Source organism: Cereibacter sphaeroides 2.4.1, assembly GCF_000012905.2.
Lineage (GTDB): Bacteria > Pseudomonadota > Alphaproteobacteria > Rhodobacterales > Rhodobacteraceae > Cereibacter_A > Cereibacter_A sphaeroides.
Window position 1 is genome coordinate 1 of the sequence record NC_009007.1, and the last position, 55,666, is coordinate 55,666.

The 55,666-nt window shown below is 71.9% G+C and carries 50 protein-coding genes (1 of these 50 cut by a window edge); 19 read left to right on the forward strand and 31 right to left on the reverse strand.

From position 1 onward, the window contains the following. Window positions 1-699 precede the first annotated feature (699 nt). Together RSP_RS21430 and RSP_RS21435 are read left to right on the forward strand one after the other, a co-directional pair. Window positions 700-1,839, forward strand: coding sequence for a sugar transporter (locus RSP_RS21430; protein ID WP_017140428.1), 1,140 nt, complete (start codon window positions 700-702; stop codon window positions 1,837-1,839). Between the two features lie 16 nt (window positions 1,840-1,855). Beyond that, window positions 1,856-2,677: an ABC transporter ATP-binding protein gene (locus RSP_RS21435; RefSeq protein ID WP_002724800.1), complete on the forward strand. Its 822-nt coding sequence runs from the start codon at window positions 1,856-1,858 to the stop codon at window positions 2,675-2,677. Window positions 2,678-2,975: 298 nt separating this feature from the next. Here RSP_RS21435 and RSP_RS21440 read toward each other — a convergent pair whose 3' ends face one another. Continuing rightward, complete coding sequence (locus tag RSP_RS21440) at window positions 2,976-4,091, reverse strand: ParB/RepB/Spo0J family partition protein (RefSeq protein ID WP_011836179.1); 1,116 nt, start codon at window positions 4,089-4,091, stop codon at window positions 2,976-2,978. Between the two features lie 124 nt (window positions 4,092-4,215). Next, a complete protein-coding gene (locus RSP_RS21445) occupies window positions 4,216-5,670 on the reverse strand; it encodes an AAA family ATPase (protein WP_011836180.1) in 1,455 nt (484 codons plus the stop codon). A 690-nt stretch (window positions 5,671-6,360) separates the two neighbouring features. Between RSP_RS21445 and RSP_RS21450 the strand changes: the two genes are divergently transcribed. From RSP_RS21450 to rfbA, 6 genes are all read left to right on the forward strand, one after another. After that, window positions 6,361-7,323, forward strand: coding sequence for a replication initiator protein A (locus RSP_RS21450; RefSeq protein ID WP_002724803.1), 963 nt, complete (start codon window positions 6,361-6,363; stop codon window positions 7,321-7,323). A 50-nt stretch (window positions 7,324-7,373) separates the two neighbouring features. After that, window positions 7,374-8,312, forward strand: a complete 939-nt coding sequence (locus tag RSP_RS21455; protein WP_002724804.1) for a glycosyltransferase — start codon at window positions 7,374-7,376, stop codon at window positions 8,310-8,312. A 63-nt stretch (window positions 8,313-8,375) separates the two neighbouring features. After that, entirely contained in the window at window positions 8,376-8,939 is a 564-nt protein-coding gene (rfbC, locus tag RSP_RS21460) for a dTDP-4-dehydrorhamnose 3,5-epimerase (RefSeq protein ID WP_009565041.1), read from the forward strand. Window positions 8,940-8,942: 3 nt separating this feature from the next. Next, entirely contained in the window at window positions 8,943-9,983 is a 1,041-nt protein-coding gene (gene rfbB / locus RSP_RS21465; protein WP_011836181.1) for a dTDP-glucose 4,6-dehydratase, read from the forward strand. Beyond that, complete coding sequence (gene rfbD / locus RSP_RS21470; RefSeq protein WP_011836182.1) at window positions 9,980-10,831, forward strand: dTDP-4-dehydrorhamnose reductase; 852 nt, start codon at window positions 9,980-9,982, stop codon at window positions 10,829-10,831. Before rfbB ends, rfbD begins: the two co-directional genes overlap by 4 nt. Further along, the gene (gene rfbA, locus RSP_RS21475) at window positions 10,828-11,718 is read left to right on the forward strand and encodes a glucose-1-phosphate thymidylyltransferase RfbA (protein WP_002724812.1); all 891 of its coding nucleotides are present in this window, start codon (window positions 10,828-10,830) and stop codon (window positions 11,716-11,718) included. The genes rfbD and rfbA overlap by 4 nt, the downstream gene beginning before the upstream one ends. Here the strand turns inward: rfbA and RSP_RS21480 are convergent. Continuing rightward, complete coding sequence (locus RSP_RS21480) at window positions 11,693-12,475, reverse strand: sulfotransferase family protein (RefSeq protein ID WP_011836183.1); 783 nt, start codon at window positions 12,473-12,475, stop codon at window positions 11,693-11,695. The genes rfbA and RSP_RS21480 overlap by 26 nt on opposite strands. A gap of 366 nt (window positions 12,476-12,841) precedes the next feature. Then, window positions 12,842-13,567, reverse strand: coding sequence for a sulfotransferase (locus RSP_RS21485; protein ID WP_011836184.1), 726 nt, complete (start codon window positions 13,565-13,567; stop codon window positions 12,842-12,844). 201 nt (window positions 13,568-13,768) lie between these two features. Here RSP_RS21485 and kdsA point away from each other — a divergent pair, with 201 nt between their 5' ends. Then, window positions 13,769-14,605, forward strand: a complete 837-nt coding sequence (gene kdsA, locus RSP_RS21490; protein ID WP_002724637.1) for a 3-deoxy-8-phosphooctulonate synthase — start codon at window positions 13,769-13,771, stop codon at window positions 14,603-14,605. Window positions 14,606-14,737: 132 nt separating this feature from the next. Here the strand turns inward: kdsA and RSP_RS21495 are convergent, their stop codons facing one another. From RSP_RS21495 to RSP_RS21510, 4 genes are all read right to left on the reverse strand, one after another. Continuing rightward, window positions 14,738-15,331 (reverse strand): class I SAM-dependent methyltransferase, encoded by a 594-nt coding sequence (locus tag RSP_RS21495; RefSeq protein WP_011836185.1) that lies wholly within the window; start codon window positions 15,329-15,331, stop codon window positions 14,738-14,740. 22 nt (window positions 15,332-15,353) lie between these two features. After that, the gene (locus tag RSP_RS21500) at window positions 15,354-16,652 is read right to left on the reverse strand and encodes an HlyD family efflux transporter periplasmic adaptor subunit (RefSeq protein ID WP_011836186.1); all 1,299 of its coding nucleotides are present in this window, start codon (window positions 16,650-16,652) and stop codon (window positions 15,354-15,356) included. Next, window positions 16,649-18,823 carry a peptidase domain-containing ABC transporter gene (locus tag RSP_RS21505; RefSeq protein ID WP_011836187.1) on the reverse strand — a complete coding sequence of 725 codons (2,175 nt, stop codon included), beginning with the start codon at window positions 18,821-18,823 and terminating at the stop codon, window positions 16,649-16,651. Before RSP_RS21505 ends, RSP_RS21500 begins: the two co-directional genes overlap by 4 nt. 114 nt (window positions 18,824-18,937) lie before the next feature. Next, window positions 18,938-20,710, reverse strand: coding sequence for an O-linked N-acetylglucosamine transferase, SPINDLY family protein (locus RSP_RS21510; RefSeq protein WP_011836188.1), 1,773 nt, complete (start codon window positions 20,708-20,710; stop codon window positions 18,938-18,940). Between the two features lie 252 nt (window positions 20,711-20,962). Between RSP_RS21510 and RSP_RS22705 the strand changes: the two genes are divergently transcribed. Continuing rightward, window positions 20,963-25,648: a beta strand repeat-containing protein gene (locus tag RSP_RS22705; RefSeq protein ID WP_011836189.1), complete on the forward strand. Its 4,686-nt coding sequence runs from the start codon at window positions 20,963-20,965 to the stop codon at window positions 25,646-25,648. An 84-nt stretch (window positions 25,649-25,732) separates the two neighbouring features. On the opposite strand, the gene RSP_RS21520 is transcribed toward RSP_RS22705, so the two are convergent. Continuing rightward, a complete protein-coding gene (locus RSP_RS21520) occupies window positions 25,733-28,822 on the reverse strand; it encodes a Calx-beta domain-containing protein (RefSeq protein ID WP_011836190.1) in 3,090 nt (1,029 codons plus the stop codon). Window positions 28,823-29,133: 311 nt separating this feature from the next. On the opposite strand from RSP_RS21520, the gene RSP_RS21525 reads away from it, so the two are divergent. Continuing rightward, entirely contained in the window at window positions 29,134-29,772 is a 639-nt protein-coding gene (locus RSP_RS21525; protein ID WP_002724650.1) for a trimeric intracellular cation channel family protein, read from the forward strand. Window positions 29,773-29,776: 4 nt separating this feature from the next. Here the strand turns inward: RSP_RS21525 and RSP_RS21530 are convergent, their stop codons facing one another. The 6 genes from RSP_RS21530 to RSP_RS21555 all read right to left on the reverse strand — a co-directional run bounded on the left by RSP_RS21530 (window position 29,777) and on the right by RSP_RS21555 (window position 35,137). Beyond that, on the reverse strand, window positions 29,777-30,286 hold the full coding sequence (locus tag RSP_RS21530) for an Lrp/AsnC family transcriptional regulator (protein ID WP_002724653.1): 510 nt from the start codon (window positions 30,284-30,286) through the stop codon (window positions 29,777-29,779). Between the two features lie 74 nt (window positions 30,287-30,360). Beyond that, window positions 30,361-31,080, reverse strand: a complete 720-nt coding sequence (locus RSP_RS21535) for a sulfate/molybdate ABC transporter ATP-binding protein (protein WP_002724655.1) — start codon at window positions 31,078-31,080, stop codon at window positions 30,361-30,363. Between the two features lie 11 nt (window positions 31,081-31,091). Further along, on the reverse strand, window positions 31,092-31,967 hold the full coding sequence (cysW, locus tag RSP_RS21540; RefSeq protein ID WP_011836192.1) for a sulfate ABC transporter permease subunit CysW: 876 nt from the start codon (window positions 31,965-31,967) through the stop codon (window positions 31,092-31,094). A gap of 3 nt (window positions 31,968-31,970) precedes the next feature. Then, window positions 31,971-32,804, reverse strand: a complete 834-nt coding sequence (gene cysT / locus RSP_RS21545) for a sulfate ABC transporter permease subunit CysT (RefSeq protein WP_002724659.1) — start codon at window positions 32,802-32,804, stop codon at window positions 31,971-31,973. 1 nt (window position 32,805) lies between these two features. After that, window positions 32,806-33,810: a sulfate ABC transporter substrate-binding protein gene (locus RSP_RS21550; protein WP_011836193.1), complete on the reverse strand. Its 1,005-nt coding sequence runs from the start codon at window positions 33,808-33,810 to the stop codon at window positions 32,806-32,808. Between the two features lie 427 nt (window positions 33,811-34,237). Beyond that, window positions 34,238-35,137, reverse strand: coding sequence for a LysR family transcriptional regulator ArgP (locus RSP_RS21555; protein ID WP_011836194.1), 900 nt, complete (start codon window positions 35,135-35,137; stop codon window positions 34,238-34,240). A 72-nt stretch (window positions 35,138-35,209) separates the two neighbouring features. Between RSP_RS21555 and RSP_RS21560 the strand changes: the two genes are divergently transcribed. Together RSP_RS21560 and RSP_RS21565 are read left to right on the forward strand one after the other, a co-directional pair. Then, a complete protein-coding gene (locus tag RSP_RS21560; RefSeq protein WP_011840097.1) occupies window positions 35,210-35,836 on the forward strand; it encodes a LysE/ArgO family amino acid transporter in 627 nt (208 codons plus the stop codon). 21 nt (window positions 35,837-35,857) lie between these two features. After that, window positions 35,858-36,484, forward strand: a complete 627-nt coding sequence (locus RSP_RS21565; RefSeq protein ID WP_011836195.1) for an FMN-binding negative transcriptional regulator — start codon at window positions 35,858-35,860, stop codon at window positions 36,482-36,484. Between the two features lie 150 nt (window positions 36,485-36,634). On the opposite strand, the gene RSP_RS21570 is transcribed toward RSP_RS21565, so the two are convergent. Both RSP_RS21570 and RSP_RS21575 read right to left on the reverse strand, forming a co-directional pair. Further along, window positions 36,635-37,144, reverse strand: coding sequence for an RrF2 family transcriptional regulator (locus RSP_RS21570; protein WP_002724669.1), 510 nt, complete (start codon window positions 37,142-37,144; stop codon window positions 36,635-36,637). Between the two features lie 513 nt (window positions 37,145-37,657). Further along, window positions 37,658-37,909: a hypothetical protein gene (locus tag RSP_RS21575; RefSeq protein ID WP_017208408.1), complete on the reverse strand. Its 252-nt coding sequence runs from the start codon at window positions 37,907-37,909 to the stop codon at window positions 37,658-37,660. 424 nt (window positions 37,910-38,333) lie between these two features. On the opposite strand from RSP_RS21575, the gene RSP_RS21580 reads away from it, so the two are divergent. Beyond that, a complete protein-coding gene (locus RSP_RS21580) occupies window positions 38,334-38,678 on the forward strand; it encodes a carboxymuconolactone decarboxylase family protein (protein ID WP_002724672.1) in 345 nt (114 codons plus the stop codon). 164 nt (window positions 38,679-38,842) lie between these two features. Here RSP_RS21580 and RSP_RS21585 read toward each other — a convergent pair whose 3' ends face one another. The 8 genes from RSP_RS21585 to RSP_RS21620 all read right to left on the reverse strand — a co-directional run bounded on the left by RSP_RS21585 (window position 38,843) and on the right by RSP_RS21620 (window position 45,649). Beyond that, window positions 38,843-39,430 carry an exopolysaccharide biosynthesis protein gene (locus RSP_RS21585; RefSeq protein ID WP_002724673.1) on the reverse strand — a complete coding sequence of 196 codons (588 nt, stop codon included), beginning with the start codon at window positions 39,428-39,430 and terminating at the stop codon, window positions 38,843-38,845. A 91-nt stretch (window positions 39,431-39,521) separates the two neighbouring features. Continuing rightward, window positions 39,522-40,628, reverse strand: coding sequence for a molybdenum ABC transporter ATP-binding protein (modC, locus tag RSP_RS21590; protein ID WP_011836198.1), 1,107 nt, complete (start codon window positions 40,626-40,628; stop codon window positions 39,522-39,524). Then, window positions 40,625-41,323: a molybdate ABC transporter permease subunit gene (modB, locus tag RSP_RS21595; protein WP_011840091.1), complete on the reverse strand. Its 699-nt coding sequence runs from the start codon at window positions 41,321-41,323 to the stop codon at window positions 40,625-40,627. The genes modC and modB overlap by 4 nt, the downstream gene beginning before the upstream one ends. Next, window positions 41,323-42,099 (reverse strand): molybdate ABC transporter substrate-binding protein, encoded by a 777-nt coding sequence (gene modA, locus RSP_RS21600; protein WP_011836199.1) that lies wholly within the window; start codon window positions 42,097-42,099, stop codon window positions 41,323-41,325. Before modA ends, modB begins: the two co-directional genes overlap by 1 nt. Window positions 42,100-42,633: 534 nt before the next feature. Beyond that, window positions 42,634-42,837: a TOBE domain-containing protein gene (locus tag RSP_RS21605; RefSeq protein WP_002724678.1), complete on the reverse strand. Its 204-nt coding sequence runs from the start codon at window positions 42,835-42,837 to the stop codon at window positions 42,634-42,636. Between the two features lie 337 nt (window positions 42,838-43,174). Further along, window positions 43,175-44,008: a ModD protein gene (gene modD, locus RSP_RS21610; protein ID WP_011836200.1), complete on the reverse strand. Its 834-nt coding sequence runs from the start codon at window positions 44,006-44,008 to the stop codon at window positions 43,175-43,177. Between the two features lie 39 nt (window positions 44,009-44,047). Next, window positions 44,048-44,836, reverse strand: a complete 789-nt coding sequence (locus tag RSP_RS21615; RefSeq protein ID WP_011836201.1) for a TOBE domain-containing protein — start codon at window positions 44,834-44,836, stop codon at window positions 44,048-44,050. A gap of 108 nt (window positions 44,837-44,944) precedes the next feature. Further along, entirely contained in the window at window positions 44,945-45,649 is a 705-nt protein-coding gene (locus RSP_RS21620; protein ID WP_017140426.1) for a FadR/GntR family transcriptional regulator, read from the reverse strand. 190 nt (window positions 45,650-45,839) lie between these two features. On the opposite strand from RSP_RS21620, the gene RSP_RS21625 reads away from it, so the two are divergent. After that, entirely contained in the window at window positions 45,840-46,589 is a 750-nt protein-coding gene (locus RSP_RS21625; RefSeq protein ID WP_011836202.1) for a sulfite exporter TauE/SafE family protein, read from the forward strand. Window positions 46,590-46,628: 39 nt separating this feature from the next. Here the strand turns inward: RSP_RS21625 and RSP_RS21630 are convergent, their stop codons facing one another. Then, window positions 46,629-47,489: a glycoside hydrolase family 16 protein gene (locus RSP_RS21630; RefSeq protein WP_011836203.1), complete on the reverse strand. Its 861-nt coding sequence runs from the start codon at window positions 47,487-47,489 to the stop codon at window positions 46,629-46,631. A 408-nt stretch (window positions 47,490-47,897) separates the two neighbouring features. Between RSP_RS21630 and RSP_RS21635 the strand changes: the two genes are divergently transcribed. The 4 genes from RSP_RS21635 (at window position 47,898) to RSP_RS21650 (ending at window position 50,387) form a co-directional block, all read left to right on the forward strand. Continuing rightward, on the forward strand, window positions 47,898-48,743 hold the full coding sequence (locus RSP_RS21635) for a flagellin N-terminal helical domain-containing protein (RefSeq protein ID WP_002724684.1): 846 nt from the start codon (window positions 47,898-47,900) through the stop codon (window positions 48,741-48,743). Between the two features lie 74 nt (window positions 48,744-48,817). Next, a complete protein-coding gene (gene flaF / locus RSP_RS21640; protein WP_012642306.1) occupies window positions 48,818-49,198 on the forward strand; it encodes a flagellar biosynthesis regulator FlaF in 381 nt (126 codons plus the stop codon). Continuing rightward, on the forward strand, window positions 49,195-49,602 hold the full coding sequence (gene flbT / locus RSP_RS21645; protein WP_002724687.1) for a flagellar biosynthesis repressor FlbT: 408 nt from the start codon (window positions 49,195-49,197) through the stop codon (window positions 49,600-49,602). The genes flaF and flbT overlap by 4 nt, the downstream gene beginning before the upstream one ends. Beyond that, window positions 49,599-50,387: a DUF1217 domain-containing protein gene (locus tag RSP_RS21650; protein ID WP_011836204.1), complete on the forward strand. Its 789-nt coding sequence runs from the start codon at window positions 49,599-49,601 to the stop codon at window positions 50,385-50,387. The genes flbT and RSP_RS21650 overlap by 4 nt, the downstream gene beginning before the upstream one ends. 282 nt (window positions 50,388-50,669) lie before the next feature. On the opposite strand, the gene RSP_RS21655 is transcribed toward RSP_RS21650, so the two are convergent. The 5 genes in view from RSP_RS21655 to RSP_RS21675 are tightly spaced (at most 49 nt apart) and all read right to left on the reverse strand, a layout consistent with a single transcriptional unit that may run on beyond the window. Continuing rightward, window positions 50,670-51,698 carry an ABC transporter ATP-binding protein gene (locus RSP_RS21655; protein ID WP_011836205.1) on the reverse strand — a complete coding sequence of 343 codons (1,029 nt, stop codon included), beginning with the start codon at window positions 51,696-51,698 and terminating at the stop codon, window positions 50,670-50,672. Further along, window positions 51,698-52,714 (reverse strand): ABC transporter ATP-binding protein, encoded by a 1,017-nt coding sequence (locus RSP_RS21660; protein ID WP_011836206.1) that lies wholly within the window; start codon window positions 52,712-52,714, stop codon window positions 51,698-51,700. The genes RSP_RS21655 and RSP_RS21660 overlap by 1 nt, the downstream gene beginning before the upstream one ends. 49 nt (window positions 52,715-52,763) lie before the next feature. After that, on the reverse strand, window positions 52,764-53,939 hold the full coding sequence (locus RSP_RS21665) for a mandelate racemase/muconate lactonizing enzyme family protein (protein WP_011836207.1): 1,176 nt from the start codon (window positions 53,937-53,939) through the stop codon (window positions 52,764-52,766). A gap of 1 nt (window position 53,940) precedes the next feature. Next, complete coding sequence (locus RSP_RS21670) at window positions 53,941-55,437, reverse strand: M81 family metallopeptidase (RefSeq protein WP_011836208.1); 1,497 nt, start codon at window positions 55,435-55,437, stop codon at window positions 53,941-53,943. A gap of 17 nt (window positions 55,438-55,454) precedes the next feature. Then, window positions 55,455-55,666, reverse strand: partial view of a succinylglutamate desuccinylase/aspartoacylase family protein gene (locus tag RSP_RS21675; RefSeq protein ID WP_011836209.1) — the 3' end only. Its footprint extends 829 nt past the window's final position; only the last 212 of its 1,041 coding nucleotides appear in the window; its start codon lies beyond the right edge, outside the window — the gene reads right to left on this strand; the stop codon is at window positions 55,455-55,457.

The window sequence follows — 55,666 nt, forward strand, 5'->3', positions numbered from 1 at the left end:
GCTGTGCTCTCGTGCCCCTGTCATCGGGCCCGAGAGAGCGAGAGCCAACCGCAACGGTTGTGCGAGCTGTGCCAGTACCCTGTCCTTGCTGTGTCGCACCGGGGTGCCGTCCATTCTGCCCCGTTAGCTTCTCTGGTGTCGCGCTCCGTGCCCTTGACTTTCCGGCTGGTCGCCACTCTGTCAACCGTTCTTCCGATTCCGGCCCTGACCTTCGCTCGGCCGATTCCGGGCACCGCCCGTTCGCCGACCCCATCTGGTCGCCCGGTCCCGCCGGGTGCCCCGCCGCGATTCCGCCGCCGGACGGCCCCTGCCCTCCCCCCCCGCCCCGTCGCGGCCCCCGAAGTCGCCCCGAAACCCGGCCCCGGCGCGGCGCTCGGCCCGAGCGGCCTGCGGAGCGGCGAACGTCCCGCCGCGGAGAGCCCGAGCGCCGAAGAGACGCGCGGCCCGGGTCGTGCAGGAGACGCGCGGGCCGCAGACGCGCGGGCCGGAGAACTCCGCCCCGGCAGGCCTGCCGATGCGGGCCGGGCGGGCGGCGGCCAAGGCTCAGGACAGGGCGACGGTTCCGGACCGGCGCGCGGCGCCGGGGGCTCAGGTCCGGCCGGCAAGGCGGGCGGCAGGGGCCAGCCCGGCGGCGGCGGCAAGGCAGGCGAGGGCAAGACCGGCGAGGGCAAGGGCCGCATCCTGCCCTCCTCCTTCAAGGTGCCGGCCGCCGCCCCCCGCGCCGCGGCGCGGCTGCGCCACCACGGCCTGCTCGCGAGCTTCCTCGGCCTCGTGCTGGCCCCGATCCTCGCGTCCGGCCTCTATCTCTTCGCCATCGCCGAGGATCAATATACCTCGACCGTGGGCTTCTCGGTCCGCACCGAGGAGATGGGCTCGGCGCTCGATCTTCTGGGCGGGCTGAGCAGCTTCGGCCTCACCGGCGGCGGCTCGGCCTCGGATTCCGACATCCTCTACCAGTTCATCCAGAGCCAGGAGCTGGTGCAGCGGATCAACGAGCGGATCGACCTGCGCGCAATCTATTCGAAGCCCGGCTTCGATCCGGTCTTCAGCTTCGACCCCGACGGCGGGATCGAGGATCTGGTGGATTACTGGAAGGACATGGTGCGGATCAGCTACGACAGCACCACCGGGCTGATCGAGCTGCGCGTCCATGCCTTCACGCCCGAGGACGCACAGGCGGTGGCGCAGGGGATCCTCGACGAATCGAACCGGATGATCAACGACCTGTCGGCCATCGCCCGGGCCGATGCCACGCGCTATGCGCGCGAGGAGCTCGACAATGCGGTCGAACGGCTGCGCGTGCAGCGTGTCGCCATGACCGAATTCCGCTCGCGCACCCAGATCGTCGATCCCTCGGCCGACATCCAGGCCCAGATGGGCCTCCTGAACACGCTCCAGCAGCAGCTCGCGTCGGCCAGCATCGATCTCAACCTGCTGCGCCAGACCACCCAGCCGAGCGACCCGCGCATCGCCCAGAACGAACGGCGCATCGGGGTGATCGAGGAGCTGATCCAGCGCGAACGCGAGAAGTTCGGCCTGGGCGGCGGCACCGGCACCGGGGCCAGCACCTATTCCACCATGATCGCCGAGTTCGAGCGGCTGACCGTCGATCTCGACTTCGCCGAGAAGGCCTATATCGCCGCGCTCACGAACCACGACGCGGCCATCGCCGAGGCGCAGCGGATGAGCCGCTATCTCGCGACCTATGTCCGGCCCACCCTCGCCCAGCAGTCGCTCTATCCGCAGCGCGGCCTGCTCACGCTGATGATCGGCGGGTTCGCTCTCATGCTCTGGGCGATCGGGATGCTGATCTATTACAGCGTGCGCGACCGGCGCTGAGCGCGAAGGGCTGCCCATGATCGAGCTGCGCAACGTCTCGAAGAGCTACGTCCTGAACGGGACGCGCAAGGTGGTGGCGCGCGACCTGAACTTCACCTTCCCCTCGGGCGAGAGCGTGGGGCTTCTGGGGCGCAACGGGGCGGGCAAGTCGAGCCTTCTGCGGATGCTCGCGGGCACCATGCTGCCCGACACGGGCGAGATCCTTTCCAGCGGCACGATCTCCTGGCCGGTGGGCTTCTCGGGCAGCTTCCACCCCGAGCTCACCGGGGCGCAGAACGTGCGCTTCGTGGCCCGCCTCTACGGCGTCGATACCGAGGCGATGATCGCCTTCGTGCGCGACTTCGCCGAGATCGGCCAGCATTTCCACCTGCCGGTGCGCAGCTATTCCTCGGGGATGCGCTCGCGGCTGGCCTTCGGCATCTCGATGGCGGTGCCCTTCGACACCTATCTCATCGACGAGGTGACGGCGGTGGGAGACGCAGCCTTCAGCGCCAAGAGCAACGCGATCCTGCGCGCGCGGCTGGAGGAGAGCGGAGCGGTGATCGTCTCGCACTCCATGCCGCTCTTGAAGAAGCTCTGCCGCTCGGGGGCGGTGCTCCACGACGGGCAGCTCTTCTATTACGAGCGCATCGAACAGGCGATCCGCCACCACGAGAGCATGATGCGCGGCGCCCTGCCGCGCTGGATGCGGGGCGACCTCGACGAGGGCGAGGGCGAAGAGGCGGGTGCCGCCGCCCCCGGCCCCCGGGCCCGCGCCCGGGCCGGTGCGGCGCGGGCCGGGGGCGGGCGGGCCGCAAGGCCCGGCCCGGCTTCCGGGACGAGCGAGCCCCGAGGCTGACAGCCCGCCGCGCGGAGAGGATCGCCGGTCCCGGAGCCTCGCCTCTCCGGGGTCCACGGCCCGCAGCGAACCCCTGCCCTCCCAAAGCCTCGACCGTTCCGCGCCGCTTCGGCTGTCGCCCCCGGCTCTTCCCGCTCGCTCTCAGCGACCACCGATGCGCGGCTCCGGTCGAACGTGCGGTACTCCGTCGTTTCGCAACGAACTTCTACGCTGCGGGTGCCATGGAAATGGCCGATAGTCCCCCGGAGGATCTCCGGGCCGCAGCGATCTCCGCAGCCCGCCTGCCCCGACAGCCGGCTTACCCTTCGCTCGCGAGCCAATCGCGCAGTCGCGCGCGGAAGGTCTCGTCGACCGCCGGGCCGTAGAGGTGGAGTGACCCGGCGCCCTCGGCCTTCAGGAAGAGACCGGGGCGCAGTTCGGCCGCCGGGGCCGGCGGTCGCGTCGAACGCGGCTGCGCCGGAGCGGGGTCAGGAGCGGGAGCGGGGGCAGGGGCGTCCGGCGCCGGGTCGGGCGCGGACGGACGGGCCGGCTCCTGCTCCGGCGCCGCCTCCGCCGCGGGGGCCAGAAGGTCCGCGATCAGCGCAAGCTCGGCCTCGGCGCTGTCCGGCGCGGCGGCCGCGAGCGCCGCCGTGATCTTGGCTGCGACGCCGGGTTCCTCCTCGAGCCGCCGGGCGAGCGCCAGCCCCAGCCGTTCGGGCAGCGCCGAGGGGTAGCGCAGCGCCCCTTCCAGCGCGCGGTAGATCCCGAGGAACGAGCCGATCTTCGACCGTTTGGCCCGGCTCGCCGAGCCATAGAGCTGCTGGAGCGCGAGCTTGTCGGTGGCAAAGACCCCCGCCTCCACCGCCTTGGCCGCGATGCGCGCGCGCTCGAAATAGGACAGGCCGGCCCGGATCTCGTTCTCCTCGACCATGGCCACATAGGCCGCGGCCGCCGTGTCCGGCCGGCGCAGGAGCGCCAGCACCGTCGCGAACCGCTCCTCGCCGGTCTCGGCATGGAGACGGCGCAGCGCGGTGACCCGCCGCCAGCCCGAGATCAGGCCGAAGCGGCCCTCGCCCATGTCGGTGACCTCGATCGGGCTGCGCTGGCCATGGGCCGAAAGGCTGGTCATCAGGCTCGCCAGCTCCTCGGCCTCGAGGCCGATCCGGTCGCGGACGAGCCAGCCCTCCTCGATCCGGTCGAGCTCGAGCCGCAGCACGAGCCGCCCCTCGCTGCGGGCGGCGCCGAGCTCCTCGGCCACCTCGCGCAGCGCCGCCGTGGCCGCCGCCTCGCCCGTCACCCGGCTGATCGGCGCGGGCGCAAGCCCGGGCCCCAGAGCCGGGGGCGAAGCCGGGGCAGGGGAGGCCTCCGAAGCCGAGGCCGGGCCGGGGGCGAAGCCGCCGAGGGGGGGCAGTGTCAGTCGCTTGCGCTTGGCCATGGGCCCGTCTCTCCTGTCGTTCGGGCGGAGGATTTGTTTCGCGCGCGAAACAATTTGCCCCCGCCGTGCCGCCCTGCCGACCCCCCGATTTGTTTCGCGCGCGAAACAACCGGGGCCCGGGCGCTCACTCCGCGGCGTCGGCCGCCGCCAGCTCCTCGCGCCGCCAGATGCCCACCAGAAGCCGCTTGAAGGCGGCATAGGTCGCATCGAAAGTCTCGCGGCCGCGGATGTAGGTGTCGCGATTGAAGTCGCGGTAATCGGCCTCATAGATCCCGTTCACCTGCTCGCCGGCCTGCCCGATCAGCGCGGTGAAATCCTGCCGCTCGGGCGCCATGGTGCGGCCCATGTAGGCCTGCATCAGGGCCGCCATCTCGGCCTGCTGCGCCCCGTCGTAGCGGGTGAGCACGGCGCGCACCGCATCCCATTCGAAGGCCAGCTCCTCGCGCCCGAGCGCGCGGGCGGCGATGTTCTCGCCCTCCTCGATCGAGCGGAAGGTCGAATGCAGCATGTCGAAGAAGCGGCCCGTCGAATCGAACTCGAGGAAGGAGGCGCCGAGCGGCACCAGCAGGATGTCGGCCGCCGCGAGCCCGTTGATCGTGAGATAGCCGAGCGCCGGCGGCGTATCGAGGAAGATCACGTCGTAGCGGTCGAGCACCCCGTCCTCGGCCAGCACGTCGGTCAGCGCATCCCAGAGCTTCCAGCTGCGCCCCTGCATCCGCCAGACCGGGATCTGGAACTCGGCCCAGTAGAGGTTCAGCTGCGCGCCGATCAGGTCGATGTTGGGCCAGTGGGTCTTCGCGATCAGGTCGCCCGCGCGGATCTTCTGCGCCTCGGTCAGCGTCTCGTCCATCGGCACCGGCGGGTCGCCGCGGGCCACGCGGGCCCGGTTCTCGGCCTGCAGATGCGCCGCATAATGGCGGGCGAGGAGCGGGAAGACCGTGCCCCATTCGTCGGCCACCCGGCCGCCGAAGATCGAGGTCATCGAGCCCTGACTGTCCAGATCGATCACCAGCACCCGGTAGCCGTCGAGCGCCGCCGACATGGCCAGATGGGCGGCGGTCGAGGTCTTGCCCACCCCGCCCTTGAAGTTCGCCACCGCCACCAGCTTGGCAGGCAGCCCCGCGGGGCGGTAGGGGCGGTATTCCTTGGCCTTCGACCCTTCGGCCGCGAAATGGGCGCGCAGCCGCAGCACCTCGTCGAGCGTGAACCATTTGGCCCCGCCCTCGGTCTCGGAGATGCCCTGCGGCAGGTCGGGGTTGGCCTTCAGCACCCGGCGGAAATGGGCGGTCGCGACCGGGATCAGATAGCGGGTGATCTCCCAGGTCGAGAACAGCCGGAGGCTGCGACGGCCCTCGGCATCGAGCCCGCGCGCCGCCAGATCGTCCCGGCCCTGCGCGCAGGAGCGGGCGATCTCGGCGAAGCCCGCGGTGGTCAGCGGCGCCTCGAGCTCGGCCAGCGCCGCGTCGGGAGAGATGTTGAAATAGGGCGGCAGGGGCACCTGCGGCTCGCGCGCGGGCGGGCTCTTCCGCATCTCCACGCGGCCGCGCCCGGCCGTCTTCCGTCCCCTGGTCTCGGCCATGCCTGTTCCCTTTTCCGGGTTCGTCTGCTCGCTTTCGGCAGAAGTATCACCTTTTTGCGGATATGGCAATTTTCTGCGCACATCGCCCGGCAACTTTCTGGTTTTTCTAAGCGATTCCCGCGCTTGGCATCGCACGGGGGGCGGGGGCCGCTCAAGCGCCGTGGCCTGCCTGCATCAGTTAGTTTTGGGTTATATATAGTTACAGGCTCCGGCGGATTCGGCCAAGTGCTTGAGGAGACGCGGGAAAGGGGAGGTTCCGGGAAGCCTCTCCGACTCCGGAACCCCGAAGATCCGACTCCGAAGCCACGCTTCTCCGACTCCGGAACCCCGATCTTTCGCCCCGGCGCGCGCGCCCCGTGCTGGACGGACGGGGCCGCTTGCGCATAGGCTCGGTGTCATCGAAACCACGAAGGCGCGCGCACATCCCGGGGACACATCGGGGGGCCGCACCGTCGAGCAGGCACAGGCAGCGCGATGCAGGAAACAGGCGGACGGCGGACAGCCGCCCCGCGAACGGGTGCGCGGAAGCGCGCCGCGGGACCGGACCCTTCGGTGAACCCGGCCGGGCAGGATACGGCAGCAGAGACCCTTGCCGACGGGGCAGGCCCCGTGGCCCGCGGGCGGAGCCGGTCGCGCGGGGCAGGGGCCCCCGAGCCGTCCCTTCCCGAGACGGCGGACCGCACGCCCGAAATGGCGGACTTCTTCATCTGCGACATCCTCGATGCCCTGCCCAAGGACGACATGGCCTCGATGGAGCATCCGGTCTTCTCGCTCGCGACCCGCCCCGACCTGCGCGTGCTCGACTATGCCCACAACGGGGTCAGGATCACCGTGACCCCTTCCGTGCGGGGGCTCGCCACCCTCTTCGACAAGGACATCCTGATCTACTGCGTGAGCCAGCTCATGGCCGCGCTGAACGCCGGGCGCGCCATCAGCCGGACGCTGCATCTGACCGCGCACGACCTGATGACGGCCACCCACCGCGAGACCAGCGGCGACGGCTACCAGCGGCTGCGCGAGGCCTTCGAGCGGCTGGCGGGCACGCGCATCACCACCAACATGGAGGTGGGCGGGCGCGAGATCACCACGGGCTTCGGCCTGATCGAGAGCTGGCAGATCGTGCGCCGCAGCCGGGGCGGGCGCATGGTGCAGGTGATGGTGACGCTGTCGGAATGGCTGTTCCAGGCGGTGCTCACGAAATCGGTGCTCACGCTCAGCCGCGACTATTTCCGGCTCAGAAAGCCGCTCGAGCGGCGGATCTACGAACTCGCCCGCAAGCACTGCGGCCAGCAGCCCGAATGGCGGGTCTCGATCGCCACGCTCGCCAAGAAGTCGGGCTCGGCCTCGCCGCTGCGGGTCTTCCGCAAGATGATCCGCGACATGATCGCGGCCGACAGCCTGCCGGGCTACAGCCTCGCCGAGGAGCCGGGCGACCTGCTCTGCGTCACCCGCCGCGCGGCGGTGCTGGCGCCGGGCCTCGCGCCCGCGCTGCGCGACACCACGCTCGAGCGGGTGCGGGCGCGGATGCCGGGCTGGGATGTCCATGCGCTGGTGGCCGAATGGCACGCCTTCTGGCACTCGAGCGGCCAGCCCCGGCTGAGATCCGCCGATGCGGCCTTCCTCGGCTGGATCGAGCGTCGGGTGCCGGGCTGACCCCGCCATTTCCCCCTGCCCATGCCGCGCCGCGGCGTTATAGGTACGTCATGACCGACGCCCCGCCTCCCCGGATCGCGCTCCTTCTGGCCACCTACAACGGAGCGGCCAATCTCGAGGCGCAGCTCGAGAGCTTCGCGGCCCAGACCCTGCGCCCGACCTGGCTCGTGGTGAGCGACGACGGCTCGACCGATGCCACCCGGGCGCTCCTCGCAGCCTTCGCCGCCCGTCACCCCTGGCTCGCGCTGCGGCTCGTCGAGGGGCCCTGCCGGGGGTCGGCGCAGAACTTCCTCCATCTCCTGGGCCAGGTGCCGCCCGAGGCCGACATGGCCGCCCTCTCGGATCAGGACGATGTCTGGCTGCCCGAGAAGCTCGCCCGCGGCGCGGCGGCGATGGCCGATCTGCCCGCGGACCTGCCCGTCCTCTACGGCGGCTCGAGCTGGATCTGCGACGCGGAGCTCGGCAACCGCCGGCCCTATCCGCTGCCCGTCCGCCCGCCGGGCTTCCGCCATGCGCTGGTCCAGAACATCGCCGGCGGCAACACGATGATGCTGAACCGCGGTGCGATCGCGCTGCTCGCCGCCGCCAGCCGCGAGCCCGAGCGGATCGTCGTCCATGACTGGTGGATCTACCAGATCGTCTCGGGCGCGGGCGGGCGGGTGATCTTCGATCCGGTGCCGCTCCTGCTCTATCGCCAGCACGGCGGCAACCTGATCGGGGCGAACGACGGGTTCCGCGCCAAATACCGGCGGCTGAGGATGCTGCTGAGCGGCGGCTTCCGGCAGTGGAACGCGATCAACATCCGCGCGCTCTCCGCCTCGGCGCACCGTTTCACCCCCGAGAACCGCCGGCTTCTGGCCGAGTTCGAGGCGCTGCGCCGCGCCGGCCCCTGGGGGCGGCTCCGGCAGCTGAAGCGGATCGGCCTCTACCGGCAGGGGCTGCCGGGGCGGCTCTCGCTCTGGCTGGCCGCGGTGCTGGGGCGGATCTGAGGTGCGTGGACAACCTGCGGATGAGACCTTATTCCAGACAGCATAAAGACAGGGGAATTTCGGGTGCAGATTGAAGAAACGGAACTGCCGGGTGTCCTGATCCTGACGCCGCGGGTCTTCGGCGATGCGCGGGGCAGCTTCTGCGAGGCCTGGAACCGGGCCACGCTCCAGGGGCTTGGGATCGATCTCGATTTCGTGCAGGACAACCAGTCGATCAGCGCTCCCGTGGGCACGGTGCGCGGGCTGCATTATCAGGCGCCGCCCCACGCTCAGGACAAGCTCGTCCGCGTGGGCCATGGCGCGATCCTCGATGTGGCGGTCGATGTGCGGGTGGGCTCGCCCACCTACGGCCGGTGGGTGGGGGTGGAGTTGACAGCCGGCAACGCCCGCCAGCTTCTGGTGCCGAAGGGCTTCCTGCACGGTTTCGTCACGAGAGAGCCCGACACGGTCGTCCTCTACAAGACCACCGATGTCTATGCGCCCGACTGCGACGGGGCGGTGCATTTCGCCGATCCCGACCTCGGCATCGACTGGGGCATCGATCCGGCCTCGGCCGTGCTCTCCGACAAGGATGCGCGCGCGCCGCGCTTCGCCGACTGGACCAGCCCCTTCAGCATCGAGGTCTGACCCATGAAACTGATCGTGACCGGAGGAGCGGGCTTCATCGGCTCGGCCGTGGTGCGCAAGGCGGTGGCCGACGGCCACCATGTCGTCAATCTCGACTGCCTGACCTATGCCGCCTGCCTCGACAATCTCGCAAGCGTCGCGGGCGCGCCGAACTATGTCTTCGAGAAGGCCGACATCCGCGATGCGGAGGCCATGGCGCGGATCTTCGCCACCCACCGGCCCGATGCGGTGATGCATCTGGCGGCGGAAAGCCATGTCGACCGTTCGATCGACGGGCCGGGCGCCTTCATCGACACCAATGTCCGCGGCACCTATGTGCTCCTCGAGGCCGCCCGCGCCTACTGGGTGGGGCAGGGCAAGCCGCAGGGCTTCCGCTTCCACCATATCTCGACCGACGAGGTCTTCGGCACGCTGGGCGAGACCGGGCAGTTCACCGAAGAGACGCCTTACGCGCCGAACTCGCCCTATTCGGCCTCGAAGGCCGCCTCCGACCATCTGGTGCGCGCCTGGGGCGAGACCTATGGGCTGCCCTATGTGCTGACCAACTGCTCGAACAATTACGGGCCGTTCCATTTCCCGGAAAAGCTCATTCCGGTGGTGATCCTGAAGGCGCTCGCGGGCGCCCCGATCCCGGTCTACGGCAAGGGCGAGAATGTCCGCGACTGGCTCTATGTCGAGGACCATGCCGACGCGCTGCTGACGGTGCTGGCCAGAGGTGAGAACCACCGCAGCTACAATATCGGCGGCGAGAACGAGGCGAAGAACATCGACATCGTCCGCAAGATCTGCGCGATCCTCGATGCGCGGCGCCCCAAAGCCACGCCCTATGCCGATCAGATCGCCTTCGTGACCGACCGTCCGGGCCACGACCTGCGCTATGCGATCGACCCCACGCGCATTCGCACCGAACTGGGCTGGCGCCCCTCGGTCACGCTCGACGAGGGGCTCGAGCGCACCGTCGACTGGTATCTGGCCAACGAGCCCTGGTGGCGCGCGCTGCAGGACCGCGCCGGGGTGGGCGAGCGGCTGGGAGTGAAGGCATGATCCTCGTCTTCGGCCGCACCGGGCAGGTGGCGCGCGAACTGGCGCGGCAGGCTCCGGACGCCCGCTTCCTCGGCCGCGACGAGGCGGATCTCGCCGATCCCGAGGCCTGTGCCCGCGCGATCCGCGAGGCAAAGCCTGACGCGGTGATCAATGCCGCCGCCTGGACCGCCGTCGACCGGGCCGAGGAGGAGGAGGCCCCGGCCACAGTGGTGAACGGGGAGGCCCCCGGCGCCATGGCGCGGGCCTGCGCCGAGCTCGGCATCCCCTTCGTGCAGATCTCGACCGACTATGTCTTCGACGGCTCGGGCACCCGCCCCTGGCAGCCCGGCGATCCGGTGGGGCCGCTCGGCGCCTACGGCCGCTCGAAGCTCGCGGGCGAAGAGGCGGTGCGCGCGGCCGGCGGACCCCATGCGATCCTGCGCACCTCCTGGGTCTTCTCGGCCCATGGCGCGAATTTCGTGAAGACCATGCTGCGCCTCGGGGCCACGCGCGACCGGCTCACCGTCGTCTGCGATCAGGTGGGCGGGCCCACGCCCGCGGCCGACATCGCCGCGGCCTGCCTCGCGATGGCGCGCGGCCTTGCGGCCCGGCCCGATCTGTCGGGCACCTACCATCTCTCGGGCGGCCCGGACGTGAGCTGGGCCGACTTCGCCCGCGAGATCTTCCGTCAGGCGGAGCTCGACTGCCTCGTGGCCGACATCGCGTCCGCGGACTATCCGCAGAAGGCCCACCGGCCGGCCAATTCCCGGATGGACTGTTCCGACCTCGCCCGCTTCGGCCTCTCCCGCCCCGACTGGCGGCAGGGTCTCGCCCGTGTTCTCGCCGATCTCCAGGAGGTTTCCGAATGAGTGTTCGTAAGGGTATCATTCTCGCCGGCGGCTCGGGCACGCGGCTCTATCCGCTGACCATCGGCGTCTCCAAGCAGCTGATGCCGGTCTATGACAAGCCGATGATCTACTATCCGCTCTCGGTGCTGATGCTGGCCGGGATCCGCGAGATCGCCATCATCACCACGCCGCAGGATCAGGAGCAGTTCCGCCGGGCGCTCGGCACGGGCGCGCAATGGGGGATCTCGCTCACCTATCTGGTCCAGCCCCGGCCCGAGGGGCTCGCCCAGGCCTATACGATCGCCGAGGAGTTCCTTGCGGGCAGCCCCTCCTGCATGGTGCTGGGCGACAACATCTTCTTCGGCCACGGCCTGCCCGACCTTCTGGCTCTGGCCGATGCCAAGACGGAGGGCGGCACGGTCTTCGGCTATCATGTGGCCGATCCCGAACGCTACGGCGTGGTGGCGATGGACGAGCGCGGCCGCGTGACCCAGATCGTCGAGAAGCCGAAGGTCGCGCCCTCGAACTATGCGGTGACGGGGATCTATTTCCTCGATGCCCGCGCCCCCGATCTGGTGCATGGCATCCGGCCCTCCGAGCGGGGCGAGCTCGAGATCGTCTCGCTTCTCGAGATCTATCTCGAGGAGGGGCTGCTCGACGTCCAGCGCATGGGCCGCGGCTTCGCCTGGCTCGACACGGGCACCCATGCGAGCCTGCTCGATGCGGGCAATTTCGTGCGCACGCTGCAGCTGCGTCAGGGGATGCAGACGGGCTGCCCTGAGGAGATCGCCTTCGCCAGGGGCTGGGTCGATGCCGAGGCCCTGACCGGCATGGCGGCGCAGCTTTCCAAGAACGATTACGGCCGCTACCTGCAGGGGCTGCTCACCGACCGGATGATGGAGGGCTGAGCGCGCCCTCCCGCCAGAGGCTCAGGTCGCGCCCGGTCAGCGCCTCGGTGAGGGCGATGTCCGGGGCATAGAGGCTGCGCAGATAGCGCGCATCCTCCTCCGCGAGCGGCGCGAGCCCGGGGGCGGGGTCGAGCGGCCGGATCTCGGCAGGCGGCGGGGGCACAGGCGGGGCCGCGCAGCCGAGGAAGCGCCAGATCCGCGCGAGCGTGCCTGCATGGTCGCGCTGCATCTCGTCGGTCCAGAGCACGAGCCGCTGCTCGCGCGGGAAGAGCCTCTCGAGCTCCGTGAGCTGGGCGCCGTAGAAGCCGCGCTCCACATAGCTGAAGGTGCGCCAGTCCTCGGCCACCCGGGCGCGCCCCGCCCGGATGGCTTCCGGGAAGGGCAGCGTCTCGGCCCCGCGCGTCCTCTCCATCCGCCAGTGCGAATAGGCCCGCAGGACCGGATCGCGCAGGAGCAGGATCAGCCGCATCGCCGGATTGTAGGCCCGGATCCGCTGCAGCGAGGGGGTGTGGAAGAGATAGACCGGCGTGGCCTCGCCGCAGAGCTGGTCGGGGCGGGCCTGGGCGAAGGCCGTCTCGTAGAGCGGCCCCTCGGGGCCCGACCAGTCGTCCGGCAGGGGGCGGTCGAAGAAATGCAGCTCCTTTCCGGCCGGCAGGAACAGGCCCGGATGGGCCGACAGGAAGCGGTGGAGCGCGGTGGTGCCGCATTTCTGCGCCCCGGCCACGAGGAATCGCACCCGGGGAGAGGCGGCCCTCATGCGGCTGCTCCGATCCTGTGAGATCCGCATCCCGAGAAAGGCGCGCGCGACCGTGCGCGCAGAAGGCTCCGGACGCCGCGGGCAGGCCCCTTGGACCGGTTGAGCTTTCCCGCGGCGGCGCCCGGCAGGACCGGGGCCCGGCTGCGCCTTCCGTCTCTCGTTTCGATCCTTTGCAGAGGACAGGCCATGCTCTTCCCTCACCGGCGAGACCGCCGCGCCCGCCCCGACTGTCCCGAAATCTGCGAACGGAATCAACAGGCTCGATCTGCGAGCTTCCGGGCGCGCCGGAAAGCCCGGGCGCCGGGAGCCCCGGATCCGCGGGATGGGCCCGCCGCCCGGTCCTCGATGCGGCTCACCCCGGGGTCCTCAGTAGCCGAAGGCCTCCATCGCGGGGGCGGCGGCGGCCTCGACCGCCGCGCGGTCGGCGGCGGGCAGGGCGCGGTGCCGACCGACCCCGTCCGGCGGGCGCACCTCGATCCCGGTCCCGGCCGGCTCGAGCCGCAGCCCGAACTGCCGCCCGAGCCGGGCCATGCAGCCCTCGGGATCCCGGCAGAGATCCTCGAACCGCAGGATCGCATAGCGGTCGCCGAGCACCGCCTCGGCATGGCGCTTCACCCGGAGATTGCTCTCGGCCCAGAAGCGCGCCCGGTCGGCGGGCGTGCCCGGGCCCTCGGGCACATGGCGCTCATACTGCCGGCGGTTGCCCGAGAGCGCCATGTCGCGCCCGTCGCGCACCATATGGATGAAGCGCAGCCCGGGCACGAGCGCCACCGAGAAGGGCAGCAGGAACATGCTGCGGGGGTTCTTCCAGCCCCAGAAGGGCTCGCCCGCATGGAGGGCCAGATGCTCCGTCAACGCCGCGCGCCAGAGGGCCAGATCGGCCTCCTCGGGCCGGCCGCCCTCGAGAAGCCGCGCGCCGCGCGCCGCCAGCGCCTCGATCGCCGCGACCAGCGCGAGCGAATCCCCGGCCTCGTTCCGCGCGCCCCCGAGATAGCCGCCCGCCGCCCGCAGGAGCTGGCCCGCCACCCGCGTGCCCGAGCCGCCGCTCGCGCCGAGAACGAGGGCCGGGGTCTCGGGAAGGTCCCTGTCCATCCGATCGTCCTTCTGCCGAAAGGCCGCAGCTTTCCCGCAGGCCCCGGGGAACTCAAGGCTCATTCGGGCCTTGCCGCCGCAGGCGACCCTCCGGCGCGCGCGCGGGGCCGGCGGGAGGCGGGACCGATGGCGGCCCCTCCGGCGGATTTGAACCCCGCGCGCGCTTGGCATAAGGGTGGGACAGAAGCGCGGGAGACGGCCATGACAGAGACGCCCACCATCGTGACCATCGGCGACATCGCCATCGGGGGCGGCCATCCGATCGCGCTCATCACCGGGCCCTGCCAGCTCGAGAGCCTCGATCATGCCCGCATGATGGCCGAGCGCATCGCCGAGGCCTGCGCGCCCACCGGAACGAAGTTCATCTTCAAGGCGAGCTACGACAAGGCCAACCGCTCGTCGCTCTCGACGGCGCGGGGCCTCGGGATGGAGAAGGGGCTCGAGATCCTCGGCCGGATCCGCGAGGAGTTCGGCGTGCCGGTCCTGACCGACGTCCATGAGCCCGGCCATTGCGCGACGGCCGCCGAGGTCTGCGACGTGCTGCAGATCCCGGCCTTCCTCTGCCGGCAGACCGACCTTCTGCTCGCGGCGGGCGAGACCGGCCGCGCCGTCAACGTCAAGAAGGGCCAGTTCCTCGCGCCCTGGGACATGAAGAACGTGGCCGACAAGGTGGCCTCGACCGGCAACCGGCGGATCCTGCTCTGCGAGCGGGGCACCTCCTTCGGCTACAACACCCTCGTGACCGATTTCCGCGGCCTGCCGACCATGGCCGCGACCGGCTGGCCCGTGGTGTTCGACGCCACCCATTCGGTGCAGCAGCCGGGGGGCCTCGGCGGCTCCTCGGGCGGGCAGCGCGAATTCGCCCCGGTGCTCGCGCGGGCGGCCTGCGCGGTGGGGGTCTCGGCGCTCTTCATCGAGACGCACGAGGATCCCGACCGCGCGCCCTCGGACGGGCCGAACATGATCCCGGTGGACCGGATGGGCCGGCTCATCGCCGATCTCTGCGCCTTCGACGCGCTGGCCAAGTCGCTCGCCTGAGACGGCGGGGAGCCGGGGGGCATCCCTCGAAGCCCGGGAGCTTTCGCGCCCATGGACCTCGGGCTCGGCGCGCGTCCCGGCTGCCCGCTCGGGCAAGTTCGGGCCGGTCGGCCGGAGCTCCGGGACACCCGTTCAGGCCGGCCGCACGGCCCGCGCCCAGAGCGCGAAGCGTCCGTCGGTCTGCACCGTGATCTCGGCGAAACCCGCGGCGCCCAGATGGCGGGCGAGCGAGGCCGCGGTGAAGCCCGTGCGGTGGGCCATGAAATCGTTGCCTTCGGCAATGGCGGGGCGGAAGCCGTAGAGGATGTCGAGCGGCGCGATCGGTCCCAGCGCCGAGACATAGGCCGGCTCCTCGAGCAGGCCCTGCGCCACGAGGAGCGCCACCGCCTGCAGGTCGGGCAGGGTCGCGAGCAGGAAGCCGCCCGGGCGGAGCACGCGGTGGAATTCGGCCAGCGCCAGCGGCACCTCGTGCGGGCGCAGATGTTCGAGATTGTGCGAGGACCAGACCGCATCCACCGACCCGTCCGCGACCATGGGCATCCCGGTGATGCTGGCCAGGATGTCGGGCGCGACGCCCGGATCGATGTCGAGCCGGAGCTCGCGCCAGTCACCGGCGGGAAAGACATCGCCGGGCAGCTTGGCGGGATTGGCCGCGCCGCAGCCGACATGGAGGACGGTGCGCGTCTCGGCGCGGGCCTCCGGGGTCTCGAGGGTCAGGGTCTCCATGGGGCACTCCGGATGGGTTGGATCAGGGACGGGGCTCGCGCAGGCTTTCGCTCAGCCCCTCGAGCAGCGGGTCGAGGAAATAGGACAGGAGGGTGCGGCGGCCGGCAAGGATGTCGGCCGTGAGCGTCATGCCGGGCATCAGCCCCTCGGGCAGGGGGGGACCGGGCGGAAAGACCACCCGCGCCGCATGCTGGGCGGGGCCGCCGCCGGGCGGGACGGCCGAACTCGGCGCCACGTCGGCCAGCCGGCCCTCGACCATGCCGTGATGGCGCCAGGGGAAGGCATCGACCTTGACCCGCACCGGCGCCCCCGCCCGCACGAGGCCCGCATCGCGCGACAGAAGCCCCAGTTCGGCGTGAAGCCCGCCGCCTGTGGGCGCGATCACCGCCACCGGATCGGCGGGCGTCATCAGCGAGCCGGGCCCGCCCGCCGCCACCGACAGGACCACCCCGGCCCCGGGCGCCCGCAGCTCGTGCAGCCGCGCGAGATCGGCGGTCTCGGCGATCTGCTCGGCCAGAACCGCGCGCCGCGGCCGGAGGTCGGCCAGCTCCTCGAGCAGCTTCTGCCGCCGGTCGCTCTCGAAGGCGGCAAGCCGTGCCGCGGCGCCCGCGCGTTCCTGCAGGAGGCCGTCGAGCGTGGCCTCGTTCCGGCGCTGGCGGGCCTCGGCCTCGAGCCGCGCGAGCCGCGTCTCGACGAAGGCCGCCCGGGTGCCGTTCTGCCTTGTCATCAGCCGCTCGCGCATCGCCTCGAGCTCGCGCGCGGTGGCGAGCGTCTCGGCCAGTGCCGGCCGCTCGGCGCGCGCGGCCTCGATGCCGCGGTCGATCCGGGCGAGATCGGCCTCGAGCCCGCGGCGCAGCGCGGTCTCGGTCGCGGCGCGGCCGGACTGGATGCGGCCCTCGAGCGCGCGGTCGGGGCCCGTGCCCGCGAGCGGCCGACCCACCAGCTCGGCCTCGATCCGCGCGATCCGCGCCGAGAGGGCGGCGGCCTGCGCCTTCAGCTGCGCGGCATCGGCGTCGGAGGTCCGGCTGTCCAGCCGCGCGAGCAGCTGGCCCGGCGCCACCAGATCCCCCGGCCGCACAAGGAGGCTGCGCAGCACCGCGGCCGTCACCGGACGCAGGACCGCGGCCGGATCGTCGGCCGCGATCCGGCCCGCGGCGCTCACCACCACATCGATGGGCAGGAGGGCCGCAAGCCCCACCAGCGCCGCCAGCAGCGCCCCCGCCCCGAAGGGCCAGAGCCGGAGCAGCCAGGGCAGCGGCTCGTGCCGGATCCGTTCGAGCGGCGACTGATAGGCCAGGGCCTCGGGCGCGAGCCTCCTCATGACAGATGCTCGGTCTGCTGGCGCCAGAGATGGGCATAGATCTCGCAGCCCGCGAGCAGCGCCTCGTGCGGGGCGAAGGCCACGAGCCGGCCCTGGTCGAGCACCGCGATCCGGTCGGCGCGCACGAGGGACGAGAGCCGGTGCGAGACCACGATCATGGTCCGGCCGCGGGCGATGGCGGCGAGGTTGCGGTTGACCACCGCCTCGGACTCGGGGTCGAGCGCGCTCGTGGCCTCGTCGAGGATCAGGATGCGCGGATCGGTGAGCAGCGCGCGGGCGATCGCCACCCGCTGGCGCTGGCCGCCCGAGAGGTTCGCGCCCCCCTCCTCGACGGGCGTGTCGAAGCCCCGCGGCAGGCGGCGGATGAATTCGTCGGCCCCCGCAAGGGCGGCCGCGCGCACCACCGCCTCGAGCCCGGCCTCGGGGCGGGCGAGGGCGATATTCTCGCGCAGCGTGCCGCGGAAGAGCAGATTGTCCTGCAGCACGATCCCCACCTGCCGCCGCAGAGGGCCGAGCGCGATGCTGCGGATGTCGATCCCGTCGAACAGGATCAGCCCGGCCTGCGGGGTCTCGATGCCCTGGATGAGCCGGGTGAGCGTGGTCTTGCCCGAGCCCGAGCGCCCGACGATGCCGATCACCTGCCCGGGCTCGATGGCGAGGCTCACCTGATCGAGCGCGGGCGTGGCGGCGCCGGGATAGGCGAAGCTCACCCCCCGGATCTCGAGCGCGCCGGTGAGGGCGGGGCGGGCGAGGGCGGCGGTGTCGGGCCGTTCGGGCGGATGATCCATGATCCGGCGCAGCATCCCGATCGACAGGGCGGCCTCCTGCCATTCGTTGACGAGCCCCACGATCTGGACGAGCGGCCCGCTGACCCGCCCGGCCAGCATCAGCACCGCCACGAGCGTGCCCACCGTGATCGCGCCCTCGAGCGCCAGCGCCACGCCGAAGGCCACCACGCTCACCTGCATCAGCCGCTCGAGCAGGCTGGTGAGCGTGCTCGTGACGGCCGAGACGCGGCCCAGATCCCACTGCCGGCGCACCGAGAGGGCGAGGCTCTCCTCCCAGAGCGCGCCGCGGGCGGGCTCGACCGCGAGCGATTTCACCGCGCGCATGTTGTGCAGCGTCTCGACCAGAAGCGCCTGCCGCTCGGCCTCGACCGCATAGACCGCGTTCAGCCGCCGCTGGAGGAGCGGCAGCATGAGGGCGATGCAGCCCGCGATGGCGATCCCGTAGGCCGCGATCACCAGCGCGAGCCGGCCCGACAGGAAGGCCAGCGTGGCGAAGAGCACGGGCAGGAGGGCCGCGTCGAGCAGGGTCTGCAGCAGCCGCCCGGTCAGGAACTGGCGGATCCTGTCGGTCTGCTGGATGTTGCGCGCGAGCACGCCCGCGGGCGTGGTCTCGAACAGCGTCATGGGCAGCGAGAGCAGATGGGCCACGCTCTCGGCCCCCAGATGGGCGTCGATCCGGCCGCCCGCGATCTGGCTCAGCCGCTGGCGGACATAGCCGAAGCCCGCGTCGAACAGCGCCAGCAGCACGAAGACCGCGGCGACCGCGGCGAGCGTGTTCCAGGCCCGGTAGGCGATCACCCGGTCGATCATCGCCTGCATGAGGAGGGGCAGCGCGTAGGAGATCAGGTTGCCGATCACCACCGCCACCGCGACGCCGAGAAAGAGCCCCTTCTCGCGCGCGAGCGCGGGCAGGAACCAGCGCAGCCCGAAGGCGGTCTCGGCGGCCCTCGGCCGGTCGGGGCGCCCGATCAGGATCAGCCGGCCGGTCCAGTCCCGGGCGAAGTCCTCCCAGGGCAGGGGCTGCACCCCCTGGGCCTCGTTCCGCGGATCGAGGAGGGCCACGGTCCGCGCGCCCTCGGCCCCGCCCGCATGGACCAGCACCGCCCAGTGCCCGCCCCGCAGCTCCGCCAGCGCGGGATAGGCCTGCCCGAGCCGCGAGGCGGTGCGCCAGCCCGCATCGGCCAGCAGCCGGCAGCGCAGCCCCTTGCCGCCCAGAAGCCGCAGCAGATCGGGCGCGAAATCGCCGGTCTCGAGCGGGGGCAGCTCGTCGGGGCCGAGCAGCACCCCGTGATGGGCCGCCACCAGAAACACCGCGCGCAGCGTCGACAGCACGGGCGTGTCGAGCGCGATGGACCCGGGAAGCTGGGAATCGAAGGCTGCCATATCGTCCTGTGTAGGCGGCGGGCCTTAAGGCTCCGTTTCCCTCATCCCCGGGCGGGCGCGAGATCCCTCCCGGGTCCGGCGCCTGTCGCGCGGAGGAGGCCGGACGTCCGGGCCTCAGGCGCGGCGGGCGACCGAGAGCAGGGCCGCCTCGAAACGGCGGGTGAAATCGCGGCAGTCGCCCAAGGTGAGGCTCCAGCGCTCGGCGAGGGCGGGCCCCGTCAGGGCGGGGGCCGCCGCCGGGTCGGTGGCGATCGCCACAGCGCGGGCGACATAGGCCTCGAGGTCGGGGGCGATGCAATCTTCCAGCCCCACCGCCGTGAGGAGGCTCGCCGCCATCCGGCCCGAGAAGGTCCGCCCCGCGAGCGTGAGCAGGGGCAGCCCCATCCGGAGCGCGTCCGAGGCGATGGTCCCGGCATTGTAGGGCATCGTGTCGAGAAAGAGGTCGGCCAGCGCCAGCCGCGCCCGGTAGCGGGCGGGATCGACGCGGGGGGCAAAGATCAGCCGGTGGGGGTCTAGGCCCGCCGCCTGCCAGCGGCCGGCCAGCGCCGCCTGCCCCTCGGGCGTATCCGCGACGAGCCACAGGACCGACCCCGGCACGGCCGCGACGATCCGGCACCAGGCGGCGAAGAGGGGCTCGGTGATTTTGTAGAAATGCGAGGCGCAGGCGAAGACGAAGGCGGCCTCCGGCAGGCCCTCGCCCGGGCGGTCGACGGCGGGCAGCAGGGGCCGTTGCCCGTCGTTGGCCTGATAGCAGCCCTCGAGCCGGAGCGGGGCCGGGCGGTAATGGGCGGCCTCGGCCTCGGGCACGGTCACTCGGTCGCAGATCAGCCAGTCGAGCTCGGGCAGCGGGACCGGCCCGATATAGCCCAGATAGGTCGCCTGCACCGGGGCGGGCTTCCAGCGCAGGATGCCCGGCCGGGCGCCGCGGGTCAGCCCGTTGAGATCGATCAGCAGGTCGATCTCGTCGGCGCGGATGCGCCGGGCCGCGGCCTCGTCGGAGAGGGGGCCGATCGGCACATGCCGGTCGAGGGCGGCGAGCACCCGCGCGCGCTCGGGGCTGCCGTCCTCGGGCGAGGCGCAGTAGCCCACCACCTCGAACCGGCTGCGGTCGTGGCGCTCGAGCAGTTCGGCGATGAGGAAGCTCATGGCGTGGCGGCAGAAGTCCGACGAGAGATAGCCGAGCCGCAGCCGGTCGTGGCGGTAGCCCCCGGCCGGGGCGAGCCGAATGCCCGGATCGGGCACATGCCGGGCGATCCAGGCCGCGGCCACCTCGCCCTGCCGAAGGGGATCGTCATGCAGCGCGAGGGTGGCGAGCGGGCCGCACTGCAGCTCGGCCTCGGCCTCGGTCAGGCCGGGGACGGCGAGCCGGGCCGGGGGCCAGGCCGCCATCTTCTGGCGGGCATGGACGAGATGCTGCACCACCTCGGGCTGGCGGGGATCGAGGAGAAGCGAGGCCCGCAGCTCCTCGGCGGCCTCCGCGAGCCGGCCCTCGGCCTCGAGCATCCGGCCGAGCTGGCGGTGGAGCTGGCGCCGCCCCTCGGCCGGGGGCAGCACCTGGCGCAGGAAGGCCAGCGCCTGCGTCCGGTCGCCCTGCGCCTCGGCCGCCTGACCGGCCGCGAGGGCCGCCTGCCACAGATCCGGCTTCTGGCGGAGCGCGGTGGCGGCCGCGCCGAGCGCCCCCTGCGGCTCGCCCGCAGCCTCGAGCAGCACCGCGAGATTGAACCAGGCGATCCAGGCGTCGGGCCGCTCGGGATGGAGCGCGAGCCAGCGGCGGTAGATCTCGATCGCCGCGGCGGGGGCGGCCTCGGCCAGACCCACCAGCTGCTCGGCCGTGAGCGGGGGAGAGACGGAGCCGATGGGCAGGATCGGGGCGGGCTGCACCGTCATGGGGATCTCCTCGGTTTGCGGCACCTTCGCCGCTTCCGGTTAAGGGAGTCCTCATGCCGGGCCTGACCTCTTCCGTGTGCGCCGCGAGCCCGCTTCAATTTTAGGAGGAAACGCGCGGTCGCGGCGGGCGGCGTTAGGACTTTCCTTACCGCCGCTCGGAAGAATGCCGGAAATCACGGAGGCCAGCATGGCTCCGCATGCTGGTGGATGCGCCCAGGAAATGCGTGCGCCCCGCCCCATAGGGTGAGTGTGATGACCGACTTCAGCAGCAAGACCACAGCAGAGATCGCGGCCCTGACGAGCGCCGAGGTCGCCAGCATGTCGAGCCAGGATCTGGCCGCCCTCTCCACCGCCCAGATCGCGGCGCTCACCGCCCAGCAGATCGGCTGGGTCAAGGCGGCGTCGCTGAAGGGGTTGGGGGATGCGCAGGTGGTGGCGCTGACGACGGCGCAGGCGGCGGCGCTCGGCTCGGCGCAGCTGGCCGCGCTGACGACGGCGCAGGTGGCGGCGATGGAGACGGCCGATCTCGCGGCGCTCTCGGCCACGGGGGTGGCGGGGCTGACTTCGGCGCAGCTCGGGGGGCTCTCGACCGGTCAGGTGGCGGCCCTCACCACGGCGCAGGTCGCGGCCCTGTCCAGCGTGGCGGTCAAGGGTCTGGGCTCGGTCCAGGCCTCGGGTCTCACGACGGCCCAGGTGGCCGCCCTGTCGACCGCCCAGCTCAAAGCCTTCTCGACCGCGGGCATGACGGGGCTCGGCACGGCGCAGATCGTGGCGCTCTCGAGCGCGCAGGCGGCGGTGCTCGGCTCGGCACAGGTCGCGGCGCTCACGACGGCGCAGGCGGCGGCGATGGAGACGGCCGATCTCGCGGCCCTCACCAGCGTGGCGGTGAAGGGGCTGAGCTCGACCCAGGTGGGCGCGCTGACCACGGCGCAGGTGGCGGCGCTGACCACGGGACAGCTCGGCGCGCTCTCGACCGGGGCGCTGAAGGGCCTGACCACGGCGCAGGTGGTTGCCCTGACCACGGCGCAGGCGGCCGGGCTCGGCTCGGCGCAGGTGGCGGGCCTCTCGAGCACGCAGATCGCGGCGCTGGAGACGGCGGATCTGGCCGCCCTCTCCTCGGCGGGGCTGAAGGGGCTCGGATCGGCGCAGGCCGCGGGCTTGACGACGGCGCAGGTGGCGGCGCTCACGACGGCTCAGGTGGGCCAGCTTTCGAGTGCCGCGCTGAAAGGGCTCGGCACGGCGCAGGTGGTGGCACTGACGACCGCGCAGGCGGCGGCGCTCGGCACGGCGCAGGTGGGCGCGCTCTCGACCGCACAGGTGGCGGCGCTCGAGACCGTCGATCTCGCGGCGCTCTCGACGGCGGCAGCGAATGCCCTGACCTCGGCTCAGGCCGCGAGCCTCACGACGGCGCAGGTGGCCGCGCTGACGACGGCGCAGGTTGCGGCGCTCTCGACGGGGGCGGTGAAGGGGCTGAGCTCGACCCAGGCGGGCGCGCTGACCACGGCACAGGTGGCGGCGCTGACCACAGGACAACTGGGCGCACTCACGACGGCGGCGCTGAAGGGCCTGACCACGGCGCAGGTGGTGGCACTGACCACGGCGCAGGCGGCGGGGCTCGGCTCGGCGCAGGTGGCGGGGCTCTCGAGCACGCAGATCGCGGCGCTGGAGACGGCGGATCTGGCCGCGCTTTCCACGACGGGGCTGAAGGGTCTGGGCTCGGCGCAGGCCGCGGGCCTGACCACGGCGCAGGTGGCGGCGCTCACCACGGCTCAGGTGGGCCAGCTCTCGAGTGCCGCGCTGAAAGGGCTCGGGACGGCGCAGATCGTGGCGCTGACGACGGCGCAGGCGGCGGCGCTGGGGTCGACGCAGGTGGCCGGGCTCTCGACCGCGCAGGTGGCGGCGCTGGAGACGGCCGATCTCGCGATGCTCTCGACCGCGGGGGTGAAGGCGCTGAGCTCGACGCAGGTGGGCGCGCTGACGACGGGGCAGGTGGCGGCCCTGACCACGGCGCAGGCCGCCCAGCTCTCGACGGCGGCGCTGAAGGGCCTGAGTTCGACGCAGGTGGCGGCCCTGACGACGGGGCAGGTGGCGGCCCTGACCACGGCCCAGCTCGGCGCGCTGACGACGGCGGCGCTGAAGGGCGTGACCACGGCGCAGGTGGTGGCGCTGACCACGGCGCAGGCGGCGGGGCTCGGCTCGGCGCTGCTGGCGGGCCTGTCGAGCACGCAGATCGCAGCGATCGAGACGGCGGATCTGGCCGCGCTCTCCACCACCGGGCTGAAGGGTCTGGGCTCGGCGCAGGCGGCGGGCCTGACCACGGCGCAGGTGGCCGCCTTCACCACGGCGCAGGTGGGGCAGCTTTCGACGGCGGCGCTGAAGGGGCTCGGCACGGCGCAGGTGGTGGCGCTGACCACGGGCCAGGCGGGGGCGCTCGGCTCGGCGCAGGTGGCGGGTCTCTCGACCGCGCAGGTGGCGGCGCTCGAGACGGCCGATGTCGCGGCGCTCTCGACGGCGGGGGTGAAGGGCGTGGGCTCGGCGCAGGCGGCGGCCCTCGGCTCGGCGCAGGTGGCAGCGCTGACGACGGCGCAGGTGGGCCAGCTTTCGACCACGGCCCTGAAGGGCTTCGGCTCGGTGCAGGCTTCGGGTCTCACCACGGCGCAGGTGGCGGCGCTGACCACGGCGCAGCTCTCGCAGCTCTCGACGGCGGCGGTGAAGGGGCTCGGCACCGCGCAGATCGTGGCGCTGACCACGGGCCAGACGGCAGCGCTCGGCTCGGCGCAACTGGGCGCCCTCTCGACGGCGCAGGTGGCGGCCTTCGAGACGGCGGATGCCGCGGCGCTGACCACGACGGCGCTGAAGGGGCTGACCACGGCGCAGGTGGTGGCGCTGACGACGGGTCAGGCGGCGGCGCTCGGCTCGGCGCAGGTCGCGGGCCTGTCGAGCACGCAGATCGCGGCGCTCGAGACGGCGGATCTCGCGGCCCTGACCACCACGGCGGTGAAGGGCCTGGGCTCGACGCAGGTTTCGAGCCTGACGACGGGGCAGGTGGCGGCGCTCACCACCGTGCAGGTGGCGGCGCTGAGCACGGCGGCCGTGAAGGGCGTGGGCTCGGTGCAGGCCTCGGGGCTGACGACGGCGCAGGTGGCGGCGCTGACCACGGCCCAGGTGGCCCAGCTCTCGACGGCGGCGCTGAAGGGGCTCGGCACGGCGCAGATCGTGGCGCTGACCACGGCCCAGGCGGCCAAGCTCGGCTCCGATCAGGTCGCCGCCCTCTCGACGGCGCAGGTGGCGGCGCTGGAGACGGCGGATCTGGCGACCCTCTCGGCCACGGGCGTGAAGGGCTTCGGATCGGCACAGGCGGCGGCCCTCGGCTCGGCACAGGTGGCGGCGTTCACCACGGCGCAGGTGGCGGCGCTGACCACGGCGGCGGTGAAGGGCTTCGGCTCGGTGCAGGCCTCGGGCCTCACCACCGCGCAGGTGGCCGCGCTGACCACGGCGCAGCTCTCGCAGCTCTCGACGGCGGCGGTGAAGGGGCTCGGCACGGCGCAGATCGTGGCGCTGACCACGGGCCAGACGGCGGCGCTCGGCTCGGCGCAGCTGGGTGCCCTCTCGACGGCGCAGGTGGCGGCCTTCGAGACGGCGGATGCCGCGGCGCTGACCACGACGGCGCTGAAGGGGCTGACCACGGCGCAGGTCGTGGCGCTGACCACGGGTCAGGCGGCCGCCCTCGGCTCGGTGCAGGTGGCGGGTCTCACGACCGCGCAGATGGCGGCGCTCGAGACGGCGGATCTCGCGGCCCTCACCACCACGGCGGTGAAGGGGATCACCACCGCCCAGATGGGGGCGCTGACGACGGGACAGGTGGCAGCCCTCACCACGGCGCAGGTGGCCGCGCTTGCGGGCACGGCGGTGAAGGGACTGTCCTCGACCCAGGCGGGGGCGCTGACGACGGCACAGGTGGCGGCGCTGACCACGGCCCAGGTGCCCCAGCTCTCGACGGCGGCGCTGAAAGGGCTCGGCTCGGCCCAGATCGTGGCGCTGACCACGGCCCAGGCGGCCGTCCTCGGCTCGGCGCAGCTGGGCGCCCTCTCGACGGTGCAGGTGGCGGCGCTCGAGACGGTCGATCTCGCGGCCCTGACCACCGCGGCCGTGAAGGGCCTCGGCTCGGCCCAGGTCGCGGGCCTGACCACGGGCCAGGTGGCGGCCCTCACCACGGCGCAGATGGCCCAGCTCTCGACGGCGGCGATCGCGGGTCTGGGATCGGTGCAGGCCTCCGGCCTGACCACGGGCCAGGTGGCGGCCCTCACCACCGATCAGCTCGCCCGGATCACCACCGCGGCGGTGAAGGGGCTCGGCACGGCGCAGATCGTGGCTCTGACCACGGCGCAGGCGGCGACGCTCGGCTCGGCGCAACTGGCCGCGCTTTCGACGGCGCAGGTGGCGGCCTTCGAGACGGCGGATGTGGCGGCGCTGACCACCGCAGCGGTGAAGGGCTTCGGGACAGCGCAGGTGGCGGCGCTGACCACCGGGCAGGCGGCCGCCCTTGGCTCGCGTCAGGTGGGCGCGCTTTCCACGGCGCAGGTGGCGGCGCTCGAGACGGCGGATCTCGCAGCCCTCACCACCGCGGCCGTGAAGGGTCTGGGATCGGCGCAGGCGAAAGTCCTGACGGCGGCGCAGATGGCCGCGCTCACCTCGGCTCAGGTGGCGGCCCTCACCACGACCGCCGTGGCAGGCTTCGGCTCGGTGCAGGCGGCGGCGCTCACCACGGCGCAGATGACGGCGCTCACCACCGCGCAGATCCCCACCCTGACCACGGCCGCCATCAAGGGTCTCGAAACCGCCGATATCGCGGCGCTCACCACGACGCAGGCGTCGGCCTTCACGGCCACGCAACTGGGGGCCATGTCGAGCGCCCAGATCGCGGCTCTCTTCCTCTGACATAGAGGGAGCACCTCCGGCCCTTCGGGGCCGGAGGATCTTCTTTCCCCGCCCCCGGACCCTGCCCGGCGGCGGCCCCCACCCTCAGATCACGAAGAAATCCGCGGCCGTCAGGCCGAGCCCCGCCGAGAGGGTCGCGATCTGCACCCGCGCGCCCCCTCCGGTGCCGTCGGCATCGAACCAGAGCGCCCCGGTGTCGCGCTCATAGAGGATCCGGTCGGCCGCATCGGTGGCCTGTCCCGAGAGGTTGGAGGCAAAGGCCGCCCCGCGCAGCGCCCCCGCCGGAAGGCCGCGGAACACCGCATTTTCCAGATGGATCACGTCGTCGGCCACGTTGAAATCCGCGATCCGGTCGATCGCGCCGGGCCCGGGGCGGGTGTTGAAGACAAAGCTGTCGCGCCCGGCGCCGCCGATCAGCAGATCCGCCCCGCCGCCGCCGCTCAGCGTGTCGTTGCCGGCGCCGCCGCTCAGCCGGTTCGCGCCGCCATTGCCGATCAGCAGGTTCGAAAGCCCGTTGCCGGTCCCCGAAAGGTTCGCCGTGCCCGTCAGCACCAGCGTCTCGAGCTGGGCGCCCAGCGTGTAGCTGACCGAGGCGCGCACCACATCCACCCCCTGGCCCGCGCGCTCCACGATCGTGTCGCCGCCATCGGTGATGTAGGTGTCGTTGCCCGTCCCGCCGATCATGACGTCGCGCCCGCCGCCGCCGTTCAGCGTGTCGTTGCCGGCAAGCCCCTGCAGCCGGTTCGCCCCGCCATTGCCGGTGAGCAGGTTCGCAAGCCCGTTGCCGGTGCCCGACAGGGCAGCCCCGCCGGTCAGCACCAGCCGCTCGACATTGGCGGCCAGGGTCCAGGAGAGGCTGCTCTGCACCGTGTCGATACCGCCCCCGGCCAGCTCGATCGTGCTGTCCCCGGCATGGTTGACGATATAGCGGTCGTTGCCCGTGCCCCCCACCATCCGGTCGCGTCCGCCGCCGCCGTCGAGCAGGTCGTTGCCCGCGCCGCCCGACAGAAGGTCATTGCCGCCCCGGCCCTCGATCCGGTCGTTGCCGCCGAACCCCTCGATCCGCTCGGCATTGGCCGTGCCGATCAGCCGGTCGTTGCCGCCCGAGCCGCGGAGCGTGCCGTCGAGGAGGGTGGCCACCCCCACCGGCACCGGCGTGGCCGAGGAGATGGCGCTGGGGAAGGGCGGCACGAGGCGTAGGCTGAAGCTCTCGGTATTCTCGAGCACGAGATCGTCGAGGATGGGGATGAGAATTTCGGCCCGGGTCTGGCCGGGCAGGAAGACCACCTCGCCCGACCGGGCGGCGAAGTCGCTGCCCGGGCGGGCCGTCCCGGCGAGGGTCTGGAAGCCGATGGCGATCCGCTCGGCCGAGGCGGCCGAAAGCTCGACCACGAAGACCGCGACCCGGCCGCCGGGCCCTTCCTGCAGCGTGGCATGGCCGACCGAGACCGAGCGGTTCAGCCCCACCCCGTCATTGTCGAGCACCCAGCCGCCGGTGGACAGGGCGCGGTTGCCGCCGCCGAACTGCGCGCCGCGGGGATCGCTCAGATCGAGAAAGAAGCTCTCGTCGATCTCGTCGAGACTGTCGTTGTAGGAACGGATGCGGAGGGTCTGCACCGTCTCGCCGGGGGCGAAGGTGAGGGTGCCCGAGGGGGCCGTGGAATAGAAATCCTCGTCGAGCAGCGCGGTGCCGGAGCGGAACTGGTAATCCACGCTCACCGCGTCGGTCGCGGGCTCGGAGAGCCGGATCGTATAGGTGAGGTAGCTGCCCTCGACCACCCGGTCGCCTTCGACCGAGATCACTGGCACCGGCCCGTCGTCGTTCAGGATCTCGGCCGTGCCGGTGGCGGCGGGCACGCCATGGGCGCCGGTGACGGCCAGACCGAAGGTCTCGCCCGCCTCGACCGCGCCATCGTTGATCAGATTGACCGCGACCGTGGCCTCGGTCTGGCCGGCGAGGAAGGTGACGGTGCCGGTGCGGGCAACATAATCCGCGCCTGCCCGGGCCGAGCCGTCATGGGTCGTGTAGGTGAAGCTGCGGTCGGTGGTGAAGGCCTCCGACAGCGTGAGGGTGAAGAGCGCCTGCCCGCCTGCGGCCTCGGTCACCACCGGGTTCGAGACGGCCAGTGCCCGGTTCACCCCCACGCCGTCATTGTCGATCACCCAGCCCGTCGTGACGAGGGTCGAGATGTTGGCGCCGAACCGCGCGCCCTGCGGTTCGCTCAGCTCGAGAAAGAAGCTCTCGTCGATTTCGTCGAGACTGTCGTTGTAGGAGCGGATGCGGAGGGTCTGCACCGTCTCGCCCGGGGCGAAGGTGAGCGTGCCCGAGGGGGCGGTGGAATAGAAATCCTCGTCGAGCAGCGCGGTGCCCGAGCGGAACAGGTAATCCACGCTCACCGCGTCGGTCGCGGGCTCGGAGAGCCGGATCGTATAGGTGAGGTAGCTGCCCTCGACCACCCGGTCGCCCTCGACCGAGATCACCGGCACCGGCCCGTCGTCGTTCAGGATCTCGGCCGTGCCGGTCGCGGCGGGCACGCCATGGGCGCCGGTGACCGCGAGGCCGAAGGTCTCGCCCGCCTCGACGGCGCCATCGTTGATCAGATTGACCGCGACCGTGGCCTCGGTCTGGCCGGCGAGGAAGGTGACTGTGCCGGTGCGGGCCACGTAATCCGCGCCCGCCCGGGCCGACCCATCGTAGGTCGTGTAGGTGAAGCTGCGGTCGGTGGTGAAGGCCTCCGACAGCGTGAGGGTGAAGAGCGCCTGCCCGCCCGCGGCCTCGGTCACCACGGGGTTCGAGACGGCCAGCGCCCGGTTCACCCCCACGCCATCGTCGTCGATCACCCAGCCCGCGGTGACGAGGGTCGAGATGTTGGCGCCGAACTGCGCGCCCTGCGGATCGCTCAGTTCGAGAAAGAAGCTCTCGTCGATCTCGTCGAGCCTGTCGTTGTAGGACCGGATCTGGAGGGTCAGCACCGTCTCGCCGGGGGCGAAGACGAGCGTGCCCGAGGGGGCGGTGGAATAGAAATCCTCGTCGAGCAGCGCGGTGCCGGAGCGGAACAGGTAATCCACGCTCACCGCATCGGGGGCGGGCTCGGAGAGCCGGATGGTGTAGGTGAGGTAATTGCCCTCGACGACGGGGGTGCTGGTGACGCTGAAGGTCGGAAGAATGGCCATGAAACGGATCCGATCGAGAAATGTCAGGGGAAAGGGATTCGACGGAAAGTCTGCCCGACAGAGGCATGTTTTCAAAGCCGAACAGGCCGGGCCTCGGCATTTTTCCCTTATAAGGAAAGGGGCATAGCCCTTTCGGCGCAGGTCTTCCGACCCATTGGGAGGCCTGTCGCACCCTCTTTCGGACCCGACCTTTCCGCCCCTCCGCCCGATCGGCCCCGGGCGGGCGCATCCGGGGGAGGGCGGCCCTCCCTGCGCTTGAGTTCCCGCGGCCCTCCGGCCAAAAGGAACGGACCCGCGCGGAGGAGGCCCGGATGTTTCAGACCGTCACGATCCTGCTCGACTGGTTCGGCCTGTGCATCTTCACCGTGACGGGCGCCCTCGTCGCCTCGCGCAAGGAGATGGACATCGCGGGCTTCGTGCTGCTCGGGGCGGTGACCGGCGTGGGCGGCGGCACGATCCGCGATCTCGTGCTCGGCCGCACCCCGGTCTTCTGGGTCGAGGAGCCGGCCTATGTGCTGGCCTGCCTCGGCGTCGCGGTCTTCACCTTCTTCTTCGCCCACATCCCCCAGTCGCGCTACCGCTTCCTGCTCTGGCTCGATGCGGTGGGCCTGTCCCTCTTTGCGGTGACGGGGGCCGAGCGGGCGCTGCAGACCGGGGCGGGGCCGGTGATCGCGATCGCCATGGGGGTGGCCACGGCGACCTTCGGCGGCATCCTGCGCGATCTTCTGGGCGGCGAGAGCCCGGTGATCCTGCGGCGCGAGATCTATATCACCGCGGCGCTTCTGGGGGCGGCCGCCTTCGTGGCGCTCGACGCATTCGGCGCCCCGCGCGAGCTGGCGCTGGGGGCGGGGTTCGCCGCGGCCTTCCTGTCGCGGGCGGCGGGCCTCGTCTGGGGCCTGTCGCTGCCGCGCTACCGCGCGCGGCCGGGCCGGCCCGAGGGGCGGGGCTGAGCCCTCAGGGATCGGTCGTATTGACCGGATAGACCGTCGTGTCGCGGATCCGCTCCATGGCGAATTTCGAGGTCACGTTCTTCGGGCCGGTGGTCTCGGTCAGGCGCAGGTAGAAGGCGTCGAAGGCGGGCATGTCGGCGGTCACGACCTTGAGCAGATAGTCGACCTCGCCCGCCATGCGCCAGACCTCGACCACCTCAGGCAGGGCCGCCACCGCCTCGGCAAAGCGCGCGCGCCAGCCGGGGCCATGGTCGGGCGCCTCGATCTCGACGAAGACGGTGAGGCCGAGCCCGATCCGGGCGGGATCCACCAGCGCCACGCGGCCGGTGATCACGCCCGATTGTTCGAGCCGCCGGATCCGCTTCCAGCAGGGGGTCTGGGACAGGCCCACCCGGTCGGCGAGCCGGGCGAGCGAGAGCGAGCAGTCGCGCTGCAGCTCGTGGAGGATCTTGCGGTCGATCCGGTCGAGCGCGGGCGCGCGGGCGTCGGTCTCGGGGATCTCGGCATAGGCCATGGGGCGGCTCTCGGAGAGGGGGGTGGTCCGCCCGCCGGGTCCGGCGGGAGGACCGGGCCGGGAGGGGGCCCGGCTCATGCGGTGAGGAACTGGCGCACGAAGTCCGTCCGGGGGCGGGCGCGGATCTCGGCGGGCTTGCCGATCTGCTCGATGCGCCCCATCGACATGACCACCACGAGGTCTGCAAGCTCCATCGCCTCGTCCTGATCGTGGGTGACGAAGACGGTGGTCAGGCCGGTCTCGTCGTGGATGTCGCGCAGGCCCTGACGCAGCTCCTTCCTCACGCGGGCGTCGAGCGCGCCGAAGGGCTCGTCGAGGAGCAGCATCCGCGGTTCGATGGCCAGCGCCCGGGCGAGGGCGACCCTTTGGCGCTGGCCGCCCGACAGCTGCGCCGGATAGCGGCGGGCGATGTCGGGCAACTGGATGAGCCCGAGCAGCCGGTGGACCCGGCGGTCGATCTCGGCTCCGGTGGGCCGGCTGCGGCGCGGGCGGGCGCGCAGCCCGTAGGCCACGTTCTCGAAGACGGTCATGTGGCGGAAGAGCGCGTAGCTCTGGAAGACGAAGCCCGCGCGGCGCTCCTGCACGGTGAGGCCCGTTGCATCCTGCCCGTCGAAGAGCACCCGGCCCGAGGTGGGAAATTCGAGCCCGCCGAGGATCCTGAGGAGCGTGGTCTTGCCCGACCCCGAAGGCCCGAGCAGCGCGATCAGCGCCCCCGAGGGGATCGAGAGGCTCACGGGATGAAGCGCGGTGGTGGGGCCGAAGGACTTGGCGATCTCGTCGATCTCGATATGCACGAAGTCTCTCCTCAATGGCGGTGGGTGGCGGCGAGCTGGTCGGCATAGCGCCATTCCAGCGCCGATTTCAGCGTGAGCGTGACGAGGGCGAGGGCTGCGAGCAAAGCCGCCATCGCGAAGGCCGCGACCGAGAGATATTCGTTGTAGAACATCTCGATCATGATCGGCATCGTGGTGGTCTTGCCGCGGATCTTGCCCGAGACCACCGCCACCGCGCCGAATTCGCCCATGGCGCGGGCGTTGCACAGAAGCACGCCGTAAAGAAGCGCCCAGCGGATGTTGGGCAGCGTCACGGTGAGGAAGGTCCGCCAGCCGGAGGCGCCGAGCGTCAGCGCGGCCTCCTCTTCGGCGCGGCCCTGCTCGGTCATGATCGGGATCAGCTCGCGCGCGACGAAGGGGAAGGTGATGAAGAGCGTGGCCAGCACGATCCCCGGCACCGCGAAGACGATCGGATGGCCATGGGCCACGAGCCAGGCGCCGAGCGCGGAATTGGCCCCGAAGAGCAGCACGAAGGCGAGCCCCGCCACCACCGGCGAGACCGAGAAGGGCAGGTCGATTAGCGTGATGAGCACGGCCTTGCCGCGCCAGTCGAACTTGGTGACGGCCCAGGCGGCGGCGAGGCCCGCGGCGGCGTTCAGCGGCACCGCCACCGCGGCCACGGTGAGGGTGAGGCGGATCGCGGCCAGCGCGTCGCGGTTGCCGAGGGCGGTCACGGCGGCGGCGAGGCCGTCGCGCAGCGCCTCGGCGAAGACCGCGGCCAGCGGCGCCAGCACGAGGAGCCCGAGAAGCCCGAGCGTGCCCGCGATCAGCAGGCGGCGCATCCAGGCGGGCTCGGCCGTGGCGGCGCGGGGCAGGCGGCGGGCGGGGGAGAGGGGGAGATGGGTCATGGCTCAGACCGCGCCCATGCGGCGCCGGCTCCAGATCTGGACGAGGTTGATGGCGAAGAGGAGCGCGAAGGAGATGCCGAGCATGGCAAGCGCAATGGCCACCGCGCCGTCATAGTCGAACTCCTCGAGCCGGATGACGATGAGGAGGGGGGCGATCTCGGTCTGCATCGGCAGGTTGCCCGCGATGAAGATGACCGAGCCGTATTCGCCCACCGCGCGGGCCAGCGCCAGGGCGAAACCCGTGAGCAGCGCCGGGGCGAGCATGGGCAGGATCACCCGGCCGAAGGTGCGCGCCCGCGAGGCGCCGAGCGTGGCCGAGGCCTCCTCGACCTCGCGGTCGATCTCCTCGATCACCGGCTGGACCGAGCGGACGACGAAGGGCAGACCCACGAAGATGAGGGCGAGCCAGATGCCCGCCTCGCTGTAGGCCACGCGGATCCCCAGGGGCTCGAGCAGCCGCCCGATCGCCCCGTTCGGCGCATAGAGCGCGGTGAGCGCGATGCCCGCCACCGCGGTGGGCAGGGCGAAGGGCAGGTCGACCGCCGCATCGACGAGGCGGCGGCCCGGAAAGCGGTAGCGCGCCAGCACCCAGGCCAGCGCCAGACCGAAGACGAGGTTGATCGCCGCCGCCCCGAGCGCCGCGCGGAACGAGAGCGCCAGCGCCGCCTGCACCCGCTCGCGCCCGAGCAGCGCCGCCACATCGGCGGGTCCGATCTGCGCCCCCCGGAGGAGGAGGGCGCCGATCGGCAAGAGCACGACGAGCGAGAGCGCCGTCAGCGTGATCCCCATGGCGAGGCCGAAGCCCGGCAGGGGCGAGGGGGCGCGGAGGGCGCGCATCCTATTTCGCCTCGTAGATCTGGTCGAAGGTGCCGCCGTCGCCGAAATGCTCGGGCTGCGCCTTGCCCCATCCGCCGAAGTGGCCGATGTCGACCAGCTCGAGATCGGGGAAGCGCTTCACATCCGCAGGATCGGCGGCCGACCTGTCCCAGGCGCGGTAATAGTGCTTGTAGGCCAGCGCCTGCCCCTCGGGCGTGTAGAGGAAATCGAGATAGGCCGTCGCCAGTTCGCGCTGCCCGTCCGAGGCGAGATTGCCCTCGACCAGCGCCACCGGCGGCTCGGCCCGGATCGAGAGCGAGGGCACGACGATCTCGAACCGGTCGGGCCCGAGTTCCTCCAGCGCGAGCCAGGCCTCGTTCTCCCAGGCCAGCAGCACGTCGCCGAGGCCGCGCTGAACGAAGGTCGTGGTGGCCCCGCGCGCGCCGGTGTCGAGCACCGGCACATGGGCATAGAGATCGTGGAGGAAGGCCTTCGGATCCTGCCCGTTCTTCTCGGCCCAGGCCCAGGCCGCGAGGTAGTTCCAGCGCGCCCCGCCGCTGGTCTTGGGATTGGGCGTGATGACCTGCACATCCTCCTTCACCAGATCGCCCCAGTCGGCGATCCCCTTGGGATTGCCCGACCGCACGAGGAAGACGATGGTCGAGGTATAGGGCGAGGAATTGTGCGGCAGCCGGCTCTGCCAGTCGGCGGGGATCTTGCCCGACTTCGCCGCGACCGCATCGATGTCGGAGGCGAGCGCCAGCGTCACCACCTGCGCATCGAGCCCGTCGATCACCGCCCGCGCCTGCGCGCCCGAGCCGCCGTGGCTGGTCTCGATCTCGGGCGCCTCGTGGCCCTCGGCCTCCCAAGCCTTGGCGAAGGCCTCGTTCACGTCGCGGTAGAGCTCGCGCGTGGGGTCGTAGCTCACGTTCAGCAGGGTTTCGGCCGAGGCGGGGGCCCCGAGCCCCAGAGCCAGCGCGAGGCCGGCTGTGGCAAGGCGCGGAAGGCGGGGGAAGAACTGCGTCATCTGTCTCTCCTGTCGAGGGGCGCGGGCCTTCGGGAAGGCCCGGTCCGGATCGTCCCGGCCCCGGCCTCCGGAGGCCCGCCGCGGCGGGCCTGTTGCCGTCGGGCGGAGGCCTCCGGGCCTCCGGGGGGCGGGACGAAGGGGCGGGCGGTCGCATCCATGATCGTCTCCCGGAAGGCCGGCGGTGCCGTCCCGACAATTACGACAGGGTTTATCGTCATTAGCAACAAAAAATATCTGGTGATCTTGTCGTGATTTGGAGAAGGATCTTCTCCACCCGGCCGCGCCGGCCGGGCGGCGGGAGAAGGGCCTGCTCTTTCGAGGGGGGATTCGCGGCCTCCGCCCGGGGGCTTGAGCGGATCGAAGGCCGCCTGCCCGAGGCGGGGCGCGGCCTTGCGCCGGCCCGCCTTCGAGACCGCCGGATCGGCCGTCAGGCGGGGGGCACGAGGCTCCGGCGCGCCTCGGCGGCCACTTCCCGCGTCAGCGCCTCGAGCAGCCGCGCGCCCAGCCGGGCATGCTGCCAGTGCAGCGGCACGTCGAGCGGCCGCCCGGGGATGAGTTCGGCCAGCCGGCCTGCGGCCAGATGCGCCGCCACCAGCGGCAGAGGATTCATCGCCCAGCCGAGCCCCGCGAGGCTCGCATCGAGGAACCCTTGCGTCGAGGGCACCCAATGGGTCGGCGCCGCGAGCGGATGGCCGAAGGTCTCCTCGACCCAGCGCGCCTGCAGCCCGTCCTTCCGGTCGAAGCGGAGCACCGGCGCGCGCGCCAGCGCCGCCGCATCCACCCCTTGCGGGAAATGCCGCGCGAGAAAGGCGGGGCTTGCGGTGGCGAGATAGCGCAGCGCGCCCAGAGGCCGGGTCCGGCACCCCGAGACCGGCGCGGGATCGGCGGTGACGGCGGCCAGCACCTCGCCGTTGCGCAGACGCGCCGCCGTATGGTCCTCACCGTCGAGCACCAGATCGAGGAGCGTCCCGGTGGCCGCCGAGAAGCGCGCCGCGGCGGGCAGGAACCAGCTGCCGAGCGAATCCGCCGTGACCGCCACGCGCAGCGTCGCCGGCCCCTCCTCGGCGCCCGCCAGAAGCGGCAGGTCGGCCGCGAGTTCCCCCTCGAGGAGGCGCACCCGCTCCATGTGGGCAGAGAGCCGCGCCCCGGCCTCGGTCGGCACCGGCGGCTGGCTGCGCACGACGAGCGTGGCCCCCACCCGCTCCTCGAGCGCGCGGATCCGCTGCGAGACGGCCGAGGGCGTCACGCCGAGCACGGCGGCCGCGCGCTCGAAGCCGCCCTCGCGCAGGACGGCGGCGAGGGCCGCGAGCGACGGATAGTCGAGCATCTGAAGTCTCGCTTCATCGGGATCAGTATCCTGAACTGGACTACACCCGTCCCTCGCGGCAGGAAAGCCGTCATGACAGACCTCGCCCCCTTCCTCACCGGCTTCGGCCTCTCCCTGGGCCTGATCGTCGCCATCGGCGCGCAGAATGCCTTCGTGCTGCGGCAGGGGCTTCGGCGCGAACATGTGGGCGCGGTCGTGGCCTTCTGCGCGTTGGCCGATCTGGCGCTGATCGCGGCGGGCGTAGCGGGTCTGGGAACGGTCCTCGGGCGCGCGCCCGGGCTGGTGACGGGTCTGTCGCTGGGCGGCGCGGCCTTCCTCGGCTGGTACGGGCTCTCGGCCCTGCGCCGGGCGCTGCACCCCGCGCGGCTGGTCGCGGAGACCGGAGGGGAGGCGCTGACGCGGGCGGGAGCGCTGGCCCGTGTGGCCGCCTTCACCTTCCTCAACCCCCATGTCTATCTCGACACCGTGCTTCTGGTGGGATCGGTCGGGGCGGCGCAGCCCACGGGCGCGCAGGGGCCCTTCGTGGCCGGCGCGGGCCTCGCCAGTCTGGTCTGGTTCGTGGCCTTGGGCTTCGGGGCCCGCCTGCTCGCGCCGCTTTTCGCTCGGCCGCGCGCCTGGCGGGTGCTTGACCTGCTGGTGGGCGCCGTCATGATCCTTCTGGCCGGGGGCCTTCTGACCCGCGTCCTGTCCACCGCCTGACCCGCCCGACCGGAGACGCCGATGTATACGCCTGCCGCCTTCCGCATGGAGGAGCTGCCCGATCTGCACGCGGCGATGCGCGCCGCGGGCCTCGCCACCTTCGTGACCGGCACCGGCGCGGGCCTCATGGCCACCCCGCTGCCGCTGTTCCTCGCCCCCGACGAGGGGCCGCTCGGCACGCTCTACGGTCACCTCGCGCGGGCCAATCCGCAGCGGGCCGAGCCGCCCACCTGCGAGGCGCTGGCGATCTTCGGCGGGGCCGACGCCTATGTCACCCCGGCCTGGTATGCGACGAAGCGCGAGACCGGGCGGGTGGTGCCGACCTGGAACTATGTGGCCGTCCATGCCTATGGCACGCCCGACTTCTTCGAGGATGCAACGCGGCTGCACGCGGTGGTGAGCCGCCTGACGGATCTGCACGAGGCCGCCCGGCCCGATCCCTGGGCGGTGACGGATGCGCCCGCCCCCTATATCCGCAGCCAGCTGAAGGGCATCGTCGGCCTCCGCCTGCCGATCGCGCGGATCGAGGGCAAACGGAAGATGAGCCAGAACCGCAGCGCGGAAGACCGCGCCGGCGTCGCGGCCGGATTGGCGGAAAGCGACCGCCCCGGCGACCGGGCGGCGGCAGGACTGGTGCCGCTGGATTAGCAGCCTCGAAGCGAACCGGGCCGCAGCGCCCTCGCCCTCCGTCAGGGGCCGCACCGCACACCTGTGACCTCGCCGATCTCTCGCGGATCGCGGTGAGGATAGCGGTGCCGGGGCGGGTCACGCTCCTGAGCGCCGGGGGCGCGGCCTGCCTCAGACGCCCGCGGCGGAGCCCGGCCCCTCGTGCTCCTCGGCGGCCTCGGGCAGGCGGATGGGGGCGGCGAGGATCTGCTCGGCCGCGGCGGGCACCCCCACGAGATCGGCGAGCGTCAGCGAGTCGATCAGCACGAGATAGGACCAGAAGATCCCCGCGAAGACCTTGCGGATCCGGCAGGTCTCCTCGTCGGTGCAATCCTCGCATTTCTGGTAGGAGCGCCGCGAGAGGCAGGGCAGGGGCGCGATCGGCCCGTCGATCATCCGCAGAAGCTCGCTCAGCGGCACCTGCGCCGGCTCCTTGATCAGCAGATAGCCGCCCGAGCGCCCGCGCGTGCTGGCGATGTAGCCCGCGTTGCGGATGTCGAGCAGGATATGTTCGAGAAACCGCTTCGGCGTGCCGGAGCGTTGCGCGATATCCTCGATCCGGAGGGGTCGGCGGTCGCCGGACTTCTCCTCCGCGAGGACCATGAGGGCCTTCAGCGCATATTTCATCTTCTGGGTGATCATGCCAGCCAAGCTAGGGGGCGGGGGCCGGGATCACAAGAAAGATCCACAGGATCGGTCGTGTTTTCCTGACGCAGAGCCGACCGGGCCGCACCCTTGCCGGGAGGCCCGGGTCCCTGCGGGCGCCGTGACGGTCCGGGACCTTCCGAAGGAGACGCCGGAGAGCTCGGGGCGGCAGAGGGCGCGGGTCTCCGGTCCCATCGGCCCCGGCCGCGGCCGGACCTCGGGGAAAAAGGGGTCCCGGCCCGGCAGGCGCGGTCGCAGGTGCCGCCCGGACCTGCCTTGGCAGGTCGCGACCGGACGGCGGAGCCGGAGAGGCTCAAGCGGCCCGGGGCGCGGAAGGCTCCGGGACGGGAAAGCAGGAAAGGGGAAAGGAGGAGAGGCTGCGGCCGTCCGGGTCCGGAAGGGCCGCGCCCCGGTCCGGGATCGGTCCCGGAGAGTGCATGGCGGGGGAGCCCCCCGCCCGGCGGCGCAGGGCCGCTCTGCCGGAGGATCTCCGGCGGCGGCCTTCGGCCCTCAGGAGAGGCGCTTGGCCTGGCTGCGGAAGAGGGCGAGCGCGCGGTAGATGTTGCGGCGGGTGTCGGCCAGCGGCGGGGCAGCCGGCGCCCGGGAGCCCGCGGAATGGGCCTCGGTATGCTGCCAGTGACCGCCGATCCGGGCCGTCCAGTGGTCGCCGTGATCCTCGAAATGGAAGGGGACCACCCCGTCCACCGTGCCCCGGGCCTCGACCGGGCCGTTCCGGGTGGTGATGTCGAATTCTAGTGCCATGGTCTTCTTTCTCTTGGCGGCATTTGCCGCATCGTTGGGCGGCAATGGCCGCCGGGCTTCATTCAATGAAGGGATTTTTCGTCCGGCCTCCCGCAGGAGCGGAAGGATCCGCGCCGAGGTGGCCTGAGGCGGATATAGGGCGCCGCGGCGCCGGTTCAACCGGCAGGGGTCCGGGGCGCACCCCGGACCTGGGCGACCGGCGGCTCAGGACCCCGGGGCGGGCCGGGCGGGGAAGGGCGGACAGGCTCCTCCGAGGCCCGGCCCCCGACCCTGCGGCGCGCCGGGGAGGGCTCGGGCGCGGGTCCCCTTGCGTGACATGGTCACTGACCGGGGAGGCGCGCGCGCCTATGGGAGGGGGACGGGACTGCGCGCCCGGCCCCTCCCCTCGCCCGCGTCCCGGGCGATCCATCGGAAAGACCGCCCCATGAGCTACAAACAGAAGATCGACGACATCCGCGACGAGCTGCGCAGCCTCTACAAGGCCGCCCCCGAGCAGACCCGGGGCTTCGGCACCCTCTCCAAGGCGGTGAAGGAGACGGGCGTGCTCGGGGTCAAGGAGAAGGAATGCGTGGCGCTCGGCATGGCGCTCGTGCAGCGCTGCGAGCCCTGCATCCTGCTCCATGTCGAGGCGCTGATGAAGGCCGGGGCCAGCCGCGAGGAGCTGAGCGACGTGCTGGCCATGGCGATCCAGATGAGCGGCGGCCCCGGCCTGATGTATGCGGCGAAGGCCTTGGCCTGCTGGGACGAGCTCGCCGCGGCGGGGGCCTGACCCCCCAGCGGCGGCCGGCATTCAACAGGCCGCCCGAGGGCGGACGGCCCTCGGGCTCCTGCGGGACGGGCGCCCCGGCCTGGGACGACCGGCCGGGCCTGACGCCGGGCGGGGCCCGCCTCTGCGACCCCCGTCACACGGGCGCTTCTCTTCGGAAGGAGGCCTCAGGCGCCGAAGCCCACCTGCCAGATCAGGACCGGCACCGCCGAGAGCGGGATCAGCGAGACGAGGACGAGCACCCCGTCGCGGGTCAGGAGTCCCGCCGCGAAGAGGGCGATGGCGGCCGAGGCGATCGAGCCCGAGGTGGGGATCAGCTCCATGAAGGGCATGGCGAGCGTCAGCACGAGGATGCAGCCGAGCGGCAGGAACAGCCAGGGACGATGCACGAGGAAGGTGAGCCGCTTGCCGATATAGCGCTCGACCACCTGCAGCGGCTTGCGCAGCCACGAGATCCCCTTGCAGAGCATCCCGCTCGAGACCCGCCGGCGGGTGATGAGGCCCGGCAGCCAGACGCTCCTGCGCCCGAAGATCATCTGCACGGTCAGGATGAAGACGATGACGGCCACCGTGGCGGTGATGCCCGGGATCGCGCTCGCGGGCGAGACCGCGATCAGCGAGAAGACGAGCATGAGCGAGGCGAAGGAGCGCTCGCCCAGCCGGTCGACGATCTCCTGGACCGCGATCTCCTCGCCCTGAATCGCGTCTTCCAGCTCGTCCAGAACGTCGCTCAGCGCCCTCGTGCGTTCGACCATCTCGTTCTCCCCGGGTGCCGGCAGGAACGGCGCGGCCCGCCGCTGGTTCCGGCAGCCCCCGATCTCTCAGGCCCGGAGCGCGGGCGGAGCGTCAGGAGGGCTCGCCCGTCCCGCCCACATTCTCGGGCGCGACCGCCACCGTCTTCAGCACCGCATAGGCCCGCCGGCCGGGCGCGAGATCGAGAAGGCGCAGCGAGCGCCGCGTGATGCGCGCGAGCAGCGCCTCGCCCTCGACCGAGAGCCGCACCAGCGCATCCCGCTCGCCCGGCAGGATCTCCTCGATCCGCCCCGGCAGCACGTTCAGCGCCGAGATCCCCTGCGGCGGGGAAAGGGCCAGCATCACATCCTGCGCGAGGATCCGCAGGCGCAGCGGCGCGCCCTCGGGCAGGGCCTCGAGCGCGGGCGTGAGCGGCAGCCAGAGCGGGCCGCCGCCGCTGTCCAGCCGCACGAGCCCGTCGGCCTCGGCCGGGCCCCGCCGCGCGGCCAGAAGCGCGCCCGCCTCGCGGATGCCGAGCGCACGGGCCGCGGCCGGGCTCGAGAGCACCTGCGCGGCCGGGCCCGCCGCCACCACGCGCCCCGCCTCGAGCAGGATCACGGTGGTGGCCAGCCGCGCCACCTCGGCCACCGAATGGCTCACATAGAGGATGGGCAGATGCAGCTCGTCGCGCAGCCGCTCGAGATAGGGCAGGATCTCGGCCTTGCGGCCCTCGTCGAGCGCGGCCAGCGGCTCGTCCATCAGGAGGAGCCGCGGGTCCGACAGGATCGCCCGGCCGAGCGCCACGCGCTGCTTCTCGCCGCCCGAGAGCCCGCCGGGCCTGCGCGCCAGAAGCGTCCCGAGCCCCAGCATCTCGACCACCCGGTCGAAATCGGCCCGCCGCGGCCCCCGCGAGAACCAGCGCCCGTAAAGCAGGTTCTGCCGCACGCTCAGATGCGGCAGAAGCCGCGCATCCTGAAAGACATAGCCCACCCGGCGGCGGTGAGGCGGCAGCCAGAGCCCGGCCTCGGTGTCGAGAAGCCGCTCGCCCTGCGCCAGCACCCGGCCGCGGTCGGGGCGCAGGAGGCCCGCCACCGCATTGACCACGGTGGTCTTGCCCGAGCCCGAATGGCCGAAGAGGGCGGTGACGCCCGCGGGCGCCTCGAAGGCCGTGTCGAGGGCGAATTCCCCGAACCGGTGCTGCAGCGCGACCGAGAGCGTCATGCGCCGGCGATCCGGCGGGCGATCGCGCGGCTCAGCCATTCCGACAGAAGCAGCGCGGTCATGGCCACGAGGATCGCCACGAGCACGAGGCGGGCCGCGTTGCTCTCGCCGCCCGGCACCTGCAGGAAGCTGTAGATCGCCGAGGGCAGGGTCTGGGTCTGGCCGGGGATGTTCGACACGAAGGTGATGGTGGCGCCGAACTCGCCCATGGCCTTGGCGAAGGCGAGGATCGCGCCCGCCACGACCCCGGGCAGGATGAGCGGCAGGGTCACGGTCAGGAACACCCAGGGCCGCGAGGCGCCGAGCGTCGAGGCCGCCTGCTCGAGCCGGGGATCGACCGCCTCGAGCGCCAGACGGATCGCGCGGACCATGAGCGGAAAGCCCATGATCCCCGCCGCGAGCGCCGCTCCCGTCCAGCGGAAGGCGAAGACGATGCCGAACCACTGGTCGAGATACTGGCCCACGCTGCCCCGCCGCCCGAAGGTCATGAGCAGCAGATAGCCCGTGACCACCGGCGGCAGGATCAGCGGCAGATGGACGAGCCCGTTCAGCAGGGCCTTCCCCGGAAAGCGTCCGCGGGCGAGCGCCAGCGCCACGAGAATGCCGAAGGGCAGGCTCACGAGCGTGGCCACGGTCGAGACGCGCAGCGACAGGGCCACGGCGCGCCATTCGTCGGGGGAAAGCCAGTCGGTCATCACTTCAGGATCGTGAACCCCTGCGCCTCGAAGACGGCCGCCGCCTCGGGCGCGCCGAGCCGCTCGAAGAAGGCCCGGTCGGCCGCATCCTCTGCCCCGGTCAGCAGCGCTGCCGGATAGACGATGGGCGGATGGCTCCCGGCCGGGAAGGTGCCCACCACGCTCACGCTCTCGTCCGCGGCGGCGTCGGTGGCATAGACGATGCCGTAGGGCGCCTCGCCCGAGGCCACGAGCGCGAGCGTCGCGCGCACATTGTCGGCCTGCGCCACGGAGGGGGCCACCGCGTCCCAGATCCCCAGCGTCTCGAGCGAGGCCTTGCCGTACTGGCCCGCGGGCACCGCATCGACCAGCGCCATGGCGAGCTTCTCTTCGCCGAGGAGCCCCTTGAGATCGAAGCCCGGCCCGATCTCGACCGGAGCGGCCCCCCGGCCGTGGGCCACGAGCACGAGGCTGTTGCCCAGAAGATCGCGGCGGGTTCCCTCCGCCACGAGGCCCGCCTTCTCGACCTCGTCCATCCAGTTCACCGCGGCCGACAGGAAGAGATCGGCCGGCGCCCCCTCGATGATCTGCTTGGCCAGCGCGTTCGAGCCCGCATAGGAGATCGTGACGCTGTTGCCGCTGGCCGCCTCATAGTCGGCCGCGATCCGGTCGAGCGCGGTCTTGAGCGAGGCGGCGGCGAAGACCACAACCTCTTCGGCGGCCGCCGGCCGCGGCAGGGCGGCCGAGAGGACGAGGAGAAGGGCGAGCGCGGGGCGGCGCAGGGCGTGCAGATCCATGGGCGAACTTTCCGAACCTCTGACTGTCGGCACGGGCGGTGCGCGCCCGGCCGAACGTTATGTATTCGAACTACATATCACTCCGGGTGGCCGGGCGGCCGCAAGGGTTAATTTCTCGCCCCCCGGCCGGGGAGGCCCCGGGGCTCCGCGGAACGCCCTCGGGACGCGCGGCGCGCGGCACCGCTGCCCGCGGGCTCCGGGCGCTCCCCCGAGGCCGCCCGCAGGGGCCGGGCCCACCTCGCGCCGCGGGCCGCGCGGGCGCCGGGGTTCGGCGCTTCCCGTCGGCCCGGGCTGCGACGGCGGGCCGCAGCCTGCGCCGGAGGCTCCCACGCGGGCCGCGACTGGGCTCCGCCCGGCGAACGGGCATTCCGCCCAACCCTTGGGCGCTGCGCGAGAATCGGGGAAGGCGCGGGTCCGGAAGCGCCTTCCCGGAACGGCACGGGGCGCCACAAGGCGCCCCGGTCGAGGTCCGGGCGGCCGCCCGAGGAGGATCGGACCGTCCCCGCTGCGTGGGTCCCCGGGACCCGGGCGGGCTTACTTGCCGACCATCACATCGGAGGATTTGATGATCGCACAGGCCTCGTCGCCCACCTTGAGCGCCAGATCCTCCACGGCCTCGTTGGTGATGGCCGCGGTGATGATGGTGCCGCCGACATCGATGCGGACATGGCTCGTGACGGTGCCGGCGATCACATCGACCACTTTCCCCGAGAGCACGTTGCGGGCGCTGATTTTCATGATGGTTCCTTTCCATGGACAGGCCGCGCTCCCGCGGCCGGGGGCGTGCCAGAAGCCCCTTTGCCGAAGCTGCGCCCGCGGGCGGGGGCCCGGCAACGGGGTCCGGGCGCGGCCTGCCGCCGCGGGCGCCGCCGCGAACGCTTCAAAAGCCGCGGAGGCCGCCCGCGGAATGCCTCTGGCGATCGGGTGGCCGCGCTCTCGCCGGGCAAACCCGGACAGCACCGGAGGATGACCGTCCCGCAGAACGGAAGGCACGCGCCCGGCACGGCGGAGACCGCGCGGCCCCGGGCCTTCCCCCGGGCCGGAACGGGCGCCCTTCGGGGCCTTCCCCGACCGTTCAGGCGGGCTCCAGCGTCACCGCCACGTCCCGGGGCGGGGCCTGATAGGGCGCCGAGGTCACCAGCACCTGCGCCCCGGCCGCGGCATAGGCCGCCGCATTGCCCGGATGGATGCCGCCCGCCGCGGCGATCCGCACGGGGCGGCCCTCCAGCGCCCGCACCGCCTCGGCCACCGCCTCGGGCGGGAATTTCTCGAGCTGGATCACATCCGCCCCGCCCTCCGCCGCAGCCTCGGCCGCGGCGAGCGAGGTCACCTCGACCACGAGGTGCTTCTCGGGGCAGGCGGCACGCAGCCGCGCGAGCTGCGCCCGCAGGTCGCCCGCCGCGAAGGGGCTGTGCTCGGGAAAGAGCAGCACCGTGTCCGACAGCCCGGTGCGGTGCAGCGTGGCGCCCCCCGCCGTCACCGCCTTGAAGGCCAGCGCCCGCGTGCCAGGCACGGTCTTGCGGGTGCAGGCCACCACCGTGCCGGGCGCGCCCTCGGCCGCGGCCCGGACGAGGGCCCCGGCCGCGGTGGCAAGCCCCGAGGCCCATTCCATCAGCGTCTGCGCCACCTTCCAGCCCGCGAAGAGCGCCTCGGCCGGGCCCTCGACGGCGAGGATCGGCGCCCCCGGCGCCCGCTCGGCGCCCGAGGGCGCCGCGATCTCGGCCCGGGCGCCCAGAAGCGCGAAGATCCGCGCCGCCTCCTCGACGCCCGCCAGCACCATCGGATCGCGCGCGGCCATCCGGAGCCGCCCGGGCGCGGGCCCGATGCCGAGCGCCCGGCTGGTCAGGTCGCCATGGGGCAGGTCTTCCTGCAGGAGCGCGAGGAGCGCGCGGTCGTCGAGAAGAAACATGGGAACGGGTCCTGTCACGGGAAGGGAAGGGGGCGGCCCTCAGGGCAGCGCCACGATCACATGGCTCGCCTTCACGAGCGCGGTCGCCCGGTCGCCCGGCTGCAGCGCCAGCGTCTCGGCGCTCTCGCGGGTGATGGTGGCGGCGAGCGTCTTGCCGCCGCCCAGATCCAGCACGATCTCGCTGTTCACCTGCCCGTCGGTGCGGCTGGCGACCGTGCCGCCCAGACGGTTGCGCACCGAGAGCTGCGCGAGTTCGTCGCCGCGGGCGAGGATCACGAAGCTCGACTTGACCAGCGCGAAGACCTCGGCGCCGGGACTGAGGCCCATGTCGGCCAGGCTGCGCTCGGTGATGACGGCGGTGAGGATCTGGCCGCCGCCGAGATCCATCTGCACTTCGGCGCTCACCTCGCCCTGGGTCAGGGCGGTCACGGTGCAGCGGTAGACGTTGCGGGCCGAGGTCTTCATCATCAGGCTCCAGAGAATGTCGGCGGGATGGAGGGCCAGGCGGGTCTCGAGGGTGGACAGAACGCGCGAGAGCCCGTCCTCGATGGCGGCGAAGGCCGCGATCACCTGCTCGCCCTCGGGCGTGACGAGGGCGCCGCCGCCCGTCCGTCCGCCGGGCGCCGCGGTGACGACGGGGCGGGCGAAGAGGTTGTTCATCGCCTGCACCGCATCCCAGGCCGCCTTGTAGGACAGGCCCACCTCGCGCGCCGCCGCCGCGATCGAGCCCGTGCGCCCGATGGCTGCGAGCAGCGCCACCCGCTCCGCCCCCATCCGCGCCTGTCCCGGCCGCTCGACCGTCAGCGCCCCCCTCAGTCCCTCCGGCATCGGCCCCTCCGATATATATGCTGAATGCATAACGACCTTAGCGCGCCCCGCGCGGGGGCTCCAGTGCTCCGGTCGCGGCGGGAGCGGCGGTCCTGCGGCGGGCCGGGGTCAGCCCTCGGCCGCCTCCGGGGCCGGCGGCAGGCCCATGGCGGCGCAGATCGTGGCCAGATGGGTGGCCATTGCGCGGTGCGCGGCCGGCCCGTCGCCCGCGGCGATGGCCTCGACCACCCGGGCATGCTGGTCGACATGGGCATGGGTGAATTCCTCGACCCCCACCCGGCGGTAGGTCCGGTCCCATTCCCGCTGCCAGACCGCCCGGCAGCGCGCGCCCGAGAAATGCCGCAGGAGCGCGATCAGCAGCGGATTGCGCGCCACCTCGGCGATGGCGCGGTGGAAGGCGTCGTCGGCCCGCTCGCAGGCGGCCCGGTCGCGCGCGGCCCGCCCCTCGGCCAGCCGCCGCCGCAGGAGCGCCACATCCTCGGCGCTCCGCCGCGCCGCGGCCGCCGCCGCCACCGGCGGCTCGAGCAGCAGCCGCGCATCCATCAGATCGGCGGGCGTCGCCGCCTCGAGCAGCAGCGCATCCCGCACCGGCCGGCCGAGCGGCGCCCGGCCGCGGAAGGTGCCCTGTCCCACATGGCGCCAGATCCGCCCCTCGGCCTCGAGCGCGGCCAGCGCCGTCCGGAGCGTCTCGCGGCTGCAGCCCACCAGATCCTTGAGCGCGCGCTCGGGCGGCAGCCGGTCGCCCGCGGCCGGGGCCCGCTCCTCGAGGATCCGCCAGAGCCGGTCCCGCGCCTCCTGCCGTCCCATCCGCATCGCGCCCCTCCGTCCGGACCAATTTGCAGACCAATCCCGCGGCGTGACAAGAGACGTTCGTCCGCTCCCGTTCGATCCCGCCCTCTCGCTTCCCGCGCCGGCCCATCCGCTCCCGCCCCGCCTGATCCTGCCCCGCCTGATCCTGCCCCGGCCGCGCCCGGCCCATCCCGATCCCCTCCGGAGGTTCTCCATGCTCGCCATCGCCCTCCTCACCCTGACAGGCCTTCTCGCCGGAGCCCTCAATGCCGTGGCGGGCGGCGGCACCTTCCTCAGCTTTCCCGCCCTCGTCTGGCTCGGCGTGCCGCCGGTCATGGCCAATGCGACGGCGACCCTCACGGCCATGCCGGGCTATGTGGGCAGCGCCTGGGCCTTCCGGCGCGAGCTGCAGGCGGAAGGGGCGCTCGGGCTCCGCGCCATCCTCGGCGTCTCGGCCCTGGGCGGGCTCGTGGGGGCGGGGCTCCTCCTCGTCACGCCGGGCGAGGCCTTCACGGGGATCGTGCCCTGGCTCCTGCTGGCCGCGACCCTCCTCTTTGCGGCGGGACCGCGGCTGCTGGCGGCGATCCGGGCGCGGGGACAAGGCGGGGTAGGACCGCTTCCCGCGGCCCTCGCGCTCTGCGCGGTCGCGGTCTACGGCGGCTATTTCAACGGCGGGCTCGGGATCATGCTGCTCGCGGTGCTGGGCCTCGTGGGCTTCACCGACCTGCATGCGATGAACGGGCTGAAGAACCTGCTCTCGGCGCTCCTGTCGGTGATCTCGGTGGCGACCTTCGCCTCGGCCGGGCTGATCGCCTGGGACAAGGCGCTGGTGCTGGCGGCGGCCACGGCGGTGGGCGGCTATGCGGGCGCGCATCTGGCGCGCAGGATCCGCCGGACGGGCCCGCTGCGCCTCGCCATCGTCGCGGTGGGGGCGGCCATGACGGTGGCCTTCTTCCTGGCCTGAGCCTGCCGCGACCCGCTCCGGGGCCGCGGCAGGGAGCCGTCAGGCGCGCAGCGCGTGGAGGCGCAGCGCGGCACCGCCCGCATAGTCGGCCGCCTCCCAGCCCGCCCAGGCGCCGTGGTGCTCGACCGAGCAGAGGATCTGCATCGGCGTCTCCATCTCCCAGGTGGCGCCGGGCACGTCGGCCGGGGTGAAGCGCGCGACCTGCGCCCCGTCGATCCGGAAGGTCACGGCCCCAGCATCCTGGGCGATCTCGTAGCGGTGGACGCCCGCCGCGAGCGGCACCAGCACCTTCTCGGACGAGACCGTGCCCCCGCCCGCCTTCGGCATGTGGATGCCCACCGCCCAGACCGGCTGGCCGTCCTTCTTGATCAGCTCGAAGTCGAACTCGCGGGCCGTCCGGGCATAGGTGAAGAAGGCGCAGACGGCGCCCGGATCGACCACCTCGAGCAGTGCGCCCCAGGGACCGGTGGTTGGGGCGGGCCGGTTGAGCTGCAGCACGCCCGAGCGCGGCGGGGTGCCGTCCACATGTTTCAGGAGCACCGATCCCGCGCTCTCCCACTGGCAGAGCGAGGGATCGCCCATCGTGCCCGCGCCGCCGAGCCAGGTGGTCATGATGAGCTCGTCCACCGCCCAGTCGGCCGCATCCCCGCGGGCGCGGCGGAAATCGCCCGCGCGCCGGTAGCCCGTGGGCAGGGTCACCGGATCGGGGCTGCCGTCGGGCCCGGAGGCGCCGGTCGCGGCCAGCGCCACGGCCATGGCCGACAGCCGGTCCTCGAGCGCCGAGACCCGCACCGTGACGGGGAGGAGATCGGCCGGGGTGCCGGCGGGCGCGGCCTCGAGCGCCGCAAGGCGGGCCGAAAGCCCGTCGAGAAGGGGGGTGAGGTCGGGATCGATGGCCATGAAACTCTCCTTCGGAATGGATGGTCGGCCCCGCGACGGCGGGCTCCGTCGAGGCGCCTCGAGCGGCGGTGCGGGGCAGGGCGGCCCGCTCCCCGGGACGGGGCCGGACCGGCAGGGCAGAAGGAACCACGGGGGACGCTAAGCCCCGCTGAAGCCGGCGCACGCTGCCTCCGCCGGGCCCGCCCGGGATCCCGCTCATTTTGCACAAATGAGAAGGAGGACCCGCCCCGGCGACGGGGTCGCGTTAGCGGATCCTTCACCGGGTTCGGGCAAGCCTCACGGGGCGCATCTCCCGAGGCGGCGTGGCAGCGGCAGGGCCGCGAACCACGGGGTCAGAACGACTCGACGCGCCGCAGTTGCTGCGGCGGAACCCAATGACGCCGAGCGTCCATTCGAAAGGTGACAGCAATGTCCAGCATTCTGACCAACACCAGCGCCATGGTTGCGCTGCAGACCCTGCGCAGCATCAACAGCGGCCTCGCCAAGACACAGGACGAGGTCTCGACCGGCAAGGCCGTGGGCTCGGCCAAGGACAATGCCGCGATCTGGTCGATCGCCAAGGTGATGGAGACCGACGCCTCGAGCTTCAAGGTCATCGGCGACCAGCTGGCCGTGGCCGAATCGACCCTCGCCGTGGGCGTGACCGGTGCCGAACAGGTGGTCAGCCTTCTCAAGGAGATGAAGGATCTGGCCGCGGGCGCGGCCAACGACACGGCCGATTTCGCCAAGGTGCAGGCCGCCATCACCGCCAAGAGCGACCAGATCACCGCCGTCATCAACGGCTCGCAGCTCAACGGGATCGCCCTGCTGAAGACCGACATCAACGGGTCGGGCGGCACCGCCTACGACGTGCTGGCCTCGCTCGACCGCACCAGCGGCACGGTGGCCACCAGCGCCGTCTCGATCACCGTGGCCGGCCCCGACTTCGAGGCCAACGTCAATGCGGCCGGCGTCACCGCCGTGGCCGACAAGGCCTCCGCCCTGACGGCGGTGGGCGAGATCGAGGCGCTGATCGACACCGCGATCCAGGGCGCCGCCACCCTCGGCGCCGCCGCCTCGCGCGTGACCGACCAGAAGGGCTTCGTGAGCAAGCTCGTCGACTCGCTCAAGAACGGGATCGGCTCGATGGTCGATGCCGACATGGAGGCGGCCTCGGCCAAGCTGCAGGCGCTTCAGGTCCAGCAGCAGCTGGCCACCCAGTCGCTGTCGATCGCCAACCAGGCGCCGCAGAACATCCTGACGCTGTTCAAGTGAGCCCGCCGGGCCGGAGCCTCGCGCTCCGGTCCCCCCGGTAGAGCAAGACGCTCCCTGACACGGAAGGACAGAACGTGAATGCTTCCACGATGGCCCGAACCGCCTACAGCGCGGCGCGCCAGGGTTCGGCCCGCACGCCGCGCTCGACCGAATATGCGCTTCTGGCCAAGGTCACAGCCCTCCTGAAGGAGACCGACCGCCACGACGCCCTGGCCTTTCCCGCCCTCGCCCAGGCGATCGAGCAGAACCGCAAGCTCTGGCTGCGCTTCGCCCTCGATGTGGCGCATCCCGACAACGAGCTTCCGCGCGATCTGCGGGCGCGGATCTTCTATCTCTACGAGATCGTCCAGCAGCATTCCGCGCGGGTACTGGCACACCGGGCCGACACCGGCCTGCTCGTCGACATCAACAGGGCGGTGATGCGCGGGCTCGCCGGACAGGGAGGCGGATCATGAGCGGCCTCGTCCTCCGGCTCGGGCCGGGCGAACGGGTGATGATCAACGGCGCGGTGATCGAGAACGGCGACCGCCGCTCGCGGATCACGGTCATGACGCCCAATTCCGTCATCCTGCGCCAGCGCGACGCGATCCGCCCCGAAGAGGCCAACACGCCGGTCCGGCGGATCTGCTACATGGCCCAGCTCGTCCTGTCGGGCGATGCGACCTTCGAGGACATGAAGCCGCAACTGCTGCGCGGGATCGAGCAGCTGAGCCAGGTCCTGACCGATCCCGACAGCCGCGCCCAGCTCGGCGTGGCGACCGAGGCGGTGCTGGCGGGTCATCACTACCAGATCCTGAAGGCGCTCCGCAGCCTGCTGCCGCGGGAGGCCCGGCTCTTCGCGGTGGCGGGCGACCGATGAGCTTCCAGCCGGTCCTGCCTCTGACAGGCTATGCCGGCTGGCGGTTCCTCGGCCGCACGATGGAGCGTCAGCGCGACAGCCACGACCAGAGCCAGCAGGTCCAGCGGGAGGTCGCCTATTTCGCCGAAAAGATCGGCACGGTCCGCACCCCCGAGGATCTCGTCTCCGACTATCGGCTGCTCAAGGTGGCGCTCGGCGCCTTCGGGCTGGGGGAGGCCATCAACGGCAAGGCGCTGATCCGCAAGGTCCTGAACGAGGGGGCGGCCGACAAGGGGGCGCTCGCGAACCGGCTCTCGGACAAGCGCTGGCTGGCCCTCGCCAAGGCCTTCGACTTCGGCGGGGCCTCGGGGGCCGGGACGGGGACGGCGGGCTTCGCCGACCGGATCGCCGGGCAATATCGCACGCAGAGCTTCGAGGCGGCGATCGGCGAGGTCGACGCCAACCTGGGCCTCGCCCTCACCCTCGATCACGAGATGGCGACGCTCGCCTCCGACGACATGAGCGAGGAGGCCAAATGGTTCAGCGTGCTGGGCTCCACCTCGCTCCGGGCGGTGTTCGACGGCGCCTTCGGCCTGCCCAGAGAATTCGCGGCTCTCGATCTCGACCGCCAGGTCGAGATCTACCAGGACAGGACGGCGCGGATGTTCGGCAGCGGATCGGCCTCGCAATTCGCCGCGGAGGACAAGCGCGAGACCCTGATCAAGACCTTCCTGATCCGCGCCGATCTGGGCTCCATGGGCCCGGCCCCTCCCGGCCGGATCGCCCTGACCCTGCTCGGCGGCTGATCCGCCGCCACCCGCGCGGCGGAGGCAGGACCGCGGGATCCGGGGCAGCCTCGCTGCCGGCGGCCAGGCCCCTGCGGATCGGCCGGTGCGAGCGGAGCAGTAAAGCCTGCCGAGCGGCCCTCGGTCCGGGACGCGCAACAGCGGCCACGTTGAGCCGGCAGCCCCCGGGTGGTGCCGGTCGGGATAATGACGCCTCGGGGCGCCTGACAGACCCTTATCCGATGGACCCTTCCGGGGATCACGGAAGATCCTGCCGATCAGCGCGCCCACCTCGACATGTCGTCACCCTCCCATGGCGCCGACAGTCTTGCCAGGATCCAGGGAGGCACGATCGCTGCCGGGGAAATGGCAGGCGGCGAACTGGCCAGGGGCTTCAACAGGCATCAGCGGTGGCGGTGTGGTCCTGCATACCGGTTGCGCCAGCGGGCAGCGGGTGTGGAAGCGGCAGCCGGGCGGCGGATTGGCCGGGCTGGGAAGATCGCCCTTGATCGCGGCAAAGCGCGTCTTGCCGCGATTGCGCGACGGCGATGCCCGCAGCAGCGCCGCCGTATAGGGATGCGAGGGCGCGTCAAAGATCTGATGCTTGCTGCCCATCTCGACCACCTGCCCGAGATACATCACCATCACCCTGTCAGAGATATGCCGGATCACGCCGAGATCGTGGCTGATGAACAGATAGGTCAGCCCGAGGCTTTGCTTGAGATCCTGCAGCAGATTGAGGATCTGTGCCTGAATCGAGACATCCAGCGCCGAAGCCGCCTCGTCGCAGACGATGAAGCGCGGGTTCAGCGCCAGGGCGCGGGCGATGCAGATCCGCTGGCGTTGCCCGCCCGAGAACTCATGGGCGAAGCGCGCCGCATGGTAAGGAGCAAGCCCGACCAGATCTAGCAGCTCATCGAGCCGGGCCTGCCGGGAGGCCGGTGTGCCGACGCCATGGATGACCAGCGGCTCGACAATCAGCTCGCCCACCGTCATGCGCGGATTCAACGCTCCGAACGGGTCCTGAAAGATGATCTGCATGTTGCGGCGCATGGCGCGCATCCGGGCGGCGTCCAGCCCGCCCAGATCGGTACCGTCGAACTCGACCTTCCCCGACGTGGCCTCGAGCAGCCGCAGCACCATGCGGCCGAGCGTGGTCTTGCCGCAGCCGCTTTCACCCACGACACCGAGCGTTTCCCCGGCCCGCACGTCGAACGAGACCCTGTCGACCGCCCGCACGACCCGGGGCGCCCCGCCGAGCCAGCCGCCTCCCGAGGAGAATTCCTTGCGCAGATCCTGCACACGCAGCAGCGGGGGAAGAGGGTCTTGCATCACGGGGCTCCTGCAGGAGTGATCTCGTCCAGCCGCAGGCAGGCGGCGCGATGGTCGGGACCGCATGCCAGCAGCGCTGGTTGGGCAAGGCGGCAGCCGGCGGCGGCATGGGCACAGCGCGGCTCGAAACGGCAGCCCGGCGGTGGATCGAAAGCCGGCGGCACCGTCCCGGGGATCGCATAGAGCCGGTCGGTGTCCACCTCGCTGGAGGGGATGGAGGCCAGCAGCCCGCGGGTATAGGGATGGCGCGGCGCATCGAAGACCGCACCGGCCGGCGCCTCTTCGATCACCCGGCCGGAATACATGATCATCACCCGGTCGGCGAAGGACGAGACGACCCCGAGGTCATGGGTGATCATCACCGTACCCATCCGGTACTCTTCCTGCAGATCCTGCAACAACTCGAGGATCTGGGCTTGAATGGTGACATCGAGCGCGGTGGTCGGCTCGTCGGCGATCAGGACCCGCGGCTGGCAGGCCAGCGCCACGGCAATCATCGCGCGTTGCCGCATGCCGCCCGACATCTGATGCGGATAGTCATCGACACGCTGCGCCGCCGCCGGAATGCCGACCCGCCCCAGAGCGTCGATGGCACGGGCGCGCGCCACACGGCGACCGACCCCTTCGTGGCGGATCACTGTCTCGATGATCTGCTCGCCCACCGTCAGCACCGGATTGAGCGCCGTCATCGGTTCCTGAAAGATCATGGCGATGGCGCTGCCGCGCAGCTGCTCGCAGCGCCGCTCGGTCGCCTGCAACAGATCCTCGCCCAGAAGGCGCAACCGGCTGGCGGTGATCGCGGCCTCCTTCGGCAGCAGGCGCATGATCGCCAGGGACGAGACGCTCTTGCCGCTGCCGGATTCCCCGACCAGCCCGACGACCTCGCCCTCGTTCAGGGTCAACGAGACCTTGTTGATGATCGGCACGCCGCCGATGCTGACCGAGAGATCCGCCACTTCCAGCAGCGGGGCCGGTCCGGCAGCGGGGGAGGCAGGGGAAGGGGCATGTTGGGTCATGGGCTTGATCGTATACGATTATACGATTCTTACAAGGAATTTTCTCGGTTCAAAGCTGCGGCGTGCGGTAGATCAGCTGTCCGCCGATGCGGATCTCGGTCTCGACCAGGTAGCGGCGCAGCGCGGACGCAGCCACCTGCAGCCCCAGCCCCGGTGCTTCCGGAGCCCGGATCAACCCCTCGGCATCGGGCCGGATGTGATCGCCGGTGATATCGAGCGCCAGTTGCTGCGGGGCGGCGGGATATTCGCAGATGCGGTCGGCCTCGAGCCCGGCAAAGGGCTGCAACGAGGCGGAGAGCGCCAGATGCGAGGTGAAGGTATGGTTGACATAGGTGATGCCGCGCGCCTGCGCCGCATCGGCCACCCGCTTCGCCGGACCGAGCCCTCCGATGCGGCCGCAGTCGATCTGGATGAAGCCGATACGGCCGTAATCCATCAGATGCTGCGCCATATGGAAGTTGTGCGCCGCCTCGCCGCCGGCGATGCGGACACGGGCACCGCGCCCGGCCAGAGCGGCATGGGCGGCCAGCGCGCCCGCATCGAACGGCTCTTCGAGCCAGAGCACCCCGGCGGCATCGAGCGTCGGCAGGCGCGCAGCGGCAGCCTCGACATCCTCTCCGAAGATCTGGCCGACATCGACCATCAGGTCCCCGTCCGGGCCCAGCCCTTCGCGCGCGGCCATGATCTGATCGGCGTCCGCCGCCACAGTGCCGCGCCCGATCGGACCCCAGCCGAATTTGACGGCTGCAAAGCCATCGCGCCGCGCGGCGCGGGCCCGCTCGAGTGTCTCCTGCGGCGTATCGCCGAACAGCAGCGAGGCGTAGGGCCTCTTGCCATGGCTGGCGCTGTAGCCCAGCAGGGCCCATGCCGGGGCCGAGAGCCTGCGGCCCAGCAGATCCCACAGCGCCATCTCGATCCCCGACAGCATATGCGGCGCCTGCAGCAGGTCCATCGAGTTATAGCCGACCAGCGCCGCAATGCGGGCGATATCGTCCGGCCCGTCCAGCCGCTGACCGAGCACGGAGTCCGAGACCGGACGGCAGACACCGTGCGATTTCGGACAGACGAAGGCGGCGATCGAGGGCAGCGGCGCCGCTTCGCACTCGCCCCAGCCGATATGTCCGCCGGCCGCCACCCGGACCAGCAGCGCATCCTGACTGCCATCGGCGGCATCGGTCACCTCGGGCATCGACAGATAGAAAAGGTCGACGGCATCGATCTTCATGTCAGCTCCGGTCTGCGCGCAGATGGGCCGTCGCGCGCGGGGTGAAATCGGTCAGGGGATCGAGCGGGAACATCGGCCGGGCGCAGATCCGGTGCCCGAGGCTGGCCAGATCCGCCGAGGTCGATCCCGGCGTGTCGATGTTGAAGTTGCGGGTGACCCAGGCGTCATACATGTGGTGTTCGGTATGGGGCGACTTGACCACGATCAGGTCGAAATCGGCCGGATCCAGCCCGTTGGCGTAGTAGATCGCCCGGTCGAAGAGCATGGCGGGCAGGCTCATCGCGACGACGGTGACGGTGCCGAATTCGAGCACGGCGCAGCGCCCGGCGTTCAGCGGTGTCTTCATGGTCTCGAGCCGGGTCAGGCCGTCCGACAGGAGCCGCACCCGCGCAGTGACCTCCAGCGGCGTGAAACGCGCAGGATCCATCCGCCCGCCGAGCGTGACCGGGATCTCGGCCCCCACCCCGGCCCTGTGGGCGGCCTCGGCGGCCTGCGGATCGACGATCTGCGCCAGCACCCGACCCGGATAGTCCGCAGCCAGCAGCCCGCGCAGGATGGCATTCGAATCGCCGCTCGCCCCCGAGGAGGTCGCGTCGGCTGCATCGGTGAACACGACCGGGCCGGTCAGTGTCCGCGCTTCGGCAACGGCGTCGGAAAGACCGATCAGACGGCCCTGCATGCGATGGCGCAGGGCCCAGAATGCCGCGGCCAGCCGCTCGGCCTCGGCCCGGCCCCGCAGAGGGTCATCCGTGGTGAGGACGACCTGAGAGCAGAGTTCCGGCGCATCGGTGAAGGGATTGCCGATCATCAGGCCGGCCGCCAGCACCATGCCATCGGCTTCGAGACGCCGGCATTCGCGGATCAGGTCGCCGTAGCAGCCGGTCGCGGTGATCAGTTCGTCGCCGCGCACCAGCGCCGGGATCACCGCCCGGACGATGCTGGCGGGGCGGCGGGCTGTCAGCCGGTCCAGCAGAAGCCGCGCCGCACGCGCGCCGGTATCGGCGAAATCGACATGCGGATAGGTGTGATAGACGGCGATGCCATCCACCTGTGCAATCATCCGCTCGGTCAGGATGCCGTGCAGATCGAGCGAGATGATGATCGGCCGATCCGGTCCGGCAAGCGCGCGGATCTGCGCGAGCAGCCAGCCCTCCGGATCGGGCTCACCCACTGCCCCCATGGCCCCGTGCAAGCTGACATAGATGGCGTCCGCGCCGCCCACCCCCGCCCGCACCCGGTCGAGGATCTGCGCCGACAGCCGCGCCCAGCCCTCGGCCGACAGGATGCCGGCACTGTCGGCGCGGGCGGCAACGGTCGGGATCAGCGTGACGCCGGGCGTGGCCTCGAGCACCGAGAGCGCGCCGCCGATGGCGGTGTTGCGGCCGCGATGCTGGAAGAGATCCTCCCCCTCCTCGATATGGAACAGCTCATAGTCGGACGGCACCGGATTGAAGGAGGAAATCTCCTGCATGCATTCGACGATCAGGATGGCGGGCATGGCGGCGCTCCGGTGATTCAGTGTTGGGGCCAGGTGTCGTTGTAGTCTTCCATCACCACCGCGACGGCATCGCCCCGGGTGACACGGCCGGGGCCGGCTCCGAACCAGACGATCCCGTCGCGCCGATAGAGAAGTTCGAGCGGGGCGGTATCGACATCCTCGACGAAGTGGATCCAGCCGGCGGTCTCGCCCGTCCGGACCTCTTCGCCCACATAATGCGTCGGCTCGA

What these genes read in the sequence shown, in the direction of transcription:
- RSP_RS21435 (WP_002724800.1), top strand. Translation starts at nt 1,856, where the DNA reads ATGATCGAGCTGCGCAACGTCTCGAAGAGCTACGTCCTGAACGGGACG.
- RSP_RS21440 (WP_011836179.1), bottom strand. Translation starts at nt 4,091, where the DNA reads ATGGCCAAGCGCAAGCGACTGACACTGCCCCCCCTCGGCGGCTTCGCC.
- RSP_RS21445 (WP_011836180.1), bottom strand. Translation starts at nt 5,670, where the DNA reads ATGGCCGAGACCAGGGGACGGAAGACGGCCGGGCGCGGCCGCGTGGAG.
- RSP_RS21450 (WP_002724803.1), top strand. Translation starts at nt 6,361, where the DNA reads ATGGCGGACTTCTTCATCTGCGACATCCTCGATGCCCTGCCCAAGGAC.
- RSP_RS21455 (WP_002724804.1), top strand. Translation starts at nt 7,374, where the DNA reads ATGACCGACGCCCCGCCTCCCCGGATCGCGCTCCTTCTGGCCACCTAC.
- rfbB (WP_011836181.1), top strand. Translation starts at nt 8,943, where the DNA reads ATGAAACTGATCGTGACCGGAGGAGCGGGCTTCATCGGCTCGGCCGTG.
- rfbD (WP_011836182.1), top strand. Translation starts at nt 9,980, where the DNA reads ATGATCCTCGTCTTCGGCCGCACCGGGCAGGTGGCGCGCGAACTGGCG.
- rfbA (WP_002724812.1), top strand. Translation starts at nt 10,828, where the DNA reads ATGAGTGTTCGTAAGGGTATCATTCTCGCCGGCGGCTCGGGCACGCGG.
- RSP_RS21480 (WP_011836183.1), bottom strand. Translation starts at nt 12,475, where the DNA reads ATGAGGGCCGCCTCTCCCCGGGTGCGATTCCTCGTGGCCGGGGCGCAG.
- RSP_RS21485 (WP_011836184.1), bottom strand. Translation starts at nt 13,567, where the DNA reads ATGGACAGGGACCTTCCCGAGACCCCGGCCCTCGTTCTCGGCGCGAGC.
- kdsA (WP_002724637.1), top strand. Translation starts at nt 13,769, where the DNA reads ATGACAGAGACGCCCACCATCGTGACCATCGGCGACATCGCCATCGGG.
- RSP_RS21495 (WP_011836185.1), bottom strand. Translation starts at nt 15,331, where the DNA reads ATGGAGACCCTGACCCTCGAGACCCCGGAGGCCCGCGCCGAGACGCGC.
- RSP_RS21500 (WP_011836186.1), bottom strand. Translation starts at nt 16,652, where the DNA reads ATGAGGAGGCTCGCGCCCGAGGCCCTGGCCTATCAGTCGCCGCTCGAA.
- RSP_RS21505 (WP_011836187.1), bottom strand. Translation starts at nt 18,823, where the DNA reads ATGGCAGCCTTCGATTCCCAGCTTCCCGGGTCCATCGCGCTCGACACG.
- RSP_RS21510 (WP_011836188.1), bottom strand. Translation starts at nt 20,710, where the DNA reads ATGACGGTGCAGCCCGCCCCGATCCTGCCCATCGGCTCCGTCTCTCCC.
- RSP_RS22705 (WP_011836189.1), top strand. Translation starts at nt 20,963, where the DNA reads ATGACCGACTTCAGCAGCAAGACCACAGCAGAGATCGCGGCCCTGACG.
- RSP_RS21520 (WP_011836190.1), bottom strand. Translation starts at nt 28,822, where the DNA reads ATGGCCATTCTTCCGACCTTCAGCGTCACCAGCACCCCCGTCGTCGAG.
- RSP_RS21525 (WP_002724650.1), top strand. Translation starts at nt 29,134, where the DNA reads ATGTTTCAGACCGTCACGATCCTGCTCGACTGGTTCGGCCTGTGCATC.
- RSP_RS21530 (WP_002724653.1), bottom strand. Translation starts at nt 30,286, where the DNA reads ATGGCCTATGCCGAGATCCCCGAGACCGACGCCCGCGCGCCCGCGCTC.
- cysW (WP_011836192.1), bottom strand. Translation starts at nt 31,967, where the DNA reads ATGACCCATCTCCCCCTCTCCCCCGCCCGCCGCCTGCCCCGCGCCGCC.
- cysT (WP_002724659.1), bottom strand. Translation starts at nt 32,804, where the DNA reads ATGCGCGCCCTCCGCGCCCCCTCGCCCCTGCCGGGCTTCGGCCTCGCC.
- RSP_RS21550 (WP_011836193.1), bottom strand. Translation starts at nt 33,810, where the DNA reads ATGACGCAGTTCTTCCCCCGCCTTCCGCGCCTTGCCACAGCCGGCCTC.
- RSP_RS21555 (WP_011836194.1), bottom strand. Translation starts at nt 35,137, where the DNA reads ATGCTCGACTATCCGTCGCTCGCGGCCCTCGCCGCCGTCCTGCGCGAG.
- RSP_RS21560 (WP_011840097.1), top strand. Translation starts at nt 35,210, where the DNA reads ATGACAGACCTCGCCCCCTTCCTCACCGGCTTCGGCCTCTCCCTGGGC.
- RSP_RS21565 (WP_011836195.1), top strand. Translation starts at nt 35,858, where the DNA reads ATGTATACGCCTGCCGCCTTCCGCATGGAGGAGCTGCCCGATCTGCAC.
- RSP_RS21570 (WP_002724669.1), bottom strand. Translation starts at nt 37,144, where the DNA reads ATGATCACCCAGAAGATGAAATATGCGCTGAAGGCCCTCATGGTCCTC.
- RSP_RS21575 (WP_017208408.1), bottom strand. Translation starts at nt 37,909, where the DNA reads ATGGCACTAGAATTCGACATCACCACCCGGAACGGCCCGGTCGAGGCC.
- RSP_RS21580 (WP_002724672.1), top strand. Translation starts at nt 38,334, where the DNA reads ATGAGCTACAAACAGAAGATCGACGACATCCGCGACGAGCTGCGCAGC.
- RSP_RS21585 (WP_002724673.1), bottom strand. Translation starts at nt 39,430, where the DNA reads ATGGTCGAACGCACGAGGGCGCTGAGCGACGTTCTGGACGAGCTGGAA.
- modC (WP_011836198.1), bottom strand. Translation starts at nt 40,628, where the DNA reads ATGACGCTCTCGGTCGCGCTGCAGCACCGGTTCGGGGAATTCGCCCTC.
- modB (WP_011840091.1), bottom strand. Translation starts at nt 41,323, where the DNA reads ATGACCGACTGGCTTTCCCCCGACGAATGGCGCGCCGTGGCCCTGTCG.
- modA (WP_011836199.1), bottom strand. Translation starts at nt 42,099, where the DNA reads ATGGATCTGCACGCCCTGCGCCGCCCCGCGCTCGCCCTTCTCCTCGTC.
- RSP_RS21605 (WP_002724678.1), bottom strand. Translation starts at nt 42,837, where the DNA reads ATGAAAATCAGCGCCCGCAACGTGCTCTCGGGGAAAGTGGTCGATGTG.
- modD (WP_011836200.1), bottom strand. Translation starts at nt 44,008, where the DNA reads ATGTTTCTTCTCGACGACCGCGCGCTCCTCGCGCTCCTGCAGGAAGAC.
- RSP_RS21615 (WP_011836201.1), bottom strand. Translation starts at nt 44,836, where the DNA reads ATGCCGGAGGGACTGAGGGGGGCGCTGACGGTCGAGCGGCCGGGACAG.
- RSP_RS21620 (WP_017140426.1), bottom strand. Translation starts at nt 45,649, where the DNA reads ATGCGGATGGGACGGCAGGAGGCGCGGGACCGGCTCTGGCGGATCCTC.
- RSP_RS21625 (WP_011836202.1), top strand. Translation starts at nt 45,840, where the DNA reads ATGCTCGCCATCGCCCTCCTCACCCTGACAGGCCTTCTCGCCGGAGCC.
- RSP_RS21630 (WP_011836203.1), bottom strand. Translation starts at nt 47,489, where the DNA reads ATGGCCATCGATCCCGACCTCACCCCCCTTCTCGACGGGCTTTCGGCC.
- RSP_RS21635 (WP_002724684.1), top strand. Translation starts at nt 47,898, where the DNA reads ATGTCCAGCATTCTGACCAACACCAGCGCCATGGTTGCGCTGCAGACC.
- flbT (WP_002724687.1), top strand. Translation starts at nt 49,195, where the DNA reads ATGAGCGGCCTCGTCCTCCGGCTCGGGCCGGGCGAACGGGTGATGATC.
- RSP_RS21650 (WP_011836204.1), top strand. Translation starts at nt 49,599, where the DNA reads ATGAGCTTCCAGCCGGTCCTGCCTCTGACAGGCTATGCCGGCTGGCGG.
- RSP_RS21655 (WP_011836205.1), bottom strand. Translation starts at nt 51,698, where the DNA reads ATGCAAGACCCTCTTCCCCCGCTGCTGCGTGTGCAGGATCTGCGCAAG.
- RSP_RS21660 (WP_011836206.1), bottom strand. Translation starts at nt 52,714, where the DNA reads ATGACCCAACATGCCCCTTCCCCTGCCTCCCCCGCTGCCGGACCGGCC.
- RSP_RS21665 (WP_011836207.1), bottom strand. Translation starts at nt 53,939, where the DNA reads ATGAAGATCGATGCCGTCGACCTTTTCTATCTGTCGATGCCCGAGGTG.
- RSP_RS21670 (WP_011836208.1), bottom strand. Translation starts at nt 55,437, where the DNA reads ATGCCCGCCATCCTGATCGTCGAATGCATGCAGGAGATTTCCTCCTTC.